General features: G+C 71.6%; 51 protein-coding genes. 28 read left to right on the top strand and 23 right to left on the bottom strand.

The features are described 5' to 3' along the window. From AB0I88_RS18335 to aroA, 6 genes are all read right to left on the bottom strand, one after another. Positions 1-202: hypothetical protein (locus tag AB0I88_RS18335; protein WP_361025257.1), on the bottom strand; the 202-nt coding region annotated here is incomplete at its 3' end. 33 nt (positions 203-235) lie between these two features. Next, positions 236-793, bottom strand: coding sequence for a DUF5709 domain-containing protein (locus AB0I88_RS18330; protein WP_361025254.1), 558 nt, complete (start codon positions 791-793; stop codon positions 236-238). Between the two features lie 30 nt (positions 794-823). Next, a complete protein-coding gene (locus AB0I88_RS18325) occupies positions 824-1,540 on the bottom strand; it encodes an anti-anti-sigma factor (protein ID WP_361025251.1) in 717 nt (238 codons plus the stop codon). A 165-nt stretch (positions 1,541-1,705) separates the two neighbouring features. Next, positions 1,706-2,506: a histidinol-phosphatase gene (gene hisN / locus AB0I88_RS18320; protein ID WP_361025248.1), complete on the bottom strand. Its 801-nt coding sequence runs from the start codon at positions 2,504-2,506 to the stop codon at positions 1,706-1,708. A 115-nt stretch (positions 2,507-2,621) separates the two neighbouring features. Continuing rightward, complete coding sequence (rsgA, locus tag AB0I88_RS18315; protein WP_361025271.1) at positions 2,622-3,683, bottom strand: ribosome small subunit-dependent GTPase A; 1,062 nt, start codon at positions 3,681-3,683, stop codon at positions 2,622-2,624. A gap of 2 nt (positions 3,684-3,685) precedes the next feature. Next, positions 3,686-4,969, bottom strand: coding sequence for a 3-phosphoshikimate 1-carboxyvinyltransferase (gene aroA / locus AB0I88_RS18310; protein WP_361025245.1), 1,284 nt, complete (start codon positions 4,967-4,969; stop codon positions 3,686-3,688). Positions 4,970-5,257: 288 nt separating this feature from the next. On the opposite strand from aroA, the gene AB0I88_RS18305 reads away from it, so the two are divergent. The 5 genes from AB0I88_RS18305 to rsrA all read left to right on the top strand — a co-directional run bounded on the left by AB0I88_RS18305 (position 5,258) and on the right by rsrA (position 8,339). Continuing rightward, the gene (locus tag AB0I88_RS18305) at positions 5,258-5,935 is read left to right on the top strand and encodes an SOS response-associated peptidase (protein WP_361025242.1); all 678 of its coding nucleotides are present in this window, start codon (positions 5,258-5,260) and stop codon (positions 5,933-5,935) included. 192 nt (positions 5,936-6,127) lie between these two features. Beyond that, a complete protein-coding gene (locus AB0I88_RS18300; protein WP_361025239.1) occupies positions 6,128-6,523 on the top strand; it encodes a WhiB family transcriptional regulator in 396 nt (131 codons plus the stop codon). A 17-nt stretch (positions 6,524-6,540) separates the two neighbouring features. Next, positions 6,541-7,188 (top strand): alpha/beta family hydrolase, encoded by a 648-nt coding sequence (locus AB0I88_RS18295; RefSeq protein WP_361025236.1) that lies wholly within the window; start codon positions 6,541-6,543, stop codon positions 7,186-7,188. 46 nt (positions 7,189-7,234) lie between these two features. Beyond that, positions 7,235-8,062, top strand: a complete 828-nt coding sequence (locus AB0I88_RS18290) for a sigma-70 family RNA polymerase sigma factor (protein ID WP_361025233.1) — start codon at positions 7,235-7,237, stop codon at positions 8,060-8,062. Positions 8,063-8,066: 4 nt separating this feature from the next. Next, a complete protein-coding gene (rsrA, locus tag AB0I88_RS18285) occupies positions 8,067-8,339 on the top strand; it encodes a mycothiol system anti-sigma-R factor (RefSeq protein WP_361025230.1) in 273 nt (90 codons plus the stop codon). A 50-nt stretch (positions 8,340-8,389) separates the two neighbouring features. Here the strand turns inward: rsrA and AB0I88_RS18280 are convergent, their stop codons facing one another. Beyond that, a complete protein-coding gene (locus AB0I88_RS18280; protein ID WP_361025227.1) occupies positions 8,390-8,536 on the bottom strand; it encodes a hypothetical protein in 147 nt (48 codons plus the stop codon). 66 nt (positions 8,537-8,602) lie between these two features. Between AB0I88_RS18280 and AB0I88_RS18275 the strand changes: the two genes are divergently transcribed. After that, positions 8,603-8,824 (top strand): biotin/lipoyl-binding carrier protein, encoded by a 222-nt coding sequence (locus tag AB0I88_RS18275; RefSeq protein WP_361025224.1) that lies wholly within the window; start codon positions 8,603-8,605, stop codon positions 8,822-8,824. Here the strand turns inward: AB0I88_RS18275 and AB0I88_RS18270 are convergent. After that, the gene (locus tag AB0I88_RS18270) at positions 8,821-10,404 is read right to left on the bottom strand and encodes a tetratricopeptide repeat protein (RefSeq protein ID WP_361025221.1); all 1,584 of its coding nucleotides are present in this window, start codon (positions 10,402-10,404) and stop codon (positions 8,821-8,823) included. The two genes, AB0I88_RS18275 and AB0I88_RS18270, sit on opposite strands and share 4 nt — an antisense overlap. Before the next feature lie 118 nt (positions 10,405-10,522). On the opposite strand from AB0I88_RS18270, the gene AB0I88_RS18265 reads away from it, so the two are divergent. Both AB0I88_RS18265 and AB0I88_RS18260 read left to right on the top strand, forming a co-directional pair. Continuing rightward, entirely contained in the window at positions 10,523-11,557 is a 1,035-nt protein-coding gene (locus tag AB0I88_RS18265; protein WP_361025218.1) for an SIS domain-containing protein, read from the top strand. A gap of 119 nt (positions 11,558-11,676) precedes the next feature. After that, positions 11,677-13,218, top strand: coding sequence for a histidine kinase N-terminal domain-containing protein (locus tag AB0I88_RS18260; RefSeq protein ID WP_361025215.1), 1,542 nt, complete (start codon positions 11,677-11,679; stop codon positions 13,216-13,218). A gap of 81 nt (positions 13,219-13,299) precedes the next feature. Here AB0I88_RS18260 and AB0I88_RS18255 read toward each other — a convergent pair whose 3' ends face one another. After that, positions 13,300-14,433 carry a glycosyltransferase family 39 protein gene (locus AB0I88_RS18255; protein ID WP_361025212.1) on the bottom strand — a complete coding sequence of 378 codons (1,134 nt, stop codon included), beginning with the start codon at positions 14,431-14,433 and terminating at the stop codon, positions 13,300-13,302. A 382-nt stretch (positions 14,434-14,815) separates the two neighbouring features. On the opposite strand from AB0I88_RS18255, the gene AB0I88_RS18250 reads away from it, so the two are divergent. Genes AB0I88_RS18250 through AB0I88_RS18235 form a run of 4 tightly spaced genes read left to right on the top strand, consistent with a single transcriptional unit; the run spans position 14,816 to position 18,151 of the window. Continuing rightward, a complete protein-coding gene (locus tag AB0I88_RS18250; RefSeq protein WP_361025209.1) occupies positions 14,816-16,510 on the top strand; it encodes a nitrite/sulfite reductase in 1,695 nt (564 codons plus the stop codon). After that, on the top strand, positions 16,507-16,668 hold the full coding sequence (locus AB0I88_RS18245) for a hypothetical protein (RefSeq protein ID WP_361025206.1): 162 nt from the start codon (positions 16,507-16,509) through the stop codon (positions 16,666-16,668). The genes AB0I88_RS18250 and AB0I88_RS18245 overlap by 4 nt, the downstream gene beginning before the upstream one ends. Next, positions 16,665-17,429, top strand: coding sequence for a phosphoadenylyl-sulfate reductase (locus AB0I88_RS18240; protein ID WP_361025203.1), 765 nt, complete (start codon positions 16,665-16,667; stop codon positions 17,427-17,429). Before AB0I88_RS18245 ends, AB0I88_RS18240 begins: the two co-directional genes overlap by 4 nt. Then, positions 17,411-18,151, top strand: coding sequence for a CbiX/SirB N-terminal domain-containing protein (locus AB0I88_RS18235; RefSeq protein WP_361025200.1), 741 nt, complete (start codon positions 17,411-17,413; stop codon positions 18,149-18,151). Before AB0I88_RS18240 ends, AB0I88_RS18235 begins: the two co-directional genes overlap by 19 nt. A gap of 286 nt (positions 18,152-18,437) precedes the next feature. On the opposite strand, the gene AB0I88_RS18230 is transcribed toward AB0I88_RS18235, so the two are convergent. Both AB0I88_RS18230 and AB0I88_RS18225 read right to left on the bottom strand, forming a co-directional pair. Beyond that, positions 18,438-18,692, bottom strand: coding sequence for a WhiB family transcriptional regulator (locus AB0I88_RS18230; protein ID WP_183216939.1), 255 nt, complete (start codon positions 18,690-18,692; stop codon positions 18,438-18,440). 411 nt (positions 18,693-19,103) lie between these two features. After that, positions 19,104-20,054, bottom strand: a complete 951-nt coding sequence (locus tag AB0I88_RS18225; RefSeq protein WP_361025196.1) for a diacylglycerol kinase family protein — start codon at positions 20,052-20,054, stop codon at positions 19,104-19,106. 53 nt (positions 20,055-20,107) lie between these two features. Between AB0I88_RS18225 and AB0I88_RS18220 the strand changes: the two genes are divergently transcribed. Continuing rightward, positions 20,108-20,503: a hypothetical protein gene (locus tag AB0I88_RS18220; RefSeq protein WP_361025193.1), complete on the top strand. Its 396-nt coding sequence runs from the start codon at positions 20,108-20,110 to the stop codon at positions 20,501-20,503. 38 nt (positions 20,504-20,541) lie between these two features. Then, entirely contained in the window at positions 20,542-21,234 is a 693-nt protein-coding gene (locus AB0I88_RS18215) for a FadR/GntR family transcriptional regulator (RefSeq protein ID WP_361025190.1), read from the top strand. Between the two features lie 305 nt (positions 21,235-21,539). Here AB0I88_RS18215 and AB0I88_RS18210 read toward each other — a convergent pair whose 3' ends face one another. Together AB0I88_RS18210 and sodN are read right to left on the bottom strand one after the other, a co-directional pair. Then, positions 21,540-21,947, bottom strand: coding sequence for an ATP-binding protein (locus AB0I88_RS18210; RefSeq protein ID WP_361025187.1), 408 nt, complete (start codon positions 21,945-21,947; stop codon positions 21,540-21,542). A 168-nt stretch (positions 21,948-22,115) separates the two neighbouring features. Next, complete coding sequence (gene sodN / locus AB0I88_RS18205; protein WP_183216932.1) at positions 22,116-22,520, bottom strand: superoxide dismutase, Ni; 405 nt, start codon at positions 22,518-22,520, stop codon at positions 22,116-22,118. An 85-nt stretch (positions 22,521-22,605) separates the two neighbouring features. Here sodN and AB0I88_RS18200 point away from each other — a divergent pair, with 85 nt between their 5' ends. The 3 genes from AB0I88_RS18200 to AB0I88_RS18190 all read left to right on the top strand — a co-directional run bounded on the left by AB0I88_RS18200 (position 22,606) and on the right by AB0I88_RS18190 (position 25,318). Further along, on the top strand, positions 22,606-22,917 hold the full coding sequence (locus AB0I88_RS18200; protein ID WP_361025183.1) for a S24/S26 family peptidase: 312 nt from the start codon (positions 22,606-22,608) through the stop codon (positions 22,915-22,917). 214 nt (positions 22,918-23,131) lie between these two features. Further along, positions 23,132-24,367 carry an NADP-dependent malic enzyme gene (locus AB0I88_RS18195; protein WP_361025268.1) on the top strand — a complete coding sequence of 412 codons (1,236 nt, stop codon included), beginning with the start codon at positions 23,132-23,134 and terminating at the stop codon, positions 24,365-24,367. A 9-nt stretch (positions 24,368-24,376) separates the two neighbouring features. Continuing rightward, entirely contained in the window at positions 24,377-25,318 is a 942-nt protein-coding gene (locus AB0I88_RS18190) for a zinc-binding dehydrogenase (protein ID WP_361025179.1), read from the top strand. Here AB0I88_RS18190 and AB0I88_RS18185 read toward each other — a convergent pair. Then, a complete protein-coding gene (locus AB0I88_RS18185) occupies positions 25,315-26,142 on the bottom strand; it encodes a chlorophyllase (protein WP_361025176.1) in 828 nt (275 codons plus the stop codon). The genes AB0I88_RS18190 and AB0I88_RS18185 overlap by 4 nt on opposite strands. Positions 26,143-26,250: 108 nt before the next feature. On the opposite strand from AB0I88_RS18185, the gene AB0I88_RS18180 reads away from it, so the two are divergent. After that, positions 26,251-26,409 carry a hypothetical protein gene (locus tag AB0I88_RS18180; protein WP_361025173.1) on the top strand — a complete coding sequence of 53 codons (159 nt, stop codon included), beginning with the start codon at positions 26,251-26,253 and terminating at the stop codon, positions 26,407-26,409. Here AB0I88_RS18180 and AB0I88_RS18175 read toward each other — a convergent pair. The 7 genes from AB0I88_RS18175 to AB0I88_RS18145 all read right to left on the bottom strand — a co-directional run bounded on the left by AB0I88_RS18175 (position 26,406) and on the right by AB0I88_RS18145 (position 36,336). Continuing rightward, positions 26,406-27,518, bottom strand: coding sequence for an acetate kinase (locus AB0I88_RS18175; RefSeq protein WP_361025170.1), 1,113 nt, complete (start codon positions 27,516-27,518; stop codon positions 26,406-26,408). The genes AB0I88_RS18180 and AB0I88_RS18175 overlap by 4 nt on opposite strands. Continuing rightward, positions 27,515-29,584, bottom strand: a complete 2,070-nt coding sequence (pta, locus tag AB0I88_RS18170; RefSeq protein ID WP_361025167.1) for a phosphate acetyltransferase — start codon at positions 29,582-29,584, stop codon at positions 27,515-27,517. Before pta ends, AB0I88_RS18175 begins: the two co-directional genes overlap by 4 nt. A gap of 62 nt (positions 29,585-29,646) precedes the next feature. Then, complete coding sequence (locus tag AB0I88_RS18165; protein WP_183216924.1) at positions 29,647-29,826, bottom strand: DUF6104 family protein; 180 nt, start codon at positions 29,824-29,826, stop codon at positions 29,647-29,649. Positions 29,827-29,885: 59 nt separating this feature from the next. Next, positions 29,886-33,572, bottom strand: coding sequence for a multifunctional oxoglutarate decarboxylase/oxoglutarate dehydrogenase thiamine pyrophosphate-binding subunit/dihydrolipoyllysine-residue succinyltransferase subunit (locus AB0I88_RS18160; protein WP_361025265.1), 3,687 nt, complete (start codon positions 33,570-33,572; stop codon positions 29,886-29,888). Positions 33,573-33,904: 332 nt separating this feature from the next. Continuing rightward, positions 33,905-34,711 (bottom strand): ABC transporter permease, encoded by an 807-nt coding sequence (locus AB0I88_RS18155; protein ID WP_361025164.1) that lies wholly within the window; start codon positions 34,709-34,711, stop codon positions 33,905-33,907. Beyond that, the gene (locus tag AB0I88_RS18150) at positions 34,708-35,628 is read right to left on the bottom strand and encodes an ABC transporter ATP-binding protein (protein ID WP_361025161.1); all 921 of its coding nucleotides are present in this window, start codon (positions 35,626-35,628) and stop codon (positions 34,708-34,710) included. Before AB0I88_RS18150 ends, AB0I88_RS18155 begins: the two co-directional genes overlap by 4 nt. Before the next feature lie 42 nt (positions 35,629-35,670). After that, positions 35,671-36,336 (bottom strand): hypothetical protein, encoded by a 666-nt coding sequence (locus AB0I88_RS18145; protein ID WP_361025158.1) that lies wholly within the window; start codon positions 36,334-36,336, stop codon positions 35,671-35,673. Positions 36,337-36,429: 93 nt separating this feature from the next. Here AB0I88_RS18145 and AB0I88_RS18140 point away from each other — a divergent pair, with 93 nt between their 5' ends. The 9 genes from AB0I88_RS18140 to AB0I88_RS18100 all read left to right on the top strand — a co-directional run bounded on the left by AB0I88_RS18140 (position 36,430) and on the right by AB0I88_RS18100 (position 47,609). Next, positions 36,430-37,191: a GNAT family N-acyltransferase gene (locus AB0I88_RS18140; RefSeq protein WP_361025155.1), complete on the top strand. Its 762-nt coding sequence runs from the start codon at positions 36,430-36,432 to the stop codon at positions 37,189-37,191. Continuing rightward, positions 37,188-37,979, top strand: coding sequence for a lysophospholipid acyltransferase family protein (locus tag AB0I88_RS18135; protein WP_361025152.1), 792 nt, complete (start codon positions 37,188-37,190; stop codon positions 37,977-37,979). Before AB0I88_RS18140 ends, AB0I88_RS18135 begins: the two co-directional genes overlap by 4 nt. Before the next feature lie 75 nt (positions 37,980-38,054). After that, positions 38,055-38,768 (top strand): response regulator transcription factor, encoded by a 714-nt coding sequence (locus AB0I88_RS18130; protein ID WP_361025149.1) that lies wholly within the window; start codon positions 38,055-38,057, stop codon positions 38,766-38,768. An 8-nt stretch (positions 38,769-38,776) separates the two neighbouring features. Then, the gene (locus AB0I88_RS18125; protein WP_361025146.1) at positions 38,777-40,360 is read left to right on the top strand and encodes an ATP-binding protein; all 1,584 of its coding nucleotides are present in this window, start codon (positions 38,777-38,779) and stop codon (positions 40,358-40,360) included. Between the two features lie 39 nt (positions 40,361-40,399). Further along, complete coding sequence (locus tag AB0I88_RS18120) at positions 40,400-41,974, top strand: trypsin-like peptidase domain-containing protein (RefSeq protein ID WP_361025143.1); 1,575 nt, start codon at positions 40,400-40,402, stop codon at positions 41,972-41,974. Between the two features lie 229 nt (positions 41,975-42,203). Then, positions 42,204-45,386, top strand: a complete 3,183-nt coding sequence (locus AB0I88_RS18115; RefSeq protein WP_361025140.1) for a cyclic nucleotide-binding protein — start codon at positions 42,204-42,206, stop codon at positions 45,384-45,386. Between the two features lie 39 nt (positions 45,387-45,425). Further along, the gene (locus AB0I88_RS18110) at positions 45,426-45,641 is read left to right on the top strand and encodes a hypothetical protein (RefSeq protein WP_183216903.1); all 216 of its coding nucleotides are present in this window, start codon (positions 45,426-45,428) and stop codon (positions 45,639-45,641) included. Positions 45,642-45,714: 73 nt separating this feature from the next. After that, positions 45,715-46,566, top strand: a complete 852-nt coding sequence (locus AB0I88_RS18105) for a patatin-like phospholipase family protein (RefSeq protein ID WP_361025136.1) — start codon at positions 45,715-45,717, stop codon at positions 46,564-46,566. Further along, positions 46,566-47,609, top strand: a complete 1,044-nt coding sequence (locus AB0I88_RS18100) for a 1-acyl-sn-glycerol-3-phosphate acyltransferase (protein WP_361025133.1) — start codon at positions 46,566-46,568, stop codon at positions 47,607-47,609. Before AB0I88_RS18105 ends, AB0I88_RS18100 begins: the two co-directional genes overlap by 1 nt. Here the strand turns inward: AB0I88_RS18100 and AB0I88_RS18095 are convergent. Continuing rightward, on the bottom strand, positions 47,606-48,346 hold the full coding sequence (locus tag AB0I88_RS18095; RefSeq protein WP_361025130.1) for a hypothetical protein: 741 nt from the start codon (positions 48,344-48,346) through the stop codon (positions 47,606-47,608). The two genes, AB0I88_RS18100 and AB0I88_RS18095, sit on opposite strands and share 4 nt — an antisense overlap. A 143-nt stretch (positions 48,347-48,489) precedes the next feature. On the opposite strand from AB0I88_RS18095, the gene AB0I88_RS18090 reads away from it, so the two are divergent. Next, positions 48,490-49,635 (top strand): FHA domain-containing protein, encoded by a 1,146-nt coding sequence (locus tag AB0I88_RS18090; protein ID WP_361025127.1) that lies wholly within the window; start codon positions 48,490-48,492, stop codon positions 49,633-49,635. A 52-nt stretch (positions 49,636-49,687) separates the two neighbouring features. On the opposite strand, the gene rocD is transcribed toward AB0I88_RS18090, so the two are convergent. Next, positions 49,688-50,902, bottom strand: coding sequence for an ornithine--oxo-acid transaminase (gene rocD / locus AB0I88_RS18085; protein ID WP_361025124.1), 1,215 nt, complete (start codon positions 50,900-50,902; stop codon positions 49,688-49,690). Positions 50,903-50,990 lie beyond the last annotated feature (88 nt).

The following is a 50,990-nucleotide window of genomic DNA, read 5'->3' as shown; positions in this document are numbered from 1 at the left end:
ATGCCTCCCCCATCGTCCCCCTCGCTTTTTTTGTTTTTTTCTCGCTGTTTTTCTTTTCGCTCCTGGTCCCGCCCCGCGCGGCGGACTCCAGCCCGGCGGGCGCGGCACGGGCCGGACCACGAACGCAAGCTCGCGCCGAGAGGACGGAACGATCAAAATCGGACGGGACGACGTCAGGCGTACCGGGAAGGAAGTGTTTCAAGATCGATTTATGGGAACGTGACCGGACGGCCGATCAGTCGTAGTCCGGACCACGGGTCTCGTGCATCGCTAGCTCCTCGGCGCTGGCGCCGCCACCGGCCGCGCCCGCGTCGTACGCGATGCTCTCCGCCTCGTCGTCCCAGCCGGAACCACCGTCCGGCGCGACCAGACGGCCCACCCGGCGGGGATCGTCGTCGTCCAGTTGACCGTCGTCGTAGAGCGAGATCGGCGACCGTGGATCCGACGTCGGGCCCTGACCCCACACGTCCCGGTCCAGGTCGCGCCGCTCCGGATCGTCTACCGTCTCGGCCAGCGGGTCCCGGCGCGGCGGGTTGGCCGGCTCGGCCCCGAAGTCCGGTTCCTCCTGGCGCAGCCGGCGGTCCAGTGACTCGCCCCGGCGCTGCTCCTCGGCGGTGTCGCCGAACCGGTTCGACCCACCCGGTCCGGTGCCGGCGAGCGCGGCCGGGTCCGGGCCGTCGCTCCACCGCGGGCTGTTCACCTCGTCGTACGCGGTCGAGTCGTCATCGGCGGTGTCTGGCAGTCCGGAGGCCTCCGGATCGGTGACCTCAGCCGGGTAGTCGTTGTCTCGCATGCCCTGTTGACTACCCACCCGGGAGGTCGCTCATGCCGTTTCGAGGCGAGCCCAGACCACCTTGCCGTCGTCCAGTGCCAAGTGGCCCCAGCGGGCCGACACCGCGTCGATCAGGAGCAGACCACGGCCACCGTACGACGAGGCCGGCACCGGTCCGGTGAACCGCGGCACGACGGTGGAACCGTCCCGGACCGCCACGCTCATCGTGTCGCCGTGCCGGGCCAGCAGGAACCGCATCGGAGTCCGGACGTGCGCCACCACGTTGTTGACCATCTCGGTCGCCACGATGCAGGCGTTACCGGCCAGGTGTGGCAGGTCCCAGCGCCCGCACGCCTCGGTGATCACCTCCCGGGAGCGGCGGGCCGCTCCCACCACCGGATCCAGACCGACGCTGATCCGCTGTCCGGCGTCCGGTGTGCCGAGCGCCGCGAAGGCGCCGGCCGGATCGGGCCAGACCGGCCAGCCGGTGGGCTGCCACGCCGTGGCCTCGGCCGGGTCACAGAGCATCAGGTGGCTGCCCGGCCAGTCCCGGGTCTGCTCGCGGACCTCGCGCAGCACGTCGACCGCGCCGGCCTGGGTCACCCGCAGCCCGGCCACGTCGACCACCAGAGCCTCCGGCTGGGTGGCCAGCACGGTGAGCAGCGCCGCGCGGATCGGCGCGGCGGTGTCACCGTCGAGCACCCCGGTCAGCCGGACCAGCGGGTAGCTCTGGTCACGGTCCACCCGGTGACGAACCTCGCTCGGCATGATCGCTCCATTGTGCATAACACGTCCCGTCCTCGCATTTCGGCGCGTGAGGGTTTCGTATTCCGGCGCTAGAGGATCCGGTGCCGTGGTCAGCCGCAAAGGGCGCTACGACGGACATGACCGGGGTGTACCCCGGCCCGGGGCCGGTATGCGGGAAAGAGCGGATCAGCCCCGGCGGGCCAGCGCGGTCAGCACGCTCTCGTGCAGCAGCCCGTTCGTGCCGATCACCGAACTCTTGTCGGCGGTGGGCCGGCCGTCCAGGTCGGTGATCTTCCCACCGGCCTCGGTCACGATCGGGATGAGCGCCGCCATGTCCCAGAGCGAGAGCTCCGGCTCGGCCATCGCGTCCACGGCGCCCTCGGCCAGCAGCATGTAACCGTAGAAGTCGCCGTAGGCCCGGCTGCGCCACACTCCGAGCAGGATGTCAATCATCTGGTCGAGGCGGCCGTTGTCGGCCCAGCCGTTCAGGCTCGCGTAGCAGAAGCTGGCGTCGGCCATCCGGCGCACCGAGGAGACGCTGATCCGGGTCGCCGAGTGCTGGTTCCTCCCGGCGAACGCGCCCAGGCCACGCCCGGCCCACCAGCGCCGACCCAGGGCCGGCGCGGACACCAGACCGACGACCGGGGTGTCACCCTCCATCAACGCGATCAGGGTGGCCCAGATCGGCACGCCGCGGACGAAGTTCTTCGTCCCGTCGATCGGGTCGATCACCCAGTGCCGGCTGCCCGGCCCGGCGGCCGCGGCCGACCGGCCGAACTCCTCGCCGAGCACCCCGTCCCGTGGCCGTGCCCGGGCCAGCGTGGCGCGGATCGCCTTCTCCACCGCGGTGTCCGCGTCGGACACCGGGGTGAGGTCCGGCTTCGCCTCCACCTTGAGGTCCAGCGCGCGGAACCGGGCCATCGCGATGGTGTCGGCCGAGTCGGCGAGAACGTGGGCAAGCGCAAGATCGTCGGCATATCCGGCCATGCCGAAAAGCTAGCCCATCCGGCGGGCGTGAGCGCGCCGGGTTTCCCCCTTCTCAAGATCAGGTCGCCTCGGCAGAGGCTGATCCCGCACGTCGCCCTCGCCGGGTGTGTGGTGATCAGATCTCCTCCGCGGGCTGATCCCGCACGTCACCCTCGCCGGCACGAGAGGCCAGCAGGCGACGGTACGAGGCCAGGCGGCGCTCGTCGGCCTTCCCCTCGGCCACCCAGGCGTCCAGTCGGCAGTCGGAGTCGGCGGCCGTGTGCCCGCAGTTCGGCTGGTCCTCCACAGTGCCCTCGACCAGGTCGGGGAACCCGTGCAGCAGGCTCTCCGCGCTCACGTGCGCCAGCCCGAAGCTCCGGATCCCCGGTGTGTCGACGATCCAGCCCGGGTCCGTGCGGGACCGCCCGGTCGCGGGCAGCCGCAACGCCACCGCGCTGGTCGAGGTGTGCCGCCCCTTGCCGATCGCGCTGACCGCGCCGACCGCCCGCAGCGCGTCCGGCACCAGGCGGTTGACCAGCGTCGACTTGCCCACGCCGGAGTGCCCGACGAGCACCGAGATGCGGCCGGCCAGCCGGGCGCGCAACTCGTCCAGGTCGCTGCCCGGACGGACCAGCACGTGCGGCAGGTCCAGCTCGGCGTAGTAGCCGAGCACCCCCTCCGGGCCGGCCAGGTCGGCCTTGGTGAGGCAGAGCAGCGGTTCCACGTCCGCGTCGTACGCCGCCACCAGGCACCGGTCGATGAAGCCGGTCCGTGGCGGCGGGTCGGAAAGCGCGCTGACGATCACCAACTGGTCGGCGTTGGCCACCACCACCCGCTCCAGCCGGCCCTCGGGCGTGCTGTCGTCGTCGTCCGCCGTCCGGCGGAGCACCGACGTGCGGTCGCTGATCCGGACGATCCGGGCCAGCGCGCCGGGCGCCCCCGAAACGTCGCCGACCAGGGCCACCCGGTCGCCCACCACCACCGATTTGCGGCCCAGCTCGCGGGCCCGCATCGCGGTGATCACCTCGATGTCGCCGCTGTCCTCGCGGACGCAGCCGTACCGGCCCCGGTCGACGGTGATGACCAGAGCGCCGACGGCGTCGTCGTGCTTCGGGCGCGTCCGGGTACGCGGGCGGGACGAGCGGCCCGGCCGGATGCGGACATCGTCCTCGTCGTACTCCCGTTTACGCGCTGGCAGATCTAGCTCCTCGCCACGAGTCCCGCCCAGAGTTCCGGGAACTCGGGCAACGTCTTCGACGTACAACCTACGTCGGCCAGGTGGACGCCCGGCACGGCGAGTCCGACAACGGCTCCGGCGTGCGCCATCCGATGATCCGCGTACGTCTCGAAGGTGGCCCCCCGCGGCGGCCCCGGGACGATCCGCAGCCCGTCAGGGAACTCGGTCACCTCGGCCCCGATCCGTCCCAGCTCGGTGGCGAGGGCCGTGATCCGGTCGGTCTCGTGGCCCCGGATGTGCTCCACCCCGCGCAGTTCGGACGGGCCCTCGGCGAGCGCGGCGAGCGCCGCCACCACCGGGGTCAGCTCGCCCACCTCGGAGAGATCCGCCGTGATGCCCCGCAGCGTGCCGGTGCCCCGCACGGTCAGGCCGGCGCCGGAGAGGGTGACCTCGGCGCCCAGCGCCCGGAAGATCCCGATGGCCTGCTCGACCGGCTGCCAGCTGTCGGCCGGCCAGCCCGCCAGGGTGACCGCGCCGCCGGTGACGGCGGCCGCCGCGAAGAACGGCGCGGCCCCGGACAGGTCGGGCTCGATCACCCAGGTACGCCCGCGCAGCGGGCCGGGCTGGACGGTCCACACGTCGGTCACGCTGTCGTCCACCACGACGCCGGCGGCCCGCAGCATGTGCGTGGTCATCCGCAGGTGCGGCGCGGACGGCACCGGCGGGCCCTCGTGCCGCAGGGTCAGGCCCTTGGCGAACCGGGCAGCGGACAGCAGCAGCCCTGAGACGAACTGGCTGGACGCCGAGGCGTCGATCACCGCCTCGCCGCCCTCGACCGTGCCGGAGCCGTGCACGGTCAGCGGCAGTCCGTCGATCGGCGACGCGTCGACCGCCACACCGAGCGAACGCAGCGCCGCGACGATCGGGCGCAGCGGCCGTTTCCGCATGTGCGGGTCTCCGTCGAACTCGACCGGTCCGTCGGCCAGCGCGGCGACCGACGGCAGGAACCGGGTGATCGTGCCGGCCAGCCCCACGTCGATCCGGGCCGGGCCACGCAGCGGGCCGGGCGTCACGGTCCACCGGTCGTCCGACGAGGTGTCCACCGCGACACCCAGCGCGGCCAGGCCCGCCGCCATCAGCACGGTGTCGCGGGCCCGCAGCGGCGCCTCGATCACCGAGGGCTCCTCGGCCAGGGCGGAGAGGATCAGGGCGCGGGCGGTCATCGACTTGGAGCCGGGCAGCCGCACGGTCGTGGCGACCGGGCCGGTGGCGGTCGGGGCGAGCCAGGGGCGGGGTTCTGGAGTCACGCCGCCATTCTGCCGTCGGCCGGCGGCGGTTTCGGGCCGCCTCCCGTCCCCCGGGGCATGTCCGGCGTGTGACCGCCCGCCCGTGTGAACCCGGCTGGTCGTCGGAGCGGTTTCGTGAGCGTTGAAACAGCCCTCACGGCCGGCTGAACGTCTGCGGCTGGTTGTCGGGTGTTGAGGCGGTCCTTACGGCCGGCTGGACGTTCGCCGGGGGAGCCGAAACGGTCCGCACGGTCGGCCGAACGTGTGGCGGGGCGGACGAGTGTTCGAAACCGGCGTACCGTGCTGCCCATGTGCGGGCGATACGCGACCACCCGGAGCAACGCCGACCTCAGCCGTCTGTTCGAGGCCGTCGACGTGGCCGAGCCGTTGCGCGCCAGTTGGAACGTCGCACCCACCGACCCGGTCCCGCTGGTCCGGATGTCGAAGGAGCACGAGAGCCGGGTGCTGGACACCGCCCGCTGGGGCCTGGTGCCGCACTGGGCGAAGGACCTGAAGGGCGGCGCCCGCATGATCAACGCGCGTGCCGAGACGGTCGCCGAGCTGCGGTCGTTCGCCCCGTCGTTCGCCAAGCGGCGCTGCCTGGTCCCGGCCGACGGCTGGTTCGAGTGGGTCCGCGACGGCAAGGAGAAGCAGGCGTTCTACATGACTCCGGCGGACGGGTCGCCGCTGGCCTTCGCCGGTCTGTGGTCGGCGTGGGGGCCGGAGTCGGTGCTGACGTGCAGTGTGGTCACCACGGCGGCGCTGGGCGGCCTCGCCAAGGTGCACGACCGGATGCCGTTGATCCTTCCGCCGGAGCGGTGGGCTGACTGGCTGGCCGGAGGGGGCGACCCGGAGCGGCTGCTGCGCCCGCTCTCCGAGCGTGAGCTCGAGGCCATCGAGATTCGTCCGGTGGGGCCGGAGGTCGGCAATGTGCGCAACAACGGCCCCGAGTTGATCAGTGCGGCGTCACAGGTAACGCTTTTTTGAACAATTGAAGATCAGCGCAGGTCTTTGTCGGTTTATGTGGCAATTCTGAATCGACAACTTTGTTTCAAGATAGATCACCCCCTTGTTCTGATCTTGTACCCTGCGGTACAAACCAGCGCCGGAGTGGTGCCGGACCGTAAGGTGCGGCCCGGCCGCCACATGCAGTTCCGGTCCCACGGGGGAGGTGGGCTGATGACACGAGCACGCATGCCGCGTCCGCACGAGGTTGCCATCGCGCGACGCGACCCGCGGCTGCTCGAGGCGATCGCGCAACGACGTACCGATGAGGCCTGGCGCACCAGAGGCGCCTGCCGCAGCGTGGATCCCGAGACGTTCTTTCCCGCACCGAACGAGCCGTCCGGCGGCGCTGTCGCCCTGTGCGGCACGTGTGACGTGCAGGGCCCATGTCTGGCCTGGGCGCTCCAGGTCGGCGACTGTCACGGTGTCTGGGGCGGCACCACGCCACGCGAGCGCCGGGCCATGCTGGTGGCCTGGCGGGAGCGGATCCAGGCGAACGGGGAGGAGATCGACGACTCACCGGACGCCGAGGACCGCCGGTTGCTCACCCTGCTCCCGGTCAGCCGTTGAGCTGATAGAACGGGGTCGTGCGACGACACCACGACGAGTCCCCGGCGCCGGAGCGCGCACCCCGCCGCGCGTCGACCGTCGAAACGCCACGCGGCCCCGCCGCCGTGACCGTGACCGAGCCGGCCGGCCCGACGCTCGGCCTGCTCGTTCTCGGACACGGCGCCGGGGGTGGTGTCGACGCGCCCGACCTCGTGGCGGTGCACGACGCCGCGGTGGCGGCGGGGATGCGGGTGGCCCTGGTCACCCAGCCGTACCGGGTGGCGGGCCGTCGCGCGCCCGCGCCCGCCGGGCACCTCGACGAGGCCTGGACCGTGGTGGTGCGCGCGCTGGGCGTACCGGAGATGCCGTTGATCGTGGGCGGGCGCTCCAGCGGAGCGCGGGTCGCCTGCCGGACCGCGGCCACCCTCGGGGCCGCGGGGGTGCTCGCCCTCGCCTTCCCGCTGCACCCGCCGGGAAAGCCGGAGAGGAGCCGGGCCGCGGAGCTGCCCACCGGCCTGCCGACACTGGTGGTCAACGGTGACCGGGACCCGTTCGGGGTGCCGCAGCCGTCCGGGGCGATCGAGGTGGCCGTCCGCCCGGGCGCCGTGCACGATCTGCGCAAAGACCTTCCGGGGTCGGTGGCGGTGGTGATCGACTGGCTCCGCCGCCATTCCTGGGCACGCTAGATCGGGAATGTGAGCCACCCTCGCCGGCGTTCCACAACCTGGAAACATGTCGGCGGGAAGGGGTTCTGTGGTGCGTACCGGTGCCGAGTGCGTCGAGCGTGACGGCCGGGAGGCGAACCGGGTGCGGAGCCTGTTGAGCTCCCCCGAGTGGCCCGCGGCCGGAGCTCCGCCGGTGGACCTGTCGGTGAGCGTCAGCACACCCGCGGTTTTCGAGAGCGTTGCACGGGCAGTACCCGTATCCTCGGCGGGGCGGTCGAGGGGGGAGTCCAGGGTGGCCCAGAAGGAACGGACCGAGGAGCGCCGAGAGCGCTTCGAGCGTGAGGCGTTGCCGTTCGTCGACCAGCTGTATGCCGCTGGACTGCGGATGACCCGTAACCCGGCCGATGCCGAGGACCTGGTGCAGGAGACGTTTCTGAAGGCGTTCTCCGCGTTCCACCAGTTCGAGCAGGGGACCAACCTCAAGGCCTGGCTCTACCGGATCCTGACGAACACGTACATCAACTCGTACCGGCGCAAGCAGCGGCAGCCGGTGCAGGCGCCGACCGAGGAGATCACCGACTGGCAGCTCGCGTCGAGCGAGTCGCACACGTCGCAGGGTCTGCGGTCGGCCGAGACCGAGGCGCTCGACCGGCTCCCGGACAGCGACATCAAGGAAGCGCTGCAGTCCCTGCCGGAGGACTTCCGGCTCGCCGTCTACCTCGCCGATGTCGAGGGTTTCTCGTACAAGGAGATCGCCGACATCATGGGCACGCCGATCGGCACGGTCATGTCCCGGCTGCACCGCGGCCGTCGCAACCTGCGCAAACTGCTCGAGCAGTACGCGGTGGACCGGGGCATCACCCGGACCGCGACCTCCGAGCCGCAGGGGGCGTGACGACGTGGAGCACGAGGATTACGACTGCAGCACCGTCCTGGACGAGGTCTACCTGTACCTGGACCTGGAGTGCTCGGAGGACCGTCGCCGCCTGATCCAGAAGCACCTCGACGAGTGCGCCGGGTGCCTCCGTGAGTTCGGCATCGAGCACGACGTGAAGGCACTGGTCAGCCGCTGCTGCGGCGACGAGCGGGCGCCGGCCGAGCTGCGTGACCGGCTGCGCCACAAGCTCGGGCAGCTGGAAGTGCAGACCGAGACCAAGGAGTACCTGCCCTGACGTGGCGCTGACATGCGAAAGGCCCGGCGAATCCGCCGGGCCTTCTCGTTTCAGCTGTTGGGGCGCTTGCCGTGGTTGGCGGAGCTCTTCTTGCGGGCCTTCTTCTTGCGGGCCTTCTTGGCCATGTCGCGACTCCTGTTCGTGGTGCTGGACTCGCAGCCGATCGTAATGGGCGGGTCCGGCCGGACCGGACTCACCCGCATCCGATCCGTGGTTTGATGAGCCTCACCGAACCGCGCCGACGGATGAGGGAGGCCGCGACCATGGCGGACGAGATCCGTGCCGAGATGGTGGCCAACGTGGGTAAGGTCGTGACCACGCCGGGCGCCACCGTCGCCGAGGGCGACACGCTGGTCATCCTCGAGTCGATGAAGATGGCGGTCCCGGTGCAGGCCGGGACCGGCGGGACGGTCGCCCGGCTGGCCGTCCACGAGGGTGACACGGTCCACGAGGGCGACCTCATCGCCGTGATCGACAGGGCCTAGTCGCGCCGCCAGCGCAGCAGCGACCGCCCCTTGCCCCGCTGGCGGGGGACGGCCGGGACCCGGATGGTGGCGGCGGCCAGCTCCCGGGTCGGCCGGTCCAGGGCGGGCGCGGCCAGAGCCAGTTCGGCGACCGCGCGGGCGTTGCGCCCGGAGGCGGTCTCGGTGAGCCTCGCCGCCACCACGGAGGCCACGTCGGCCCGTGCCCGCGGATCCACCCAGGCGTAGGCGACGAGCGCGAACAGCGCCGCCTGGGTCACCCGGTCCACGTCGCCGTCGAGGAGCCCTAGCAGCAGCCGGCGGCGGCTCGACTCCGGCCACGGCTCCTCGGTCCCGTGGTGCAGCAGGCCGAGGCAGGCCCACACCTCCAGGCCGTTCTGCTGGCCGGCGCGGGCCGTCTCCGGGTGCGCCAGCAGGGCCAGCAGCTCCCACGGCTCGACCAGGACCAGTCCCAGTGCCCGGTCGTAGGCGCCCGGCGGGTGCGGCCAGGTCGGGCCGGCGATCCGCTGGAGCCGGTGCAGCGCGTCACCGGACGGCTCCGCGTTGACCGGGGCACGGCCGGCCGGCAGCGGCGCCCCGGCGGGGAGCCCGCCCAGCCACGGCGTGTCGCGGCAGCACTCCTCCAGATCGGTGTGCTCGTGTGCGTCGTCCGGGTGGTCGCGGACGAAGTCGGCCAGCTCGACCAGGTGGGTGACGTCGCCGTCGGCGCGGTAGCGCAGCCGGTGGGCGGTGTGCACCACGCAGTCGAAGTCCGGGTCGCGTTCCAGGGCGAGCTCGGTCCAGCGCAGCGCCTCGTCGAGGCGGCCCAGGTCGGCCAGGGTGGCGGCGACGTCGGCGTACACCGAGAGGTCGTCGGGGTCGTAGGCGACGGCACGGCGCAGGGCGGCGAGCGCCTCCGGCATCCGTCCGGCGCTTCGGTACGCGTACCCCAACCAGATCTCGGCGAGTTTGGACGGCTGTGCCCGGGAGCCCCGCCCGGCCCAGTCGACGGCGAGCCGCACCTCGCCGAGCCGGCGGGCCAGCGCGGATCCGGCACCGAGCAGCATGCCGTGCTCGCCGTGCGCGGCGATCGCGTGCCGGACGACCTCGAGGTACGGCCGCAGCGTGGTGACCGCGCCGGCCGGTGCCGGATCGCCGACCGCGGTGCAGAGCCGCATCACGGTACGCGCGAGCACCCCCGGGTCGACGCGTGCGCCGAGGGCCGGGTCACCGACCCAGGGCACCCCGGCCCAGTCCAGCGCCGGGTCGTGCCCGCTGGCCGCGGCGAGCAGGGCCAGCCCTTCCTCGGGGTGTCCGGCGGCGGCGAGCAGGTGGGCGCGGGCGGCGAGCCGGCCGGCCGGCGCGTGCGGCTCCACCGGGAACAGGTCAAGCCCGCCGTCGGCTCGTGCCGCCAAGCGGCTGAGCAGCTCGTGGGTGTCCGGCAGGGTGGGTGCGTGGGCCAGCGCGGCGGCGATGTGCCCGGCGGCGGACGCGATTTCGCCGCGCTCGAGGGCGTCACGAGCACGCGCGAGGTCACGGTGGGCCGAGGGGGATTCCACGACTGATGACCCTATGGGAAGTGCCGCCCCGTTGTCAGTCCTCATGTTTGCTCATTAGTGCGCGAAACCTTGACTTAGTAAGCTGTTTCTTGCAAGACTGCGCACAGATTGCGCAGGTACCGCGCGGAAATGGGAGGATCACGTGACACAACCAGGCCAGGGGATGGCATCGGACATCGGCGAACAACCCGCCGGTTTCGCACGGCTGCTGGAGGACGGGCCGTCCAGCGCCATCGCCGAGGTGGCCGCCGAGGTGGCCCGCCGGGCGCCGCGCAGCATCCTCTTCGTCGGCCGCGGCACGTCCGATCACGCGGCGCTCTACGGCGCCTACCTCGCCGAGATCCGGCTCGGCCTGCCGGTGGCCAGCGCCTCCCCGAGCGCCATCACGCTCTACGGCGCCCGCCCCGACCTGACCGGCACGCTGGTCATCGGCGTCAGCCAGAGCGGCGGCTCACCCGACCTCGCCGGGGTGCTCAACGTGGCCCGCGAGACCGGTGCGCTCACCCTGGCGATCACCAACAACCCGGAGTCGCCGCTGGCCCGGGCCGCCGAGCTGTCCATCGACGTGGCGGCCGGTCACGAGCGGGCGGTCGCCGCGACCAAGACCTACACCGCCGAGCTGCTCGCCCTGCTCATGCTGGTCGAGGGCATCCGGGCCGGGGACGGCCGGCTGCCCGCCGAGGAACGGTCCGCGCTGGCCGAGCTGCCCGGCCTGGCCGAGCGGGTGCTCGCCGACCGGTCCGCGGAGGAGCTGGCGCAGCGCTACCGGTTCGCCTCCAGCCTGGTCACCACCGGGCGGGGGTATGCGTACCCGACCGCCCGTGAGACCGCCCTGAAGCTGATGGAGACCTCCTACCTGCCGGCCCTCGCGTTCTCCGGCGCCGACCTGCTGCACGGCCCGCTCGCCATGGCCGACCCGGATGTGCCGGTGCTCGCGGTGGTCGGCGAAGGACCTGGCGGCCGGTCGATGCGCGACGTGGTGGCCCGGCTCGGCGAGCGCCGCGCCGACGTGGTGACCATCGGCGCGGCCGACGTGCCCGGCGCCTCCGCCCGGCTCGCCGTGCCGCCCGTCGACGAGCGCTACTCGCCGATGCTCGACATCCTGCCGCTCCAGCAGCTCGCCCTCGCCCTGGCGCTGGCACGTGGCGAGGATCCGGACGCTCCCCGCGGTCTCAAGAAGGTCACCACCACTCTTTAGCGGCCACGCCCCGTCTCGCGGATCCCGCGCGGCCGCGGCGTGGCCCACGTGGCGCCGGCCACCATCTGGACCTCGTCGCGCTCCCACGCGATCCGCGAGGCAGGGCCTAGGCTGGGCCGGTGTCCACGCTGCGTGACCTCGTCGAAGAACACACCGCCCTGAGCCCCGCCGACATCGACCACCTGCACCGGATCGCCGGTGACTGGCAGCTGCTGTCCGATCTCTCCTTCGCGGACCTGCTGCTCTGGGTGCCGATCAAGGGGGAGCCGCGACAGCCGCGGGAGTTCCTCTGCGTCGCCCAGGTGCGGCCGACCACGGCGCCGACGGCGTACCAGGACGACCAGGTCGGCAAGATCGTCGGCGGGCCGGAGGTGGCGCACCTCGACGTCGCCATCACCCAGGAGCGGATCTGGCGGGAGGGCGACCCGGTCTGGTACGGCGACACCCCCGCCCGGCACGAGGCCATCCCGGTCCGGCTGCGCGACGCCACCGACCTGGAGGAGGCGCTCAGCGAGGTGATCGCGGTGATCGGCCGGGACACCAACCTGAGCACCGCGCGCACCCCCAGCCAGCTGGAGCTCAACTATCTGACCACGGCCGACGACCTGGCGCAGATGGTGGCGGACGGGACGTTCCCGCCGCCCCGCCTGCCCGGGGAGGTCACCTCGGCGCCCCGGGTCGGCGACGGGCTGATCCGGCTGGACGCCTCCGGCAAGGTGACCTACGCCAGCCCGAACGCGCAGTCCGCCTACCGGCGGCTCGGCTTCAACGCGCACCTGGTCGGCGAGGAACTGGCCAAGCTCTCCAGCCGGCTCTCCGGCGACCCGCTGGAGGGCAACGACGCGGCCGAACGGATCCTGGCGTCGCTGCGCGGCGAGTTCCCGGCCCGGATGGAGGTGGAGGCGCGCGGCGCCACCGTGCTCACCCGGGCGCTGCCGCTGCTGCCCGCCGGCGTGCCGATCGGCGCGCTGGTGCTGGTCCGGGACGTGACCGAGGTGCGCCGCCGGGAACGGGCGCTGATGACCAAGGACGCCACCATCCGGGAGATCCACCACCGGGTGAAGAACAACCTGCAGACCGTGGCGGCGCTGCTGCGCCTCCAGGCCCGCCGGGTGGACGCGCCGGAGGCCCGGATGGCGCTGGAGGAGTCGGTCCGCCGAGTCGCCTCCATCGCCCTGGTCCACGAGACCCTCTCGATGTCCAGCGACGAGGCGGTCGAGTTCGACGGCATCGTGGACCGGGTGGCGCAGGCCGCCACCGAGGTCGCCACCACCGGCTCCCCGGTCCGGATCCGCCGGGAGGGCACCTTCGGCGTGCTGCCCGCCGAGATCGCCACCTCCCTCGTCATGGTCCTCAACGAGCTGCTGATCAACGCGGTCGAGCACGGCTTCCCCGAGCCCGAGGACGACGAGGCCGCCCCCGCGGACCACGACGGCGAGGTGGCCGTCTCGGCGCACCGGTTCCGCAAACAACTGCACGTCACGGTGGCCGACAACGGGCGCGGTCTACCGGACGGCTTCAAGTTCGAGGGCAGCAACCGTCTCGGCCTCCAGATCGTCCGGGCGCTGGCCACCGGTGAGCTGCGCGGCAGCATCGAGCTGCGCAACCGGGCCGTCGGCGGGACCGAGGCCGTGCTGGTGGTGCCGCTCGGAAAGCGCTGATCCGGCGAGCGCGGCGCCTGCCGGGTTACGCGATCCGGCTGCTCGGAAAGCGCTGATCCGGCCGGCGCGGCGCCTGCCGGGTTACGTCGCGGCTGCTCGGGAAGCGCCGACCAGGTGGCTGCCGGGCTGCCGCAGCGCCTGCTGCTGGGGCAGCCCGAGAACGGCCACCAGGACCAGCGCCACCACCGCGCGCAGCCGCAACCCGTGCATCGCCGCCGCGGCCAGCAGCAGCACCGCGGGCAGGGCGAAGAGCACGTGGCGCGGCGCCCACAGCGGCCCGGTCAGGAACGACGCGGCGAGCAGCGCCACCGGCGGCAGCACGCCGAGCACCGCCAGTTCGCGCAGCAGCGCCGGGTCCGGCCAGCGGGCGGCCAGGGCCAGGCCGGCCACCAGGAGCCCGGCGGCGGCGGCGCCGAAGAACGCCTCCGGGGCGGAGCGCAGCAGCTCCCACGGTGTGCCCGGCCGGTAGAGGAAGAGGCCGGTGTGCTGGCGGACCCCCAGGGAGATCAGCGGGGCCGGTGCCACCAGCGCCAGCAGGGTCACCGGAAACCACCAGAACAGCGACCGCACCCGGCTGAGCCGCCACCGGGACACCACCGTGTAGGTGTGCCCCGCCAACACCAGCAGGGTCACCGGATGGGCCAGCCCGGCCACCGCGAGAGCCAGCCCGTACCCGAGCCAGCGCAGCGCGCCCGGCCGGTCCAGGGCCAGGTAGAGCAGCAGAGTGGCGGCGGTGGCCGCGCACAGGGCGAGCGCGTGCGGCCCGGCCTCCTGGGCGTACCGGCTGGTGGCCGGCAGCGCGACCAGCAGCAGTCCGGCGAACAGCCCGGCGCCCGGGGTGAGCAGCCGCCGGCCCAGCTCGCCGGTGAATCCGGCGGCGAGCGCCATGGCGATCAGTGACGGCGCCCGCAGCGTGAACACCGTCTCGCCGGCCAGCAGGCTCCAGTAGTGCAGGAACAGTTGATACGGAACGAGCACGGCGTCGGCGCCGCGACCGGCCTCGACGATCGCGGCCGGGGACCCGGCGGTCAGGGCCTCGCGCGGGCCGGGCGCCGGGACGGTCAGCCCGATCCGGCCCACCAGCAGCATGGTGACGGCCGGGAGCAGGGACGGCGCCCAGGTCCGGAGCAGGGTGGCCAGCCGGCGCGCGGAGGAGCGGCGCGGGCCGGAGAGCGGCCGGGTCGGTGAGTCGTCGTGGGCGGCCTGATCGAGCATGAGCGCCTCCGGCCCGAGTGTCGCAATTCCGGGACGTAGTGCGCCACTCACGGAGAGTAGCCATACAGCTTAGGTGTCAACTGTTACAAGATGTTGGCCTTGTGCGACTCGGCACACTCCCGAAATCTGGACCGTGCTGGCCGAGAGTCCCTGGGCGTGAGAGGCTTGCCCGCATGACCGCTGCAGTTGACCGCCGCTTCGTGGCCCGCCGCCACGTCGACTACGGCCGTGTCCGCAGCGCCATGTGTCCGGCTTCCTGACGACGCCCGATTTCCATTTCCGGGCGCTCGACCGCCGGGCCCAACTCCTGACACAGATGTCACGAGCCTCCCACGGGCCGTGAGCGGCACAGCGCGCCCACGAAACCCGGAGGAACGCCGAGATGGCGCCCAGCAACACTCCCGCCGCAAGGCCGGCCGCCCGCCCCCGCAAGGCGCGCGGCGAGGGTCAGTGGGCGCTCGGACACCGCGAGCCGCTCAACCCCAACGAGCGCAGCAAGAAGGACGACAACCCGCTGAACGTACGGGCCCGGATCGAGAACATCTACGCCCACGGTGGGTTCTCCTCGATCGACCCGGCCGACCTGCGCGGGCGGTTCCGCTGGTGGGGTCTCTACACACAACGGCGGGCCGGGATCGACGGCGGGCGTACCGCGGTGCTGGAGCCGGAGGAGCTCGAGGACGAGTACTTCATGCTCCGTGTCCGGATCGACGGCGGCGCCCTCAACCTCGCGCAGCTGCGCGTCATCGCCGGCATCGCCACCGAGTTCGCCCGGGACACCGCCGACATCACCGACCGGCAGAACATCCAGATGCACTGGATCCGGGTCGAGGACATGCCGGAGATCTGGCGCCGGCTCGAGTCGGTCGGCCTGCAGACCACCGAGGCGTGCGGCGACTGCCCGCGCGTCGTGCTGGGCAGCCCGGTCGCCGGCGTCTCGGCCGACGAGGTGATCGACGCGACCCCGGCGATCGACGAGATCGTCAAGCGGTACGTGGGCGACCCGCGTTACTCGAACCTGCCGCGCAAGTTCAAGTCGATCATCTCCTGGCTGCCCGACGGGCCGTACCAGGTCAACGACATCGCCTTCGTCGGTGTGCACCACCCCGACCACGGCCCCGGCTTCGACCTGTGGATCGGCGGCGGCCTGTCCACCAACCCGCGCCTGGCCGAGCGGCTCGGCGTCTGGGTGCCGCTGGCCGAGGTCCCGGACGTCTGGGAGGGCGTCGTCGGGCTCTTCCGCGACTACGGCTACCGCCGGCTGCGGCACCGTGCCCGGCTCAAGTTCCTGCTCGCCGACTGGGGCGTGGCGAAGTTCCGCGAGGTCCTGGAGAAGGAGTACATGGGCCGCGCGCTGATCGACGGCCCGGCCCCGGAGCTGCCGGAGAAGCCGCTCGACCACATCGGCGTGCACAAGCAGATCGACGGGCGGAACTACATCGGCGCCGCCCCGGTGGTCGGCCGGTCCTCCGGCACCCAGCTGACGAAGCTGGCGGACCTGGCCGAGGCGCACGGGTCCGACCGGGTGCGGCTCACCGCGTACCAGAAGCTCCTGGTCCTGGACATCGCCGACGACCAGGTGGAGCCGATCATCGAAGGTCTCCGCGGCATCGGGCTGGAAGCCCGTCCGTCGGCCTTCCGCCGCGGCACGATGGCCTGCACCGGCATCGAGTACTGCAAGCTCGCCATCGTCGAGACCAAGGCGCGCGGCGAGGAGCTGGTGGCCCGGCTCGAGGACCGGCTCAAGGGCTTCGACGCCGACCTGTCGATCCACCTCAACGGCTGCCCGAACGCGTGCGCCCGCACCCAGGTCGCCGACATCGGCCTCAAGGGCCAGCTCGTCATGAACTCGCACGGCGAGCAGGTCGAGGGCTTCCAGATCCATCTGGGCGGCGCGCTCGGCATGGCCAAGGGCGAGGCCGCCGGTTTCGGCCGCAAGGTCCGCGGCCTCAAGGCCACCGCCGAAGAGCTTCCGGAGTACGTGGAACGCGTCGCCCGGCATTACCTGGACGGCCGCGACCAGGGCGAGACGTTCGCCAACTGGGTGCTGCGGGCCGACGAGGAGCTACTGACATGAGCGATGCCAGGTCGGCTCCGCTGTACTGCCCCTACTGCGGTGAGGAGGACCTCCGCCCCAACGAGTCCTCGCACGGCGCCTGGGAGTGCCACTCCTGCGCCCGTGTGTTCTCGGTCAAGTTCATCGGTCTTCTGTCCAAGGGAGTGAGTTCGCGATGAGTCTCCTCAACGCCGCGGGTATGGGCCTGATCAATTTGGGCGGTTCCGCCGTCGGCGCCGATTCCGGGCGCCGCACACCCGAGGAGCTGAAGGCCCTCGCGCTGGAGGCCGCCGAGCGGTTCGAGGGCGCCTCCGCCGAGGAGATCGCCAAGTGGGCGACCGACACCTTCGGCGCGCGCTTCTGCGTCACCAGCTCGATGGCCGACGCCGTGGTGGCGCACCTCTTCTCCCGGGTGTCGCCCGGCGTGGACGTGGTCTTCCTTGACACCGGCCTGCACTTCCCGGAGACGCTCAAGGTCCGCGACACGGTGATCCGGACGATGAACGTCAACGTCCGATCGGTCCGCCCGCGCCTGACCGTCGGCCAGCAGGACGGTGAGTACGGCCCCCGCCTGTTCGCCCGCAGCCCCGACGAGTGCTGCTTCCTGCGCAAGGTGGAGCCGCTGGAGCGGGCGCTGAGCGAGTACGACGCCTGGGCCACCGGCCTGCGCCGCGACGAGTCGCCGACCCGCGCGAACACGCCGGTCGTCGCTTTCGACGCCAAGAAGGGCAAGGTGAAGGTCAACCCGATCGCCGCCTGGACCCAGGCCGACGTGGACACCTACATCAGCCGGTGGAACGTGCCGGTCAACGAGCTCTTCAAGAAGGGCTACGGGTCGATCGGCTGCTGGCCGTGCACCCGGCGCACCAAGGCCGGCGAGGACGCGCGCGCGGGCCGCTGGGCGATGTTCGAGAAGACCGAATGCGGTCTGCACGTCTGACCTCCCCGTACCGGCCGGCCGTGGTCCTGGTGGCCCACGGCAGCCGGGATCCCCGGGCCGCCGCGTCGACCGAGGCGCTGGCCCGGGCGGTTCGGCGGGCCCGGCCCGAGTGGACGGTCCGTACGGCGTACCTGGACCACGACGGGCCCCGCCCGCTGGACGTGCTGGCCGCTCTGCCCGGCCGCCGCGTGGCGCTGGTGCCGCTGTTGCTCACGTCGGCCTATCACGGCCGCGTCGACCTGCCCGCGGTGATCCGTGAGGCCGCGCCGCTCCCGTTGACGGTGGCCGCCACCGACGTTCTCGGCCCGGCGTCCCCGCTGCTGCTGGCCGCCCTGGAGCGGCGGCTGCCGAAGATCGGTCTGGACGGCGTCGTGCTGGCCGCCGCGGGCACGCGGGACGCCGCCGCACGGGAGACGGTGGCGGCGGCGGCCACGGCCCTGGGACGGCGTCTGGGGCTGCCGTCCGCGGTCTCCTACGCCTCCGGTCCCGGCGGCCGCTCCGATGAGGCGGTGGCCCGGCTGTGGGCGGCCGGCGCCCGGCGGATCGGGGTGGCCGCCTACTTCCTGGCACCTGGGCTGCTCTACGACACCGCCGTACGGGCGGCCGTCGAGGCGGGCGCGGTCACGGCCGCCGAGCCGCTGGGCGACGCCCCGGAACTGGTGCGCCTGATCGGGGCCCGGGCCGAGGCGGTCCTGAACGAGCCGCTGCCCGTCGCGGCCTGAGAATCAGCTGAGATTGATCGCTACTCTGCGCGACAACCGATCTGCGTTCGGCGACGACCTTGCCGTCATTGGCATCTCGATCTTGATAGTCCATTGCGGAGTGTGCGGGACTCGCGACGCAAAGCGCCAGAGGCGGCATTTCGAGATCATTAAGCCGGGCCGGGGAAACGTACCGTGATCGAATTAATGCGCAATGGAGTGGTTCGCTGTGAAGAACCTGAAACAGCAAGACGCCCCGGTGCCGTACGGCCCGGGGCGCGAATGCTGTGTGTTGGGGGGATTGATTTCAGGCAGTGGGGGCGCTGATACGAAGACCACCACGGCGCTTGACGGCGCGCCGCTCATCCTCGCTCATCCCGCCCCAGACGCCGGCGTCCTGTCCGGACTCGAGTGCCCACGAGAGGCATTCCTCGGTCACCGGGCACCGGCGGCACACTGCCTTGGCCTGCTCGACCTGCAGGAGCGCCGGGCCGGACGTCCCGATCGGGAAGAACAGCTCAGGGTCCTCGTCGCGGCAGATCGCATCGTGACGCCAGTCCATGGCGGCAAACTCCTTGTTTCGGATGGGGTAATGAAAACAGTGCTGTTTACCTATATGCGAGCGCAGTGGTCGGCGACGGCTTGTACCCGTACGCTCACCGATGCGTCAGCAAGCTTTTGGTTTGGTGCTGTTCTGCGCTTCTGGATTAAGGAACGCGCACAACCGGCAACCGGTTACTTCTTATCGCTTGTGAATGCTTTCACGAACTCACGCGATGTCAAGGGTAGCGCTGGAAGTTTCTCCCGGCGGGTGAGCTGGCTCACGTACCCATATGTCCGGTTCCGCCGCTACTTCCAGAGCCGGTTGACGAACGCTCCCATCAATGTAGTACGGTCCCGGCCACTTCGCCGACCTTTTGCCGGTGTTTCTGTAACGGATCGTGAGCACGTGTCCAGGACACCTACCCCTTCGTCAGCAGATCACACGCAGAGCCGAAGGGACGGACACGAAGTGCACCTTCTGTCGCTCCCCGAGGTAGTCACCGTCCAGCTGGAAGGGCTGTGGACGGGAGGCCACCACGGTGAACTCCGCGATGTCATGCAGACGTAACACTTGTTTACCCCGTGGATCACCGGCTCGCCACGCGAGTTGTGTCACGGTCCGTGCGCCGGCCATGATCGTCAGCCGCCGCAGAGCGGTCACGTCCAGCCCCAGATCGAACGATGAATCCGGATTCAAATGGACAGGACGGTCACCGACGAACGTCCACGGGGCGGTGTTCTGCACGATCACCGTGGACAACCCGGTGTCCGGCGTCTCACCCGGACGCTCCATCGTCAGGGGCGGGTCCTTGCGATCCACGCCGGTGAAGAACTGGCCGAACGTCGCGCGCATGTAGAGGGCCGGCGTCGACGTGCGGCCACGCAGGCGAGCCTGCTCCACCCGGCGGACCGTCGCCGCGTCCCACCCCAGCCCGGCCGTGAAACAGAAATACCGGTCGTCGGCGCGGCCCAGCCCGATCACCCGGTGCCGGCCGTCACGCAGCCCGTCCAGGATCACGCTCGTACCGTCCGCCCAGTCACGGGGCATGCCCAGCGCGCGAGCGAAGACATTCGTCGAACCGCCCGGGACCACGGCCAGCGCCGGCAGCCGATCCGCCGGAACCCCCGAAACCCCGCCGAGCGCCGCCGGGGCGGTCATCAGACCGTTCACCGCCTCGTTCACGGTGCCGTCCCCGCCCAGCGTCACCAGCAGGTCGATCCCGCTCTCCGCGGCATCCCGGGCCAGACGTGTGGCATGGCCGCGCCGCTCCGTGTAGCGGACCGTCAGATCCACCGCGCTGCGCAACGCCCGCACCAGCACGTCACGGGCCCGCTCGCTGGTCGTCGTCGCCCGGGGGTTGACCACCAGCAACGCTCGCATGCGCGGCACCTTACCCGTACGGAACCCGCGGAGGCTGTCGGTAAGGTGCAGAAGTGACCGGTGAGAACTCCACGACCACTGAAGCGGCAACCCTCGACTGGGGAGTGCGGCTGCTCTACCTGCAGTGCGCCGGACTCGTGGCGCTCACCGCGTACCTCATCGTCCTTGATCTGACCAGCGACGACATCATCGTCGCGATCGCCGCCTCGCTCACCGTGATGGCCGCGCTCGCCGCGCTCGCCGTCTTCGCGGTCGCCCGCGCCCTCGGCCGGCGCGCCGCCCGCGCCCGCGGCCCGGCGATCGTCGTGCAGCTGTTCCTCCTCGCGACCGGCGGTTTCCTGATCCAGACCGGCCCGCTGTGGGCCGGAGTCGCCCTGCTCGCGGTCGCCGTCCTGACCGCGTTACTGATCCTCCTTCCACCCAGTAGCCGAGCGTTGGGCGTCGATTAGCCGGTCTCCCGACGCGGATCAGGGCCTAACCTGGACGGGTGACCGGCTCAACGGTGCGCCCGCCCGCCTACCAGCAGCTCGCCGACGAGCTGCGTGCGGACATCACGTCCGGCCGGCTCCAGCCCGGCGAGCGTCTCCCACCCGAACCCGAACTCTGCGTCAAGATCGGTGTCAGCCGCAGCACGGTCCGCGAGGCCCTCCGGCTCCTGGCCAGCCAGCACCTCATCGTCACGACCAGAGGCGTCACCGGCGGCAGCTTCGTCGCGCACCCCGACGCCGAGCAGCTCGCCGACGGCCTCTCCACCGGCTTCGCCCTGCTCACCCACTCCGCCGACGTCGGCCTCGCCGACCTGCTGGAGCTGCGCCGCGCCCTCGAGGTCCCGGCCGCCGGCCTGGCCGCGATCCGCCGCGCCGACAGCCACCTCACCGAACTGCGCGGCACCCTCTTCGACCCGGCGATCGACGATTTCGAAACCATGCTGTCCGCGCACTCGGCCTTCCACCGGGCGATCGCCAAGGCCACCGGCAACCCCCTCTTCGAACTGGTCAGCCTCCCGCTCTACCAGGCCACCTACGGTGAGGAGGTGATCGGCGGCCTCCCCGACGGCTACTGGGCGCGCATCGACGCCGATCACCGGGCCATTCTCGACCGCCTCTCCCTCCGCGACGCCGAGGGCGCCAGCCGGGCGGCCGCCGGCCACCTCGAGTACATCGCCGACGCGATCCGCTGACCGGACGCTACGGCCAGCCGGACAAGATCGACTACAGTGCGTGGTCGTCTGAGAACGACACCGGCTCCAGCCGGCCCGGTGGCCGGGTGCGCGGATGGGCTGAGGGCGACCCACCACTCACGCCCGGCGGGCGCGGCACGGCCTCGAGTCGCGGCTACGTCGCGTTCCACGGCGGGACGGGGTCGATTCGGCGGGGGGCGGGGTCGCGCGTACCGGGAAAGGGTTTGCGGCGGAGGCGGGGTCGTCAGGGTATGTGACCGGGGCGCGGAGGCCGCGGCGCTGTCACCAGGGAGACGGCCGGCAGGTCAGAACTCGGTGCGGCGGGTCAGGAGGCGGATGGTGGCGTGGCGGCCGTTGGCCTCGGCGGCGGCTGACGTGGTGAGGGCCGTGAGGACCTTCCACGCGAAGGAGGACTCCGACGGCAGGCGGGCGCCGCGGACCGTGGCGACCGTGACCTCGACCGTGAGGGCGTCGTCGGTGACCGCGAAGCGGCACTCGAGCTCGGCGCCACGGGTGGCGATGGCCAGGAGCATGGCGCACGCCTCGTCGACGGCGATGCGCAGGTCCTCGATCTCGTCGAGCGCGAAGTGCAGGCGGGCGGCGAGGCCCGCGGTGGCCGTCCGGAGGACGCTGAGGTAGCCGCCGTCGGCGGGCACCGTCAATAGGACGACGTCGTCTCCGACGACCGGCTCCGTGTCGATCAGCTGAGTCACCCGATCTCTCCTCCCGATGGGGAGACAATAGCGGCTGCGGGACGCTGCGGGAGCACCCGGTGACCGGCAGTTCTGACGAGTGGGTGATTTAGCCGTGAAAACAGGTGTTGAGACGGCGACGGCCGGCCCGCCGCAAGGGCTGACCGGCCGTTCGGGGCAGGCATCGGATCAGGCCTGCTTGGTCTCCCAGAAGATCTTCGAGATCTCCTCGATCTTGCCCAGCAGCTGCTCGGCGATCGCCGGGTCGACCGAGCCCTTGGCGCCCGCGGCCCCTGCCAGCTTGGTGGCCTCGTTGAAGAGCTGGTGCAGGTTCGGGTACTTCTCGAAGTGCGGGGCCTTGAAGTAGTCCGTCCACAGGACCCAGAGGTGGTGCTTGACCAGCTCGGCCCGCTGCTCCTTGATGAGGATGGCCCGGGTACGGAACTCGGGGTCGGTGTTCCCCTGGTACTTCTCGGCGATGGCCTTGATCGACTCGGCCTCGATCCGGGCCTGGGCCGGGTCGTAGACGCCGCACGGCAGGTCGCAGTGCGCGCTGGCCACGGTGCGCGGGGTGAGGAAACGCGGAAGTCGCATCAGGACTCCTCCATAGAGTTTGCGATGATCCGACGTTGACCCTACCCCTTACATCCCGGGTGTAACGCAACGGAGGCTTGATGCCTTGAGATGGCAATTACCACTGTTCGCGGTGCTCGTGCACGGGCCGTCGATGGTTCCCACGCTGCGGTCCGGGGACGCCCTGATCGTGCGCCGGGGAGCGGATCGGGTAAGGGCCGGGGACATCGTGGTCGGGGAATTCCGGTCCCGGCCCGGTCTGCTGGTGGTCAAACGGGCTGTGGAGAAACGCGACGGCGGGTGGTGGCTGGTCGGTGACAATGAGTTCGTGAAGGACGATTCCCGTGCTCACGGCGTCGCGGACGTCATCGGGCGTGTGATATTTCGCTACTACCCGAGACCCTTCCGGTTAAGTTAGGGTCCTCTAATCTCCAGCGCACACCCGCGCTGTGGACGGTTTACCGGGTGATCCCCGCATGCACCGCCGTCTGGCGCATACTCGCGACCAGGACCCGCGTGTGCCACGTATCAATGTCGATGCAGTGTGGAGTTTCACCGTGTCTTTCTTCAGTTTCGAGATCGATCCCGCCCTCGCCGCCGATCCCGTCTTCGACCTGCACCGCCGGGGCAAGATGACGATGAGCGCGACCGTTCCGCTGGCCAGCCGCGACGACCTGTCCCTGGCCTACACGCCGGGGGTCGCCCGGGTGTGCGAGGCGATCGCCGAGGACGAGTCGCTCTACTCCGACTACACCTGGACGTCGAACACGGTCGCCGTGGTCACCGACGGATCCGCCGTCCTGGGTCTCGGCAACATCGGCCCGAAGGCCGCCATGCCGGTCATGGAGGGCAAGTCCGTGCTGTTCAAGCAGTTCGGCGGCGTCGACTCCATCCCGATCGTGCTGGACACCCAGGACGTCGAGGGCATCATCGCCACGGTCGAGGCGATGGCGCCGTCGTTCGGCGGGATCAACCTCGAGGACATCAGCGCGCCGCGCTGCTTCGAGATCGAGCGCCGCCTCGACGCCGCGCTCGACATCCCGGTCTTCCACGACGACCAGCACGGCACCGCGGTCGTCACGCTGGCCGCTCTGCGCAACGCCGCGAAGCTGCTCGGCCGCACCTTCGGCGAACTGCGCGTCGTCGTGAGCGGGGCCGGCGCGGCGGGGGTCGCGATCACGAACACGCTGATGGCGGCCGGCGTCCAGGGCGCCAACATGATCGTCGTCGACTCGCGGGGCATCATCCACGCCGAACGCGGCGACCTGGGCGGGATGAAAGCGGAACTGGCCGCCGTCACGAACGTCTCCGGGCGTAGCGGTGGGATCGCGGAGGCGCTGATCGGGGCCGACGTGCTCGTCGGCGTCTCCGGCGGCAGCATCCCGGAGGAGGCGCTGGCCGGCATGGCGCCGGGCGCCATCATCTTCGCGCTGGCCAACCCGACGCCGGAGGTCCCCCCGGCGACCGCGCACAAGTACGCCGCGATCGTCGCGACCGGCCGCAGCGACTTCCCGAACCAGATCAACAACGTGCTGGCCTTCCCGGGCATCTTCCGGGGCGCGCTGGACGTCCGGGCCACCACGATCACCGACCGGATGAAGGTGGCGGCGGCCGACGCGATCGCCGCGATCGTCGCCGACGACCTGCGTCCGGAGGCGATCGTGCCGTCGCCGCTCGACCCGCGGGTCGCCCCGGCGGTGGCCGCGGCCGTCGCCGCGGCCGCGATCGAGGACGGGGTCGCCCGCCGGTCCGCCGCGCCGGTGGCCGACACGATCGCGATCGAGGACGGGGTCGCCCACCTGTCCGCCGCGCCGGCGCCCGCGGTGTCGATCTCGGGCGCCGGAACGCGCCCGGAGCCGACACCCTAAGGTCGGGTAATGCGAGCCGCTTACGCCTCCGCCCTGCACCCCGACGCGCCGCTCGAAGGCCTGACCGTGGGTGACCTACCCTTCTCCGTCCCGGAGGGCTGGGTGCCCGTCGACGTACGGGCTTCCTCGCTCAACCACCACGACATCTGGTCCCTGCGCGGGGTCGGACTGCCCGCCGACCGGCTGCCGATGATCCTCGGCTGCGACGCCGCCGGGGTGGACCCGGACGGCAACGAGGTCGTGGTCTACCCGGTGGTCGAGGACAAGGCCGACCCACGGGGCTTCTCCCTCTTCTCCGAGCGTCATCCGGGCACGCTGGCCGAGCGGCTCGCGGCGCCCCGGGAGAACCTGATCCCCCTGCCCGCCGGGGTGTCCTTCGCCGAGGCGGCCTGCCTGCCTACGGCCTGGCTCACGGCGTACCACATGCTGTTCACCCGAGGGCGGGTCGCCGAGGCCGGTTCGGTGCTGGTCCAGGGTGCGGGTGGGGGCGTCTCCACGGCGGCCGTGGCGTTGGCCGTGGGCCTCGGCAAGCGGGTGTATGTGACGAGTCGCGACCCCGGCAAACGGGAGCGGATCGCCGAACTGGGCGCCACCGCGGTGGAGTCCGGCGCCCGGCTGCCGGAGCGCGTCGACGTGGTGGTCGAGTCGGTGGGCACGCCCACCTTCGAACACTCGATGAAGTGCTCCGCGCCCGGGGCCCGGATCGTGGTGTGCGGGGCGACCGCCGGCCACCTGGCCCAGGTCGACCTGCGCCGGGTCTTCGCCATGCAGCTGGAGATCCTGGGCAGCAGCATGGGCACGCCGGACGAGCTCTCCGCCCTGCTGGAGCTGGTGGCGTCCGGCAAGGCCCGGCCGGTCATCGACTCGACCTTCGCGTTCGGCGCGGTCGGCGAGGCGTTCGCCCGCCTCGCCGACGGCGCCGTCTTCGGGAAGGTCGTCGTCGAGTTCTAGAACGTGCTCGTCAGCGCGGCGGTGCCGGCTGACGACGCGTCCTGCGGCAGCCTCTGCTTGGCGGTCTCGTCGCCGTCGAGGGCCCAGCGCCAGAAATCCGTGGTGGTGGCGGCCACCACGGCCGGCTGGTCCCGGTGCGGCAGGTGGTTGCCCTGCGGGATCTCCAGGAAGCCCTTGGGCCAGGTCACCTCGTTGTACGCCCCGTACGCCTGCTCGTACGTCACGGTCTCGTCGAGCTTGCCCTGAACGAACAGCAGCGGAGAGGGCGTGCCGGTGAACGGGGCGGGCTGCGGCATCTGCCGGCCGGCGATCAGCACCCCCGCTTTGAGGCGCTCGTCCCGGCTGCCGCTGAACAGGCCGATCGTGGTGATCGCGCCGGCCGAGTGCCCGGCCGCGGCGATCCGGTCGGGGTCGATCCGGCCGGGCAGCGCCTTCAGCACCTCGGTGATCACGTGCTGGGCGTCGGCGGGCTGGTTGACGATGTCGTCGGCGTTGTATGCGGGCGCCTGGTTCCAGGTGTGCGGGTATTTCGGGGCGGCGACCACGAAACCGGCGGCCTGCCAGGCGGTCAGCAGCTCGGCGTAGTCGTCCGGCTGGGAGGTCAGGCCGTGGCTGAAGTAGATCAGCGGGCGGGCGCCGTCGGCGGTGGGCAGCCAGACCTTGGTCGGCAGGGCCCGGTCGCCGCCGCGGTTGAACTCGAACTCACTCGTACCGGCCGGGGTGGTGGTCTTCTTCTCCTCCTTCGGCGGCTTCTCGGAGGTGCAGGCGGCCAGACCGGCCGTGGCGACAAGGGCGAGAAGGGAGCGGCGCAACACGCGCACCATTGTGCCGTCTGAAGATCAGAGTTCCCTGGTAGCGGACATCACACCGGGATCCGCCGATCAGGTGGACATGCTTCACCAATCTTGACCGGTGTGGTTAGGGTCGGGCCCATGTCTGACAACCAAGTCGATCCGAGCGGCAACACCGAGGCGTTCCGCGCCTTCACCCGGACCACGCCGGACGATGCGGCATCGTCCAAGATGCCCTACATCGCCGGCGCGGTCGTGGGTGTCGTGCTGCTCGCGCTGCTCGCCTGGTTGGTGCTTTAGCCTTCGACCGCTTTCCGGGCCTCGGAGGCGATCTCCAGCTCCTCCTCGGTCGGCACCACGCAGACCGTCACGGGTGAACCGTCCGGGGAGATGATCGTGGTGCCGCGGGTGTCGTTGCGGGCCGGGTCGACCGTGATGCCGAGCGACTCCAGACCGGACAGGGTGTTCGCCCGCACCAGCGGCGAGTTCTCCCCGACCCCGCCGGTGAAGGTGATCGCGTCCACCCGGCCCAGAACGGCCAGGTAGGAGCCGGTGTACTCGCGAATCCGCCGGCAGTAGACGTCGAAGGCGACGGTGGCGTCCGGGTCTCCGGCCACGTACCGGTCCTCGACCGTCCGCATGTCGTTGTCACCGGTCAGGCCCAGCATGCCGGACCGCCGGGTCAGCATCTCCTCGATCTCGTCCACCGGCATCCCGGCGACCCGGTGCAGGTGGAAGATCAGGCTCGGGTCGATGTCACCCGAGCGGGTGCCCATCACCAGGCCGGGCAGCGGGGTCAGCCCCATCGAGGTGGCCACGCTGCGCCCACCGCGGACCGCCGTGGCGCTCGCCCCGTTGCCCAGGTGCAGCGTGATCACGTTGGTGTCGGCGACCGGCTTGCCCAGCACGCGCGCGGTCTCCCGGGAGACGTACGCGTGCGACGTCCCGTGGAAGCCGTAGCGCCGCAGCCCCCACTTGGCGGCCACCTCACGGTCGATCGCCCAGAGCGCGCCCTCCGGCGGGATCGTCGCGTGGAAGGCGGTGTCGAAGACGGCCACCTGCGGCACGTCCGGCAGCAACTCCCGGGCCACCCGCAGGCCGGTCAGCGCGGCCGGATTGTGCAGCGGCGCGAGTGGGATCAGCTCCTCGATGGCCTTCAGCACGTCGTCGTCGACCACGACCGAGGAGGTGAACCGCTCACCGCCGTGCACCACCCGGTGCCCGACCGCGGCCAAGCCGGACAGGTCCAGCTCATCCATCAGCCGCTGCAGCGCGGCGCCGTGGTCGGCCGCGTCGCCGCCGGGCTCGCCGATCCGCTGGACCAGCCCCTTCGCCAGCACCTCCGAGCCGTCGAAGAGCCGGTATCGCAGCGACGACGAGCCGCTGTTGAGGACGAGTACCCGAGTCATTTCGCTCCCGCCTGGATCGCCGTGATGGCGACCGTGTTCACGATGTCTTTCACGGTCGCGCCACGGGACAGGTCGTTGACCGGCCGCCGGAGCCCCTGCATCACCGGGCCGACCGCGACCGCGTTCGCCGAGCGCTGAACCGCCTTGTAGGTGTTGTTGCCCGTGTTCAGATCCGGGAACACGAGGACGTTGGCTTTGCCGGCGACCTGGCTGCCGGGCAGTTTGGCGGCGGCCACGGCGGGGTCGATCGCCGCGTCGTACTGGATCGGACCTTCGACCGGCAGATCGGGCCGTCGTTCCCGCACCAGGGCGGTGGCCGCGGCGACCTTGTCCACGTCGGCGCCGGTCCCGGACTTGCCGGTGGAGTAGGACAGCATCGCGACCCGCGGCTCGATCCCGAACGCGGCCGCGGTCTGCGCCGAGGAGAGCGCGATGTCGGCGAGCTGCGCGGCGTCCGGGTCCGGGTTGACCGCGCAGTCGCCGTAGACCAGCACCCGGTCGGCGAGCAGCATGAAGAACACACTGGAGGCCACGGTCAGGCCGGGCACCGTCTTGATGATCTCGAAGGCGGGGCGGATCGTCGCGGCCGTGGTGTGGGTGGCGCCGGAGACCATGCCGTCGGCCAGGCCGGCGGCCACCATCAGGGTGCCGAAGTAGTTCACGTCGCGGACCACGTCGTACGCCAGGTCGAGGGTCACCCCCCGATGCTTGCGGATCTCGGCGTACCGCGTGGCGAAATCCTCACGCCACTCGCTGGTGGAGGGGTCGACGAGCCGGGCGCCGGCGATCTCGACGCCGATCTCGCGGGCCCGCCGGTGGATCTCCTCCGGGTCTCCGAGCAGGGTCAGGTCCGTCACACCGCGCCGCAGCAGTGTCTCGGAGGCGCGCAGGATCCGCTCCTCGGTGCCTTCCGGCAGCACCAGGTGGCGACGGTCGGTGCGGGCCCGGTCGATCAGATCGTTCTCGAACATCAGCGGGGTGACCCGGCTCGACCGGGTCACGTCGAGCAGCCGGGTCAGCTCGGCGGCGTCGACGTTCTCCTCGAAGATGCCGAGCGCCGCGTCGATCTTGCGGGGGGTGCTGAGCTGCGCGGTGATCTTGTCGGCCGCGGCGATGGTGTGGTAGCTGTCGGTCTTGGTGACCAGCATGGCGAGGCCGGTGTTGAGACGCTCGATGACCCGGAGCGCCCGCTCGTCGGCCGGGTCGCCCAGGGTGAGCACCAGCCCGGCCAGGGTGACGTTGCCCGCGGCGTGCGCCGCGCTGGCCGCGACGAGCAGGTCCGCCCGGTCACCCGCGGTGATCAGCAGCGCCCCGTCGGTCAGCGCGCCGAGGACGGTCGGCACCTGCCCGGCGCCGACCACGTAGTCCAGCACGTCCCGTTCCAGCGATCCGGCGGAACCGGCGATCACGTCCGCGTCCAGCGCGGCGGCCACCTCGCCGACGGTCGGCGCGGCGATCGCGGGCACCTCGGGGATGACCCAGAACGGCACCGGCAGCCCTTCGGGCTCACCGCCCAGAGCCGTTTCCGGGACCCGGTTGGCGATCACCGCCACCACCGTCGAGCCGAGATCGACGAGCGAGTGGTACGCGCCCCGCGCGGCCGCCGCGAGCGATTCCCGGGACCGCCCTTCGCCGCTGACCACCGGGACCACCACACTGCCGAACTCGTTCGCCAGCCGGGCGTTGATGGCGAACTCCCGGGGCAGTTCGTCCTGCCCCTCGCCAGGGTTGTCGATGAAGTCGCTCCCGATGATCACCACGGCGCGGGCGTTCCGCTCGACCTCCCGGTAACGCTCCACGATCCGGCCGATCAGCTCCTCCCGGCGGCCGTCCGCGACCAGCGCGGACGCCTCGGCCAGGGTGACGCCGTAGCCTTCGGCGACGTTCGGCCCCGGATATCGTTCGTGGAGTATCGAGAGCAGCGGATCGGGTTTGGGGCCGGGGATCATGGGGCGGAAGACGGCCACTGAGGCGACCTGGCGGGACAGCAGCTCGACGATGCCGAGTGCCACGGTCCCCTTACCGACGGACGGGCCCAAGCCCGCTACGTAAACGCTGCGTGCCACACCATCAACCTACCGGCCGGAGATGCGTCCGGCCGGGTCAAAGGGCCTGGATCCGCGATGAACTAGTCCTCGTCGTCCTCGTCCCCGCGGGCCAGCCAGGTGGCGAGACGCTCGATCGGGGTCTCGAACTCCGGGTTCATGTCGACGAAGGTGCGCAGTTGCTCGCCGAGCCACTCCAGCGTCACGGTCTCCTCGCCGCGCCGCTGGACCAGTTCCTCGATGCCGCGATCGGTGAAGTACATATCCGGATATTAGGAGGGGCCGCTCCGGTCTCCCGGCGCGGCCCCTGCCTTTCAGTGTGTCACGGGCGCGGCAGCGCGGCCTCGATCAGCGCGGCCTGCTCGGCGTCGTGCATCTTCGCCGAGCCGACCGCCGGGGCGGCCGCGGCCGGGCGGGAGATCCGCCGCAGGCGGACACCCTCCAGGTGCTCCAGCAGGTTGAGCGCGACGAACGACCAGGCGCCCTGGTTGGCCGGCTCCTCCTGCACCCAGGCGAAGTCCTCGGCGTTCGGGTACTGCGACAGGACGGCCTTGAGCTCCTCGACCGGCAGCGGGTAGATCTGCTCCATCCGGATGATCGCGGTGTCGAGGATGTCCCGGTCGCCGCGCGCCTGCAGCAGGTCGTAGTAGACCTTGCCGGAGCAGAGCAGCACCCGCTTCACCGAGCCGGTCTCCAGATGCCGGCCGCCGTTGCCGGCGTCGCCGAGGACCGGCTGGAAGGTGCCCTGGGTGAAGTCGTTCACCGAGGAGACCGCCAGCTTGTGCCGCAGCAGCGACTTCGGCGAGAAGACGACCAGCGGCTTGCGCTTGGTCGACAGGGCCTGGCGGCGCAGCAGGTGGAAGTAGTTCGCCGGGGTGGTCGGGTTCGCCACCCGCATGTTGTCCTGCGCGCAGAGCTGCAGGAACCGCTCCGGGCGGCCGGACGAGTGGTCCGGGCCCTGGCCCTCCATGCCGTGCGGGAGCAGCAGCACCAGCGAGGACTGCTGGCCCCACTTCACCTCGCCGGAGGAGATGAACTCGTCCACGATCGACTGGGCGCCGTTGACGAAGTCACCGAACTGGGCCTCCCAGAGGACCAGCGCCTCCGGGTTCTCCACCGAGTAGCCGTACTCGAAGCCCATCGCCGCGTACTCGCTGAGCAGCGAGTCGTGCACGAAGAACCGGGCGCTGCCGGTGGCCAGCGTGGAGAGCGGAAGGAAGTCCTTGCCGCTCTTCGCGTCGACGATCGCGGCGTGCCGGGAGACGAACGTGCCACGCCGCGAGTCCTGACCGGCGAGGCGGACGGTGACACCCTGGTGGAGCAGCGAGCCGAAGGCGATCAGCTCACCGAACCCCCAGTCGATGCCGCCGTCGGTGGACATCTTGGCCCGCCGGTCGAGCAGCTGCTGGACGCGCTTGTGCGGGGTGAAGCCCTCGGGCAGCTCGACGTGGGCCTGGCCGACGGAGCGCACCACCTCCGCGTCGACGGCGGTCTCCACCTCGGGCTCCGGCTCCTCGGCGATGATCCGCGACCGCGGCGGGCTGCCCGCCGCGTCCCGGGTGGCCTTGAAGACCTCCTCGAGCCGGCCCTGGTAGTCGCGCAGCTGCTCCTCGGCCTCCCGCACGGTGATGTCGCCGCGGCCGATCAGCTCCTCGGTGTAGAGCTTCCGCACGCTGCGCTTGGTGTCGATGATCTGGTACATCCGCGGGTTGGTCATCGACGGGTCGTCGCCCTCGTTGTGACCGCGGCGCCGGTAGCAGATCATGTCGATCACGACGTCCTTGTTGAACGACTGCCGGTACTCGAACGCCAGCTTCGCGACCCGGACCACGGCCTCGGGGTCGTCGCCGTTCACGTGGAAGATCGGGGCCTGGATCATCCGGGCCACGTCGGTCGAGTACATCGAGGAGCGGCTGTACTCCGGGGCGGTGGTGAAGCCGACCTGGTTGTTCACGATCACGTGGACCGTGCCGCCGGTGCGGTAACCGCGCAGCTGCGACAGGTTCAGCGTCTCGGCGACCACGCCCTGACCGGCGAACGCGGCGTCGCCGTGCACCAGCACCGGCAGCACCGTGTAGCCGTGCAGGCCCAGGTCGAGGCGGTCCTGCTTGGCGCGGACGATGCCCTCCAGGACCGGGTCGACGGCCTCCAGATGGGACGGGTTGGCGACCACGCTGACGGTGGTCGAGTACTCGCCGTCGGGCGTCGTGTACTTCCCGGTCTGTCCGAGGTGGTACTTGACGTCACCGGAGCCGTGCGCCGACTTCGGGTCCATCTGACCCTCGAACTCGTTGAAGATCTTCTCGTACGGCTTGCCGACGATGTTGGTGAGCACGTTCAGCCGGCCACGGTGGGCCATGCCGATCACCATCTCGTCCAGCCCCGCCTCGGCGGACGACTGGAGCACCGCGTCGAGCAGCGGGATCAGCGACTCGCCGCCCTCCAGCGAGAACCGCTTCTGCCCGACGAACTTGGTCTGCAGGAACGTCTCGAACGCCTCGCCGGCGTTGAGCCGGTGCAGGATGTGCTTCTGCTCGTCGGGGTCCGGCTTGGCGTACTTGACCTCGATGCGCTCCTGGATCCAGCGGCGCTCCTCCGGGTCCTGGATGTGCATGTACTCGATGCCGACCCGGCGGCAGTAGGTGTCACGCAGGACGCCGAGCACGTCACGCAGCTTCATCCGCTGCTTGCCGGCGAAGCCGCCGACCGGGAAGGTGCGGTCCAGGTCCCACAGGGTCAGACCGTGCTGGAGCACGTCCAGGTCGGGGTGCTTGCGGATGGTGAACTCGAGCGGGTCGGTGTCGGCCATCAGGTGACCGCGCACCCGGTACGCGTGGATCAGCTCGACCACCCGGGCGGCCTTGTCGATCTGGCCCTCGGAGGTGCGGGCCACGTCGCGCACCCAGCGGACCGGCTCGTACGGGATCCGCAGCGAGGTGAAGATCTCGTCGTAGAAGCCGTGCCCGCCGAGCAGCAGCTCGTGCATCACCTTGAGGAACTCGCCGGACTGCGCGCCCTGGATGACCCGGTGGTCGTAGGTGCTCGTCAGCGTCGTGACCTTGCTCACGCCGTGGTCGGCGAGGGTCTCGTCGCTCATCCCGGAGTAGGGCGCCGGATGCTCCATGGCGCCGACACCGATGATGGCGCTCTGCCCGCTCATCAGCCGGGGGATGGAGTGGACCGTGCCGATGCCGCCGGGGTTGGTCAGCGAGATCGTGGTGCCGGAGTAGTCCTCCATGGTCAGTTCGTTGCGGCGGGCGCGCCGGACGATGTCCTCATAGGCCTGCCAGAAGCCGCGGAAGTCGAGCGTCTCGCACTTCTTGACCGACGGCACCACCAGCGTGCGGGAACCGTCCTTCTTGACCAGGTCGATCGCGATGCCCAGGTTGACGTGCTCCGGCTGGACCAGCGTGGGCTTGCCGTCGATCTCGGCGTAGGTGTTGTTCATCTCCGGGTGGGCGACGACCGCGCGGACCAGGGCCCAGCCGATGAGATGGGTGAAGCTGACCTTGCCACCGCGACCACGGGACAGGTGGTTGTTGATGACGATGCGGTTGTCGACCATCAGCTTGGCCGGGATCGCCCGCACCGAGGTGGCGGTGGGGACCTGGAGGGAGGCCTCCATGTTCTGCACGATCTTGCCGGCCACCCCGCGCAGGGTGGTGGTCTTGGCGCCGGCCGGTGCGGCCTCGGTGGGCTGCGGCGCCGGCTTGGCGGCGGACGGCTTGGCCTGCGGGCTCACCGGTTCGCCGGACGCGACCGTGGCGGCGGCCGGGGCGTCGGTGCCCGCCTTGGCGGCGGTGGCCGTGGCGTTCGCCGCCGTGGCCTGGTCCGGAGTCGCGATCGATCCCTGGGACGTCGCCGGTTTGTAGTCGGCGAAGAAATCGTGCCAGGCGGGGTCGACACTGGTCGGGTCGGCCAGGTAGCGCTGGTACATCTCATCGACGATCCACTCGTTGGGACCGAAGTCCGCGAGAGGATTGTCCTGCGAAGTCTGCTGCGTCGACACTGCCGCGTTCGCCTCTTTCACCGGTTTTGTCATCACGTGACTGCTCCGTCACGCGGGACGGGTAGGATTCGGTGTCCAGGCTACGCCGTGCATGGGCGCTGTCGGTTCGGACGTCCACCTTGTGGCCGTCCGCTCCGGTCCCCGCCGCACCGTCGCGACGGGGCGAGACTACACCGTGCGATTTCCGGCCGACGGCCGCGCCGGGAGCGTCCCGGGATCATGTTTTAGCTGGTCAAACCCGTGTGTGGAGTTCGGGCGCGCAGCGCGCCCGAACTCCACACACGAGAACGCACGGCCGGAGAGCCGGCCGTGCGTCGTTTCCCGAACTGTGGTTACGCGATGTCCCGCCGCTTGGTGACGAGCGTGCCGATCACCGACATGACGACGGCGTAACCGACGAGGATCGCGCCGCCGACCCACCGGGGCGGGTCCTCCGCCAGCGTCGGCCCGGAGATCAGCAGGTCCGAGGCGAAGGTCGGGACCAGGACCCGGAGGTCCATGAACCCCTCCCAGACGTACTCGCTGAGCACGAAGAAGACGATGCTGAGCACCTGCGTGCCGATCACGTAGACCACGGACAGCGTGATCGTCGCGCCGATCTGGCTGCGGATCAGCACCCCCGCGCCGACGCCGACCAGCGCCCACAGCACGAAGGCCAGCCCGTTGAGCCCGATCGCCTGCCAGACGAACGCGTCACCCAGGAACGTCGGCTGGTTCATGGTGCCCAGCACGATCGGGGTGATCGCCACGTTGAGCACCGTGGTGAACAGCCAGACGATCACCGCGATGATCACCGCGGTGATCATCTTCGCGATGATCACCCGCTCCCGTTTGGGGGTGGTGAGAAACGTCGAGGTGGCGGTCAGGTGGAAGAACTCGCTGGTCACCAGGATCGCGCTGAGCAGTAGCACCAGCAGCACGCCGGCGAACTGCCCACTGGTGTAGAGCCCGGAGACGAGCCGCTCCAGGTCACCGAGCCCGGCCTCCTGGACGTCCTCCGGGCTCATGCTGAGAGCCGCGTCGGTGGTCAGCCAGTTGAAGCCCAGCGCGAGACCCCAGAGCGGCACCAGGATGATCGCGAAGATCCACCAGAGCGCGGTGGTCCGCAGCTTCAGCAACTCGGCGCTGACGAGTCTCATCGGGCCCCCGCCTTTCCGGCCGTCAGTTCCAGGAAGACCCGCTCCAGGTCGGCGGCCTCCCCGATCAGCTCGTGCAACTCGACGCCGGCGGCGAAGGCGACGTTGCCGACCTTCGCCGGCTCCGCGCCGAGCACCTGCAGTGAACCGTCCGCCTGGGCGGACACCTCGAACCGGGCGTCGCGCAGCGCGGCGGCCAGCTGCTCCGGCTGCGGGGTGCGGACCCGCACCTTGGCCGCGCCCGCCGTGTCGCCGAGCACGTCGGAGACCGGGCCCTGCCGGATCAGCCGGCCGGCCGCGATGATCACCACGTCGTCGGCGAGCTGCTGCATCTCGCCGAGCAGGTGGCTGGAGACGAGAACCGCGCGGCCCTCGGCGGCGAACGCCTTGAGCAGGTCGCGCATCCAGCGGATGCCCTCCGGGTCGAGGCCGTTGGTCGGCTCGTCCAGGATCAGCACCCGCGGATCGCCGAGCATCGCCGCGGCGATCCCCAGCCGCTGCTTCATGCCCAGCGAGTAGCCCTTGAACTTGCGGCCGCCCACGGTGTGCAGGCCGACCATCTGGAGCACGTGGTCGGCCCGGCTGTCCGGCAGCCCGGCCGCGCGGCAGATCACCCGCAGGTGGTTGCGGGCGCTGCGGCCGCGGTGCGCGCTGGAGGCCTCCAGGATCGCGCCCACGTTGCGGATCGGATCGGGCAGGTCCACATATCGGACGCCGCCGATGGTCGCGGTCCCGGAGGTCGGTGTGACCAGGCCCAGGATCATCCGCAACGCGGTGGTCTTGCCCGCCCCGTTCGGGCCCAGGAAGCCCGTCACACGGCCGGCGTGCACCGTGAAGGAGAGATCGTCGACGGCCCGCACCTTCGAGTACTGCTTGGTGAGGTGCTCGACGCTGATCTCCGCATGGTTGGGCCGGCTCATGGTCGCGGCTCCTTCCCCCGTCAGCTGGAAACGATCAACGTACTAGACCAGGGCGAGCCACGTGGCCCGTGCACGCGCCAGGCGCCGCCCATCCGGACCGTACAGGGCCGAGTCGACCGTGGCCTTGCGTCCGTCCACGCCGGACAGCGCGCCGACCACCACGCACTCGGCTCCCGGGGTGGGCAGGCCGTCGACCGCCGCGGTGATCCGGCCCAGCACGTACGGCCGGCCGCCGGAGCCGATCGCCGTCCACCCGCCGGGACAGTCCAGCGCCGCCCAGACGGTCTCCGGGGTGACCTCCCCGGAAACGGTCCACGGGGCGGCCGTACGGTCCCCGGGCAGCGGTCCCGGGAAGATCCGCAGCCCGTCGCCGGGTTCGCGGTCCGGCCCGCAGACGTAGCAGCCCGGGAACGGATGGGCGGTGAAGCCGGGATAGCCGCGGGACGCCGCCACCGCGTCGGCGAACGGCACGGCCGGCACGCCGGGACCGGCGTCCGCGGCCTCGGCCACCTCGGCGACCAGGGTCTGATCCGCCCAGACCGACCCGTCGCGCAGCTCCAGCGGGGTGTCCAGGGGCGGCGGCACCCGCAGGGTCACCTGACGGGGCGGGCCACCGGGCCGGGCGCCGGCCGCGGCCGCGAAGACGCCCGCGCACCAGCCGCCGTTGCCGGAGCCGGGCGGGCCGTTGAAACGAGGCGGAATCAGCATCCCCGAACCTTCGCACACGCCGTTCATCCAGCGGTCACACATCGCCACCGATCCGGACACTCCATCGGCAGACGCCGGGCTTACACAGGTCACATGGCAGTTCTGATGACCGCCGCCGCACCCACCGGGACCAGCGGCTACACCCTGCTTCTCGCCGACGGCCCGGACCTCGTCGAGGCCGCGCAGCGGCTGCGCCACGAGGTGTTCGCCGGCGAGCTCGGCGCCCGGCTCCCGGGCGCCGCGGACGGCGTCGACGCCGACGAGTTCGACGCCTACTGCGACCACCTGCTCGTCCGCGACGACGCGAGCGGCGAGGTGGTCGGCACCTACCGGATGCTCCCGCCGCGCGCCGCCGAACTGGCCGGCCGCCGGTACGCCGACGCCGAGTTCGACCTGAGCGCCCTCCGCCCGCTGCGCGACCACCTGGTGGAGGTCGGCCGCTCGTGCGTGCACCCGGACCACCGCTCCGGCGCGGTGGTCAACCTGATGTGGGCCGGCATCGCCCGCTACCTGCACCTGAACAACCTGCGCTGGCTGGGCGGCTGCGCCTCGGTGCCGCTCGGCGACGGGGGCCTGGTCGCGGCCGGGGTGCGCGAGCGGATCAACGGCCGGCACCTGTCGCCGCCCGCGCTGCGGGTCCGCCCGCGCCGCCCGTGGACCGTTCCGGAGGGCGTCACCGCCGACCCGAAGGTGGCGGTGCCGGCTCTGCTCCGCGGCTACCTGCGGCTGGGCAGCTGGGTCTGCGGTGAGCCGGCCTACGACGCCGACTTCGACTGCGCCGACTTCTACGTGCTGTTCTCGATGGACCGGCTGGACCCGCGGTACCGCCGGCACTTCCTCGGCGCGTCCCGATGACCACCGCTGTCGTGGGCGAGCACGGGACGCTGTGGCAACCGGTCTCCGGCTGCGCCGATCGATGCCGGGGCGGCGGTTCCCGGCGTACCGGTCCGGTGGCCGCCTTCGCCCGGGTGGCCGCGCTCTGCGGCGTACTCCTGCTGGGTCTGTCGGCCGCCGTTCTCCCGCGTGGCGCCGCGGCCCGGACCCTGGCCCGCGCGATCCTCGCGGCCCTGGGGGTCCGGGTGGTCTGGCGCGGTCCGCGGCCGCGCCCCGGCAGCCTGCTGGTCGCCAACCACGTCTCCTGGCTGGACCCGGTCGCGCTGGCGGCGCTCCTGCCGGTGCGCGTGGTGGCGAAGCACGACGTGGCGGGCTGGCCGGGCATCGGTGGCGCCTCCCGGCGGGCCGGCGCGATCTTCATCGACCGGACCAGGCCGAGCACGCTGCCGGCCACGGTGGCCGAGGTGGCTGCCGCGCTGCGGGCCGGCCGGTCGGTCGCCCTCTTTCCGGAGGGTACGACCTACTGCGGGCCCGACCAGGGCAGGTTCCGTCCCGCGCTGTTCCAGGCGGCTATCGACGCGGGCGCCCCGGTGGTGCCGGTCTCGATCGGCTACGACTCGACCGAGGCGGCCTTCGTGGCCGACGACACCATCTGGGAGTCGGTGTGCCGGGTCGCCCGGGTGCGCCGGCTGACGCTGACCCTGGTGGCGGCGCCCGCGCTGCGGCCGGCGGCGGGCGCGGACCGGCGGGCGCTGGCCCGGGCGGCCCAGGCGAGCCTCGGTGGGGCGGGCTATCGCCTGGCGGCCTGACCGTGATTCGGCGCTCACAGATAATTTTCAGCGAGTGTGCAGGCAAGTCGCAGTGGGCGGGGAAAGAATGGCGCCATGGCCACCCAGACCCAGCCCAAGCAGAGTGAGGCGAAACTCCTCGTCGTCGAGGACGACGCCAACATCCTCGAGCTGCTCTCCGCCAGCCTGCGCTTCGCCGGGTTCGAGGTGACCACCGCGACCAGCGGCAGCGCGGCCGTGAGCGCCGCCCGCAACTCGACGCCCGACCTGGTCGTCCTCGACGTGATGCTGCCCGATCTGGATGGCTTCGAGGTGATCCGGTTGATGCGTGAGGGCGGGCAGCGGACGCCGGTGGTGTTCCTGACCGCCCGGGACGGCACCGACGACAAGATCCGTGGCCTGACCCTGGGCGGCGACGACTACGTCACCAAACCGTTCAGCCTGGAGGAGCTCACCGCCCGGATCCGGGCGGTGCTGCGCCGCACCAACGCCACCGACGAGCAGCCGTCCCGTCTGGTCTTCGCCGACCTGGAGCTGGATGAGGAGACGCACGAGGTCTACCGGGCCGGTTCCCGGGTGCAGCTCTCGCCGACCGAGTTCAAACTGCTGCGCTATCTGATGCTCAACGCGAACAGGGTGCTCTCCAAGGCGCAGATCCTGGACCACGTGTGGAAGTACGACTTCCGTGGTGACGACAACATCGTCGAGTCCTACATCTCGTACCTGCGGCGCAAGGTCGACAACGTGCAGCCGCGCCTGATCCACACCCTGCGCGGCGTCGGCTACGTGCTGCGCAAACCAGCCGTCTAGGCCGCGGCATGACAGTGACCGAGCGGGTCCGTGAGCGGATCCCGCGGCATCCCACCCTGCGCCGGATCTCGCTGCGGACCAAGCTGGTCGCCTCGGTCCTGGTCCTGGTCTTCGCGGCGCTCACCCTGATCAGCGCCGCCAGCACGTACGCGCTGAACACCTACATGGTCGGCCGGCTGGACAAGCAGCTCGACGTGATGGCCGACAGCGCCGCCGTCGACATGGCCAACCTGCACTACCGCGCCGTCTTCGCGCCGCCCGACTACATCGTCGCCTTCACCTCGGTCAGCGGAGAGGCCGCGGTCGGCACGGTCGGCGCCGGCGTGGCCGCCGACGACACGCCCCGGCTGCTCAGCGGGGTCGACGTGATCGCCGCCCACGACGGCAAGGCCTACACGGCGGAGGGCCGCAACGGGAAGTACATGTGGCGCATGCTGGTGCGCCGCCTGCCCGACGACAGTGTCCTGCACGTCGGTCAGCGGATGGCCGGCATCGACGACGTGATCGCCCGGCTGATCTGGGTGGACGTGCTGGTCGGCGTCGGTGTGCTGGTCACCCTCGCCATGGTCGGCGCGGCCCTGGTCCGGCAGAGCCTGATCCCGCTGATCCAGGTGGAACGCACGGCGGCGGCCATCGCGGCCGGCGACCTCACCCGGCGGGTGCCCGACCCGGAGGAGTCCGGCGGCCATCCCACCACCGAGCTGGGCCGGCTCTCCGGCGCGCTGAACGCGATGCTCGCCCAGATCGAGGCGGCCTTCCTGGCCCGGGCCGAGTCCGAGCAGGCGGCCCGGGAGGCGGCCGACGCGGCGCAGCGCTCCGAGTCGCGGGCGCTCGAGTCGGAGTCGCGGGCGCTGCAGTCCGAGGAGAAGATGCGGCAGTTCGTGGCGGACGCCTCGCACGAGCTGCGCACCCCACTGACCACCATCCGCGGATTCGCCGAGCTGTACCGGCAGGGCGCCGTCTCCGACCCGGAGCAGGTCGCCCGGCTGGTCCGGCGGATCGAGGACGAGGCCGCCCGGATGGGCCTGCTCGTCGAGGACCTGCTGCTGCTCGCCCGGCTGGACCGGGAGCGGCCGCTCACCCTGGCCCCGGTGGAGCTGCCGGTGCTGGCGATGGACGCGGTGCAGGCCGCGCAGGCGATGGCCCCGGACCGGCGGATCGACCTGGAGGTGCGAGACTCGCCGGAGCGTCTGGTGGCGTACGGCGACGACGCCCGGCTGCGCCAGGTGATCGGCAACCTGATGACGAACGCCCTGGTGCACACGCCACCCGACGCCGAGGTGACGTTGCGGCTGTTCGCCGGGGAGGAGGGCCGGGCCGTCATCGAGGTGTCCGACACCGGGCCCGGCATGAGCCCGGAGCAGCGTGCCCGGGCGTTCGAGCGGTTCTACCGGGTGGACGAGGCGCGGACCCGCAACACCGAGCGGGAGGCGACCGGGACCGGTCTGGGGCTGGCCATCGTGGCGGCCATCGTGCGGGCCCACGAGGGTTCCGTCGACGTGCTGTCCGAGCCCGGCGCCGGTGCCACGTTCCGGGTCTCTTTGCCGACCATAAAGGCGGATAAAGGGTTCACAGAAAACGTCCAGGACTAACACAGTTCGGTACGAGTGCGACGGGGCAGAGTTACCTACATGAACGAGAACGAGACCAACCCGCGGCCCGCGGACGCCGCCGCTGATCACAGCAGTGCGGAGCGGGTGGAGTCTGAGCAGCCGACTCTTGCGCAGCCGCCGGTTGCACCGCAGTCCGGCGCTCCTCAGTCCGCGGCGCCGCCGCAGCAGCACGGCGCCTGGGCGCAGTCGCCCTGGCAACCGCCGCAGCCGGTCTCCGCGCAGCCGGTGTCGACCCAGCCGGTCTCCGCGCAGCCGGTGTCGACCCAGCCGGTCTCCGCGCAGCCGGTGTCGACCCAGCCGGTCTCCGCGCAGCCCGGCCCGATGGCCTACAGCCACCCGCACTACGGATACCAGGCCCCGTCGGGCTACGGGCAGCAGCACGGGTTTCCGGACTATGCGCAGCAGCAGTCGGCGTACCAGGCCTGGCACGCCGCGGCGGCGGCGCAGGCGGCCGGAGACGGCTCCGTCCCGCCCGGCTGGGCCGCGCCGCAGACCGTCGGCGCCCCGCGGCAGCCGGGCCGCGGCCGCAAGATCTTCCTGGCCGGAGCGGCGGCGCTGCTGATCGCGCTGACCGCGGGCGGGGTCGGCGCCGCCACCGCGCTGGCCCTCGACGACGGCAACACGGTGAACACCGTGCAGAGCGGCAACTCCTCGGTCACCCGGGTGGTGGACCGATCGTCGCTGGCCCAGATCGCCGCCGCCGTCCAGGACAGCGTCGTGTCGATCACCACCGGCTCGGGCGAGGGCTCCGGCGTGGTGCTGACCGCCGACGGCTACATCGTCACCAACAACCACGTGATCTCGACCGCCCAGGGTTCGACCGTGACGGTCATCTTCGCGGACGGCACCAAGACCGAGGCCACCGTCGTCGGCACCGACGAGCGCACCGACCTCGCGGTGATCAAGGCGAGTGGTGTCTCCGACCTGAAGGCGGCCACCTTCGGCGACAGCGCGCAGAGCCAGGTCGGCGACACCGTGCTCGCCCTGGGCAGCCCGCTCGGCCTGGAGGGTTCGGTCACCGCCGGCATCATCAGCGCCAAGGACCGGGCCATCCAGTCCGGCGGCGAGGAGGAGCAGAGCCCGTTCGGCGGCGGCCAGCAGCAGCAGCAGTCCCAGACCACCACGATGACCGGCCTGCTCCAGACCGACGCCCCGATCAATCCGGGCAACTCCGGCGGCGCGCTGGTCAACACGAACGGCGAGGTGGTCGGCATCAACTCGGCCATCGCCACCTCCGGCTCCAGCTCCGGCAACATCGGTCTCGGTTTCGCCATCCCCAGCAACAAAGCGAAGCAGGTCGCCGAGTCGCTGATGCAGGGCAAGAAGGTCAGCCACCCGGCGCTCGGCGTCAGCGTCGCCGACGCGGAGAACGGCGGCGCCCTGATCAGCAACGTCACGTCCGGCAGCGCGGCGGCCAAAGCCCAGTTGCAGACCGGTGACGTGGTGACCGAGGTGGACGGCAAGGCCATCGACGACTCCGACGACCTGGTCGCGGCCGTCCAGGCGGGTTCGGTCGGGCAGCGGATGACGCTCACCTTCACCCGTAACGGCAGCAAGCAGTCGGTGACCGTCACCCTGCAAGAGGCACAGTAAGCATCGACTCCTATCGCTGCGGCGGGTGACGTGACCCGGGGTGGGCACGTCACCCGCCGTAGTTCTGTCATGCCAGGATTCGGGACCTTAGCGACCAACGGGACAGTTTTATCGCCCGGGGCTCGCGTTTGCGCAGGCAAGCGCCTAATCTCCATTCGCCATCGGCGACGCCTTCGCCAGCCGTCGGCGCGGATCCCCACAAGAACGGCGGAGTGAAGGGCCTCCTGAGTTGACGTATGTCGAGACCCGGACCAACGTCTGGGAAGCCCTGGCAGGCCGAGCGCCGGGAGTGCCGTCTGGACCGGCGGACACCGGCCTCTGGCACACCGTGGCGGACCGGCTCAACCCGGCCAGCGCCCGCCCGATCCTGCGCTCCGGCATCGAGGTCCGGCACCGGACAGCGGTGCGCGGCGGCCGGTACGTCATGTTGCGCTCGCCCGAGGACGGCGGCCGGAGCTCGTACCTGCGGCTGACCCCGGAGGAGTACCAGCTCGCCCTGATGATGGACGGCGACAGCACGGTGGCCCGGCTGGTCGCCGAGTTCGCCCGGATCGCCGGGCGGCTCGCGCCCGACCAGGTCCGCCGGGTGGTCGCCGACCTGGCCGCCAACCGGATGCTCGAAGAGCTGCCGATGGACGCCTTCCGCCCGCTGCGCGACCTGCGCCGGGACCCGCTGCCCCGGCGGGTGGGCGACTCCCTGGCCGCGGTCGCGCGCGGTCGCGCCGTCCTCTCCTTCCCGGTCGACGGGGCGGTCACGTCGCTGTACAACTCGGTCGGCCGGCTCCTGTTCAGCAGGGTGGCGGTCTGGATCGGCGCGGTGATGGCGGCCCTCGGCCTGCTGCTGTTCGCGGGCACCTGGCAACGGGGCAGCCGGTCCCTCTTCCTGGTGAGTGACTCGTACCTGCTCGGCGCACTGGTGCTGGTGTCGCTCAACGTGCTGGTCCTGGCGGTTCAGGAGCTGGGCCACGCGCTAGCCGCGAAACGGGTCGGCCGGGAGGTCCCCGCCGCCGGCCTGATGCTCTACTTCGGAATTCCGTCGATCTTCGTCGACACCAGCGACGTCTGGATGGCCGGCCGCCGCGCCCGGATCGCGGTCACCGCGGCCGGCCCCGCCATCGCCCTGGGCCTGGCGGGGCTGGTCCAGCTGGCCGGGTTCGCGATCCCCGCCATCGCCGGGGTGACCTTCAAGCTGGCGTTCCTGTTCTACCTGCACACGTTCTTCAACCTCAGCCCGCTGTTGCCGCTGGACGGCAAGTACCTGCTGATGGACTGGCTGGAGATCCCGGACGTCCGGGCCCGGGCGCTGTCCTGGACGGGTGGCCGCCTGCGCCGCCGCGGACCGGGCTGGCGGGCGCTGGACCGGGAGGGCCGGCTCGTCGCCCTCTACGGCTTCCTGTCCGTGCTCTGGCTGGTCAGCGCCATCGGGCTGGGCTATCGACTGTGGAGCGACCGGATCGAGGGCCTGATCGTCGGCCTCTGGTACGAAGGCTTCGCCGGACCGCTGCTGCTCCTGATCATCATTCTGGGTGTCGTCGCCCCGCCCCTCTACTTCCTGCTCGGCCGCCTGGTCCGGGCGATCCGCCGGCTGCGCCAGCGGATCGCCGAGCGCGACCGGGAGGCCGACCTGCCCCGCCGGGTCGCCACACTGCGCGCCTCCGAACTGGGCGGCCTGCCCGACCCGTCGTTGCAGGCGCTCGCCGCCCGGGCCCGCTGGATGCGCCCGCCGACCGGCCGTCAACTGGTGCTGGCCGGGGAGACCCAGACCGCCGTCTACGTGGTCGCCGAGGGCGCGCTGCACGGCCGCCGGCCCGGCGACCCGGGCGGCACCATCCGGCACCACGTCGGTCCCGGCGGGGTGGTCGGCCTGGCCACCGCGCTCACCGGCCGCAGCGCCCAGCTCGACTGGCACACCGCCGGCGTGACCCTGCTGGCGCTGCCCGCCTCCACGGTGGCCACCGTGGTCGGCCCGATGCCCGGACCGCCGCCGCAGGAGCGCGCCGAGGCGGAGGCGCTGTTCGCCGACACTCCGGCGCTCGCCGCGCTGGAGGAGGACCAGCGGCTCGCCCTGATCTCCGGCGCGCATCCGGCCGACCTGGACCCGGGAGCGCCGGTCATCCTGCCCGGCCCGACCCACGCGGTGGTCGTCGAGTCCGGTGTGATCGCCATGCCGGACGGCGTCGAGCTGCGCCGCGGCACCCTGGTCGGCCCGGTCGGCGACGGCAGCCCCGGCATGGTGGCCCAGGCGCGTACCCCGGTGCGGCTGTGGGTCATCCCGGACGCCTCCCACCTGCCCCCGCTCATCGGCTCGTACGGGCCCGGCGTACCGATGCCGACGTTGCGGCCGAGCACCCCGGCGGCGGCCCGCCCCGGCGCCGCGCATCCGCCGCTCGCGGTGCCACCCGGCCCGCCGGCCGCCGACGAGCAGTACGACGTGGACCGTCACTTCGAACGCCGGATGTGGGGTTTCGTGAGCCTGCTGCTGGTGTTCGCGCTCGGCAGCGTGCTGGTGAACGTGGGCAACGGCCCGGCCTGGGCGGAGATGCCCGCCGAGCGGGTGCTGTTGTCCGTGCAGCGCGGCAGCGTCACCGCCGTCGCCGACCGGGAGCCGATCGAACTCGTCCCGGCCGACCGCCGCTACCTGGCGGCCGGCGCGGAGATCGAGGTGCCGGGGCGGAGCGTGGCCCTGCTGACGTTCCCCGGTGGCGCCGCGGTGGTGCTGTGCGGTGGCTCGCGTACCGAGGTGACCGCGGTGGGTGTGGAGAACGGCCGGAAGTCCACTCCGTCCGCGCGGCTGACCCTGGAGAACGGGCGGCTGCTGGCCGACACGAGCAGCCCGAGCGGGGCGTACCAGCCGCTGGACCTGACGGTGCTGCGGGCCCAGGGTGACGTGACCAGCGACGGCCGGGCCTGGTATTCGGTGGACACCGTCGATGTCGCGGTCTCGTCCGGCGCGGTGACCGTCGGCGGCACCCGCGACCAGGCCGACGAGCAGCCGCTGAACTGCGGCGACGGCGTGCCGGTGGCCCCGCCGACCGAGGTCGAGCCGACCCCGGAGCCGACCGAGGAGTCGGCCCCGGCCGAGGCGCCCGCCACCCCGGCGCCCTCGACCGACCCGACTACCGTTCCGGGTACGACGGACCAGCCGGTCGACGACTCGGACGACGGCAACCCCGCGACGACGACGAACCCCACGACGACCCGGACCACTACCCGGCCGACCACGGGCGCGACGATCACGGTGCCGACCAAGCGGCCCACCACGACGAACCCGGCACCCAAACCCACCACGACGAAGCCGACACCCAAGCCGACGACCACGCCGCCGGACCCGGACCCGACGACCACGCCGCCGGACCCGGACCCGACGACCACGCCGCCGGATCCGACGCCCACGGAGCCGTCCAGCAACTGATCTCGGGCGGCCTCCCGACGAGAGAAGGAGTGGCCGCCCATGCTGTGCTGGTTCTGCGCCGAGGGGGCGCGTGCGATCTGCCGGTTCTGCGGGCGCGGGGTGTGCGCCGAGCACGCGCGCTTCGGGCCGTACCTGCTGGAAGTGACCCGGTCGGCCCGGCGCGACCGGGCCGAGGCTCTGGTGGTCGAGGACGCGGTGCAGTGCGGCACCTGCCGTCCCCGACCACAGCCGGTGGCGATGCCCGAACTGGACTAGGGCCGCGGCGTGGCCCAGGTGACGCCCGAACTCGGTCGCCGGGCAAGGTGCAAGATCGTGCGAGGATGGGGGCATGGTCGACGGTCCGGTGGCGTTCGTGCTCGGTGGCGGGGGCGTCCTCGGCGCGGTCGAGGTCGGGATGCTGCGGGCGCTGTTCCGCGCCGGGTTCCGCCCCGACATGGTGGTGGGCACGTCGATCGGCGCGGTGAACGGCGCACTGGTCGCCGCCGAGCCCGCCGAGCCGGTCACCGAGCGTCTGGTCCGGCTGTGGACGTCGCCGGAGGCGGCGGCGGTCTACGGCGACTCGATCGGCCGGCAGATGCGCCGGTTCGCGGCCCGCACCCATCTGCACTCGCCCCGCCCGCTGCGCCGCCTGCTGGAGAGCGAGCTGGGGGAGTACGCCACGTTCGCCGACCTGAAGGTGCCGTTCCACTGCTGTGCGGCAAGCATCGAGCGGGCGGCGGAGCACTGGTTCGACAGCGGCCCGCTGGTCGACGCGGTCGTCGCCTCGTCCGCGGTGCCGGGGTTGCTGCCGCCCATGGAGATCGACGGTGAGCACTTCATCGACGGCGGCATCGTCAACTCGATCCCGATCGGCGAGGCGGTCCGGCTCGGGGCGAAACTCATCTTCGTGCTCCAGGTCGGCCGGGTGGAGCGGCAGCTCAGCGTGCCGAAGCGGCCGTGGGAGGTGGCGCAGGTGGCGTTCGAGATCGCCCGGCGGCACCGGTTCGCCCGCGAGCTTGCGTCGCTTCCCGACGATGTACGCGTGCATGTGCTTCCGAGCGGCGGCGGGGAGAACCGGGACGACTCGCCGTGGGCCTACCGGGACATGGCCGCTGTGGGCCGCCGGATCAGCCGGGCCTACACCGCGTCCCGGCGTTACCTGAGCGCCAACGTGAACCCGTTGCCGGGGCCGGGCCGCTGATGGCCCCGGTCTGGATCCGCCGCACGGTGATCGCCCCGGCCGTCGTGCTGCTCGCCTTCACACTGCTCACCACCCTGCCGTTCTGGCTGCTGATCGCGCTGGCCGTGTCTCCTCTGGTGCCGGGCCGGCTGCGGGTGCCCCGGCTGGTCTTCCTGTCTGTCGTCTACCTGGTGTGGGACGCTGTCGCGCTGATCGCGCTGGCGGCGCTCTGGGTGGCCTCGGGGTTCGGCTGGAAGATCCGCGGGCCCTGGTTCCAGCGGGCTCACTACGTGCTGACCGGCGCCTTCCTGCGGAGCCTCTTCTGGTTCGCCCGATGGTCGCTGCACCTGCAGATCGACGTGGTCGGCACCGACCCGGACACCGCCGCGCCGGGCCGCCCGGAGATCGTGGTGAGCCGGCATGCCGGCCCGGGCGACTCGTTCACCCTGATCCACGCGCTGGTCAACTGGTTCGCCCGGGAGCCGCGGATCGTGCTGAAGGCGGCCCTGCAATGGGACCCGGCGGTGGATGTGCTGCTGAACCGGCTGCCCAACCGGTTCATCTCGCCGGGACGGACCGGGACGGCGACTCTGGAGCAGCAGATCGGCGACCTGGCGACCGGCCTGGACGACAACGACGCCTTCGTGATCTTCCCGGAGGGCGGCAACTTCACGCACCGCCGCAAGGCCGGCGCCGTCGCCCGGTTGTGGTCGCGGGGCCTGCACGACCTGGCGGTGAAGGCGGAGAATCTGAAGAATCTGCTGCCGCCGAAACCGGGCGGGCTCTTCGCCGCGATCGACGCGGCCCCGGACGCCGGGGTGATCTTCGTGGCGCACACCGGACTGGACCGGATGATGAGCATCGCCGACGTGTGGCGTGAGCTGCCGATGGACAAGCGGCTGGTGATGCGTTTCTGGAGCGTGCCGCCGGACGAGGTGCCCACCGGGGAGCAGGAGCGGATCGACTGGCTCTACGACTGGTGGGCCCGCATCGACACGTGGATCGACGAGAACCGGCCGGAGCCCCGGCCACTGTGGACGCGGCCGGGGCGGCAGGAAGCCTAAGCGGTCTGGCCCAGCGATTTGAGCATCTCGGCCGGCATCTCGGTGACCTCGGCGGCCGGCGGGGCCTCGACCGAGACCGGCGTGCCGAAGTCGGAGTAGGTCGTCGTCATCTTGCCGGCGCCGGCGCCCATCGAGCTCATGTCGATGACCATCTTGGTGAGCCGGCCCTCGTCGTCCATCTCGGCGGTGAACGGAACAGCGGTCGCCTTGTCGCCCAGCGCCTTCAGCGACTCCGGGTCGGCGGTCGGCGACTTGGTCATGTCGAGGGTGCCGGAGAACGTGTTCCCGTTCTTCTCCACCTTGACGGCGGCCTGCGCGAAGGCCGACGCGTCCGCCATGTTCTTCGGATTGAGCGAGCTGCTCGCCGGGAGCTTGGAGATGTCGAGACGCCACCACTTGGCGCCCGCGGTCGTCCCGTACTTCATGAACATCTCGTCGCCGATCAGGCGGACCGCGATCTCCATGGTCTGCCCGGCGGCGCCGACGCTCATCACCATGTCGACCTTCTTGCCGGCGAGGTCGGACACACCGCTCGCCTCGATGCCGCCCGGCATCGACATCTTCATCTTCATCGTCTCGCTGCCGAGCTTCTTCGACGCGGCGACGAAGTCGGCGAGCGGGTCGGCGGCCTGAGCCGTGGCAGCGGGCTTCGAGTCGGTCGCGGACGAGCCGCACCCGCCGACGCCGACGAGGGCGGCGATCGCCACCGTGACGACGGCCAGCCGTTGGAACCGCATGTGTGTCTCCCTGTCTGTGCACTAGAGCGGCGCTCACCATAGCGGCAGGGTCCGACAGACACCGGCCCGATTTTTCCGGGCGATCATGGGCGGGGCATGATGGGTCCGAGGGTCCAGCACGTGTACGCAACAGGGGAGGACTCGTGAGATTCGAGGTCAGCAAGGTCCTCGACGCCATCGAGGCCCGGCTCACCACCGATCCGGCGCTGGCCCGGGGTGTGGTGGATCTGTCAGAGGTGGTCCGTTACGCGGACCTCGACGGAGGCCGTCCGGCCAGCCTGGTCCGCCTAGGTCTGCTGATCGACGCCCTGGGGCGGTATGCGGCGGAGGAGAACGTACCGGTCTACGCGGTCGCGCCCCGGGCGCTGCTCTCCGACGCCGACCTGACCTCGAACGAGCGTATGGTCGTACGCCGATGGGCGGACGACGGCAAGGTCGAGGTGGTCCCGCAGATCGACGACCGGGTGCTGGAGGTGGCCGAGATGCTCGGCCTGCCGGTGCTCACCCGTGACCGGGAGGACCGCTTCCGGGACCGCCGGCCGTGGGTCACCGATCCGGGCCGGCTTCTCGCACTGGTGTCGAACCAGGGTGGTCCGGTGCTGGTGGCGCGGGTCGGCCGGGGCGAGACGGCGCCGCCGGTGCCGCGTTCCCCGCTCGGGGAGCGGCTGCTCGCCCGGGTGTGGCGTTGCCCGCAGATGAACTGCAACACCTACGGTGACGGCGGCGACCCGGACAGCCCGTTCGCCGACATGCGCACCTTCACCAGCCCGGTGTCGCAACCGCCGCCCGCCCTGCGGGCCGGCGCGCCGACCTGCCCGCGGCACGGCGACCGGCTCAAGGACATGGGTGCGCGCCCGGCCACCGAGGTCTTCTCGGTGCGCATCGACGGAGTGATCCGCCAGCGGTTCGTGGTGTCCGAGGACAAGGCCGTGGTGATCGGCCGGGCGCCGGAGGGCGGCGGGGTCATGCTGGGCCAGTGGCTCACCGACGACGCCCGGAAGTGGATCAGCCGGGGCCACGTCCGCCTGGCGCTGCGCGGCGGCGAGGTGACCGCGCAGGACATCAGCACCAACGGCACCGGCATCCGCCCGGGCGGATCGTTCGACGACGATCAGCGGATCACGCTGCGCCGGGACGAGCGCCGGGTACTCGGGCCGGAGGACATCGTCGAGCTCTACGCCCAGGTGCACGTGGGCCGGTCGAAGATGTGGGCGTCCGGCGGCGTGGTCCAGCCGGAGTCGGTGATGGGCGAGGCCCCCACCATGGCTTTCCGGCCGGTCGGACGATAGAGGTCGCGCCGCCGCCGACCCGGCGAAAGCCCGGCGGCGGCGCAAGATCAGATCAACCTTTGAGTACGGCGGCCAGCTGCGCCAGCGCGTGATCCAGGTCCTCCTCGGTGACCACCAGCGGCGGCGCGAGCCGGATCGTCGACCCGTGGGTGTCCTTGGCCAGCACGCCCCGCTCGGCGAGCCGCTCGCACGCCTGCCGGCCGGACATCAACGCCGGGTCGATGTCCACCCCGGCCCACAGCCCCCGGCCGCGAACCGCCACCACACCCCGGCCGATCAGCGCCTCCAGACCGGCGTGCAGCCGGGCGCCGAGCCGGGCCGACCGCTCCTGGAACTCGCCGGTGGACAGCAGCCGGACCACCTCGGCACCGACCGCGCAGGCCAGCGGATTGCCGCCGAAGGTGGAGCCGTGCTCGCCCGGCCGCAGCACGCCGAGGACGGCCTGGTCGGCGGCGACCGCGGAGACGGGCACGATGCCGCCGCCGAGCGCCTTGCCGAGCACGTACATGTCCGGGACGACGCCCTCGTGCTCGATGGCGAACGTCTTCCCGGTACGCCCCAGCCCGGACTGGATCTCGTCGGCGATCATCAGCACGTTGTGTGTGTCACACAGCTCGCGCACCCCCGGCAGGAACCCGGCCGGCGGCACCAGCACCCCGGCCTCGCCCTGGATCGGCTCCATGAGCACGGCCACGGTGTTCGGCGTGATCGCGGCCCGTACGGCGTCCACGTCGCCGTACGGCACCACCACGAACCCCGGCGTGTACGGCCCGAAGTCGGCCCGCGCGTCCGGATCGGTGGAGAAGCTGACGATCGTCGTGGTACGCCCGTGGAAGTTGTCCGCCGCCACGATGATCTCGGCCTGCTCGTCGGCCACGCCCTTGACCCGGTAACCCCACTTGCGGGCCACCTTGATAGCGGTCTCGACGGCCTCGGCGCCGGTGTTCATCGGCAGCACCAGATCCTTGCCGCACAGCTCGGCCAGCCCACGGCAGAACGCGGCGAACCGATCATGCACGAAGGCCCGGCTGGTCAGGGTGACCCGGTCGAGCTGGGCGTGCGCGGCGGCGATCAGGCCGGGGTGGCGGTGGCCGAAGTTGAGGGCCGAATAACCTGCCAGGAAGTCCAGGTAGCGGCGCCCGTCCACGTCGGTCACCCAGGCGCCCTCGGCCTCGGCCACGACCACCGGCAGCGGATGGTAGTTGTGGGCGGTCCAGCGCTCCGCGTCGGCCAGCGCGGACGGGGTACGGAACTCTACGGTCGTCACAGGTTGTGCTCCCTTGCCATGCTCTCCCGGCCCTCGTCCGCGAGGCCGTCCACAGTTACGGGCAGGTGCCACTCGGTGCAGTCGATCA

This window comes from Actinoplanes sp. NPDC049802, assembly GCF_040656595.1.
In the GTDB taxonomy this organism is placed as follows: domain Bacteria; phylum Actinomycetota; class Actinomycetes; order Mycobacteriales; family Micromonosporaceae; genus Actinoplanes.
Note: the sequence above shows the minus strand (reverse complement) of the source record. Positions and strands in the feature narration are given on the sequence as shown.

Bases quoted from the DNA above. Each gene is read 5' to 3' on its own strand.
- AB0I88_RS18270 (WP_361025221.1), bottom strand. From the start codon at position 10,404: ATGAGGACTGACAACGGGGCGGCACTTCCCATAGGGTCATCAGTCGTG.
- AB0I88_RS18240 (WP_361025203.1), top strand. From the start codon at position 16,665: ATGAGTCTCCTCAACGCCGCGGGTATGGGCCTGATCAATTTGGGCGGT.
- AB0I88_RS18265 (WP_361025218.1), top strand. From the start codon at position 10,523: ATGGCATCGGACATCGGCGAACAACCCGCCGGTTTCGCACGGCTGCTG.
- AB0I88_RS18130 (WP_361025149.1), top strand. From the start codon at position 38,055: ATGGCCACCCAGACCCAGCCCAAGCAGAGTGAGGCGAAACTCCTCGTC.
- AB0I88_RS18155 (WP_361025164.1), bottom strand. From the start codon at position 34,711: ATGAGACTCGTCAGCGCCGAGTTGCTGAAGCTGCGGACCACCGCGCTC.
- AB0I88_RS18120 (WP_361025143.1), top strand. From the start codon at position 40,400: ATGAACGAGAACGAGACCAACCCGCGGCCCGCGGACGCCGCCGCTGAT.
- AB0I88_RS18145 (WP_361025158.1), bottom strand. From the start codon at position 36,336: ATGCTGATTCCGCCTCGTTTCAACGGCCCGCCCGGCTCCGGCAACGGC.
- AB0I88_RS18135 (WP_361025152.1), top strand. From the start codon at position 37,188: ATGACCACCGCTGTCGTGGGCGAGCACGGGACGCTGTGGCAACCGGTC.
- AB0I88_RS18125 (WP_361025146.1), top strand. From the start codon at position 38,777: ATGACAGTGACCGAGCGGGTCCGTGAGCGGATCCCGCGGCATCCCACC.
- AB0I88_RS18195 (WP_361025268.1), top strand. From the start codon at position 23,132: ATGACGATGAGCGCGACCGTTCCGCTGGCCAGCCGCGACGACCTGTCC.
- AB0I88_RS18100 (WP_361025133.1), top strand. From the start codon at position 46,566: ATGGCCCCGGTCTGGATCCGCCGCACGGTGATCGCCCCGGCCGTCGTG.
- AB0I88_RS18190 (WP_361025179.1), top strand. From the start codon at position 24,377: ATGCGAGCCGCTTACGCCTCCGCCCTGCACCCCGACGCGCCGCTCGAA.
- AB0I88_RS18235 (WP_361025200.1), top strand. From the start codon at position 17,411: ATGCGGTCTGCACGTCTGACCTCCCCGTACCGGCCGGCCGTGGTCCTG.
- AB0I88_RS18110 (WP_183216903.1), top strand. From the start codon at position 45,426: ATGCTGTGCTGGTTCTGCGCCGAGGGGGCGCGTGCGATCTGCCGGTTC.
- AB0I88_RS18105 (WP_361025136.1), top strand. From the start codon at position 45,715: ATGGTCGACGGTCCGGTGGCGTTCGTGCTCGGTGGCGGGGGCGTCCTC.
- AB0I88_RS18300 (WP_361025239.1), top strand. From the start codon at position 6,128: ATGACACGAGCACGCATGCCGCGTCCGCACGAGGTTGCCATCGCGCGA.
- AB0I88_RS18225 (WP_361025196.1), bottom strand. From the start codon at position 20,054: ATGCGAGCGTTGCTGGTGGTCAACCCCCGGGCGACGACGACCAGCGAG.
- AB0I88_RS18275 (WP_361025224.1), top strand. From the start codon at position 8,603: ATGGCGGACGAGATCCGTGCCGAGATGGTGGCCAACGTGGGTAAGGTC.
- AB0I88_RS18255 (WP_361025212.1), bottom strand. From the start codon at position 14,433: ATGCTCGATCAGGCCGCCCACGACGACTCACCGACCCGGCCGCTCTCC.
- AB0I88_RS18150 (WP_361025161.1), bottom strand. From the start codon at position 35,628: ATGAGCCGGCCCAACCATGCGGAGATCAGCGTCGAGCACCTCACCAAG.
- AB0I88_RS18330 (WP_361025254.1), bottom strand. From the start codon at position 793: ATGCGAGACAACGACTACCCGGCTGAGGTCACCGATCCGGAGGCCTCC.
- AB0I88_RS18175 (WP_361025170.1), bottom strand. From the start codon at position 27,518: ATGACTCGGGTACTCGTCCTCAACAGCGGCTCGTCGTCGCTGCGATAC.
- AB0I88_RS18250 (WP_361025209.1), top strand. From the start codon at position 14,816: ATGGCGCCCAGCAACACTCCCGCCGCAAGGCCGGCCGCCCGCCCCCGC.
- hisN (WP_361025248.1), bottom strand. From the start codon at position 2,506: ATGGCCGGATATGCCGACGATCTTGCGCTTGCCCACGTTCTCGCCGAC.
- AB0I88_RS18095 (WP_361025130.1), bottom strand. From the start codon at position 48,346: ATGCGGTTCCAACGGCTGGCCGTCGTCACGGTGGCGATCGCCGCCCTC.
- AB0I88_RS18180 (WP_361025173.1), top strand. From the start codon at position 26,251: ATGTCTGACAACCAAGTCGATCCGAGCGGCAACACCGAGGCGTTCCGC.
- AB0I88_RS18245 (WP_361025206.1), top strand. From the start codon at position 16,507: ATGAGCGATGCCAGGTCGGCTCCGCTGTACTGCCCCTACTGCGGTGAG.
- sodN (WP_183216932.1), bottom strand. From the start codon at position 22,520: ATGCGACTTCCGCGTTTCCTCACCCCGCGCACCGTGGCCAGCGCGCAC.
- AB0I88_RS18140 (WP_361025155.1), top strand. From the start codon at position 36,430: ATGGCAGTTCTGATGACCGCCGCCGCACCCACCGGGACCAGCGGCTAC.
- AB0I88_RS18230 (WP_183216939.1), bottom strand. From the start codon at position 18,692: ATGGACTGGCGTCACGATGCGATCTGCCGCGACGAGGACCCTGAGCTG.
- AB0I88_RS18325 (WP_361025251.1), bottom strand. From the start codon at position 1,540: ATGCCGAGCGAGGTTCGTCACCGGGTGGACCGTGACCAGAGCTACCCG.
- AB0I88_RS18290 (WP_361025233.1), top strand. From the start codon at position 7,235: ATGTCGGCGGGAAGGGGTTCTGTGGTGCGTACCGGTGCCGAGTGCGTC.
- AB0I88_RS18185 (WP_361025176.1), bottom strand. From the start codon at position 26,142: ATGGTGCGCGTGTTGCGCCGCTCCCTTCTCGCCCTTGTCGCCACGGCC.
- AB0I88_RS18165 (WP_183216924.1), bottom strand. From the start codon at position 29,826: ATGTACTTCACCGATCGCGGCATCGAGGAACTGGTCCAGCGGCGCGGC.
- AB0I88_RS18305 (WP_361025242.1), top strand. From the start codon at position 5,258: ATGTGCGGGCGATACGCGACCACCCGGAGCAACGCCGACCTCAGCCGT.